Annotated in this window: 53 protein-coding genes, 1 pseudogene and 1 CRISPR repeat array (2 of these 55 running past the window's edge); of the genes and pseudogenes, 37 read left to right on the top strand and 17 right to left on the bottom strand. The window is 68.0% G+C overall.

The features are described 5' to 3' along the window. Positions 1–1294 carry the 5' portion of a hypothetical protein gene (locus tag CWT10_RS14925; protein WP_103062904.1) on the bottom strand. Its footprint begins 188 nt before the window's first position, so only the first 1294 of its 1482 coding nucleotides appear in the window; it begins with the start codon at positions 1292–1294; the stop codon falls past the left edge of the window. Positions 1295–1386: 92 nt separating this feature from the next. Continuing rightward, positions 1387–2949, bottom strand: coding sequence for a hypothetical protein (locus tag CWT10_RS14920; protein WP_103062903.1), 1563 nt, complete (start codon positions 2947–2949; stop codon positions 1387–1389). A gap of 209 nt (positions 2950–3158) precedes the next feature. Between CWT10_RS14920 and purD the strand changes: the two genes are divergently transcribed. The 8 genes from purD (at position 3159) to CWT10_RS14880 (ending at position 10148) form a co-directional block, all read left to right on the top strand. Then, positions 3159–4412: a phosphoribosylamine--glycine ligase gene (purD, locus tag CWT10_RS14915; protein WP_103062902.1), complete on the top strand. Its 1254-nt coding sequence runs from the start codon at positions 3159–3161 to the stop codon at positions 4410–4412. Between the two features lie 322 nt (positions 4413–4734). Next, a complete protein-coding gene (locus CWT10_RS14910) occupies positions 4735–5043 on the top strand; it encodes a hypothetical protein (protein WP_128683556.1) in 309 nt (102 codons plus the stop codon). 131 nt (positions 5044–5174) lie between these two features. Beyond that, on the top strand, positions 5175–6131 hold the full coding sequence (locus CWT10_RS14905; RefSeq protein ID WP_103062916.1) for a phosphoribosylaminoimidazolesuccinocarboxamide synthase: 957 nt from the start codon (positions 5175–5177) through the stop codon (positions 6129–6131). Further along, a complete protein-coding gene (locus CWT10_RS14900; protein WP_103062901.1) occupies positions 6128–6742 on the top strand; it encodes a hypothetical protein in 615 nt (204 codons plus the stop codon). The genes CWT10_RS14905 and CWT10_RS14900 overlap by 4 nt, the downstream gene beginning before the upstream one ends. Continuing rightward, complete coding sequence (locus tag CWT10_RS17535; RefSeq protein WP_233188120.1) at positions 6739–7617, top strand: PsbA protein; 879 nt, start codon at positions 6739–6741, stop codon at positions 7615–7617. The genes CWT10_RS14900 and CWT10_RS17535 overlap by 4 nt, the downstream gene beginning before the upstream one ends. A 691-nt stretch (positions 7618–8308) precedes the next feature. After that, on the top strand, positions 8309–8596 hold the full coding sequence (gene purS / locus CWT10_RS14890) for a phosphoribosylformylglycinamidine synthase subunit PurS (protein ID WP_103062900.1): 288 nt from the start codon (positions 8309–8311) through the stop codon (positions 8594–8596). Beyond that, the gene (purQ, locus tag CWT10_RS14885) at positions 8597–9292 is read left to right on the top strand and encodes a phosphoribosylformylglycinamidine synthase subunit PurQ (protein ID WP_103062899.1); all 696 of its coding nucleotides are present in this window, start codon (positions 8597–8599) and stop codon (positions 9290–9292) included. A gap of 25 nt (positions 9293–9317) precedes the next feature. Beyond that, the gene (locus CWT10_RS14880; protein WP_158247630.1) at positions 9318–10148 is read left to right on the top strand and encodes an ROK family protein; all 831 of its coding nucleotides are present in this window, start codon (positions 9318–9320) and stop codon (positions 10146–10148) included. Between the two features lie 453 nt (positions 10149–10601). On the opposite strand, the gene CWT10_RS14875 is transcribed toward CWT10_RS14880, so the two are convergent. Then, positions 10602–12020: a glycosyltransferase gene (locus CWT10_RS14875; RefSeq protein ID WP_103062897.1), complete on the bottom strand. Its 1419-nt coding sequence runs from the start codon at positions 12018–12020 to the stop codon at positions 10602–10604. A gap of 204 nt (positions 12021–12224) precedes the next feature. On the opposite strand from CWT10_RS14875, the gene CWT10_RS14870 reads away from it, so the two are divergent. The 8 genes from CWT10_RS14870 (at position 12225) to CWT10_RS18080 (ending at position 21734) form a co-directional block, all read left to right on the top strand. Next, the gene (locus tag CWT10_RS14870; protein ID WP_103062896.1) at positions 12225–12761 is read left to right on the top strand and encodes a TM2 domain-containing protein; all 537 of its coding nucleotides are present in this window, start codon (positions 12225–12227) and stop codon (positions 12759–12761) included. Between the two features lie 191 nt (positions 12762–12952). Continuing rightward, a complete protein-coding gene (locus tag CWT10_RS14865; protein ID WP_103062895.1) occupies positions 12953–13654 on the top strand; it encodes a 2'-5' RNA ligase family protein in 702 nt (233 codons plus the stop codon). Between the two features lie 431 nt (positions 13655–14085). Further along, positions 14086–16476 (top strand): phosphoribosylformylglycinamidine synthase subunit PurL, encoded by a 2391-nt coding sequence (purL, locus tag CWT10_RS14860; protein WP_103062894.1) that lies wholly within the window; start codon positions 14086–14088, stop codon positions 16474–16476. Positions 16477–16994: 518 nt separating this feature from the next. Beyond that, positions 16995–17395: direct repeats of the CRISPR family, unit length 37 nt; unit sequence GTCAGGAAGCACCTCGCACCTCCAGGTGCATTGAGAC. A 439-nt stretch (positions 17396–17834) separates the two neighbouring features. Next, positions 17835–18371: an IS3 family transposase gene (locus CWT10_RS14855; protein ID WP_103064265.1), complete on the top strand. Its 537-nt coding sequence runs from the start codon at positions 17835–17837 to the stop codon at positions 18369–18371. A gap of 288 nt (positions 18372–18659) precedes the next feature. After that, on the top strand, positions 18660–19601 hold the full coding sequence (locus CWT10_RS14850) for an ISAs1 family transposase (protein ID WP_244936750.1): 942 nt from the start codon (positions 18660–18662) through the stop codon (positions 19599–19601). Positions 19602–19883: 282 nt separating this feature from the next. Beyond that, positions 19884–20231 carry a hypothetical protein gene (locus tag CWT10_RS17530; RefSeq protein WP_128683201.1) on the top strand — a complete coding sequence of 116 codons (348 nt, stop codon included), beginning with the start codon at positions 19884–19886 and terminating at the stop codon, positions 20229–20231. Further along, a complete protein-coding gene (locus CWT10_RS14840; RefSeq protein WP_128683167.1) occupies positions 20231–21319 on the top strand; it encodes an integrase core domain-containing protein in 1089 nt (362 codons plus the stop codon). Before CWT10_RS17530 ends, CWT10_RS14840 begins: the two co-directional genes overlap by 1 nt. Positions 21320–21443: 124 nt before the next feature. Further along, positions 21444–21734 carry an integrase core domain-containing protein gene (locus tag CWT10_RS18080; protein WP_103062617.1) on the top strand — a complete coding sequence of 97 codons (291 nt, stop codon included), beginning with the start codon at positions 21444–21446 and terminating at the stop codon, positions 21732–21734. Between the two features lie 451 nt (positions 21735–22185). Here the strand turns inward: CWT10_RS18080 and CWT10_RS16885 are convergent, their stop codons facing one another. Beyond that, positions 22186–22731, bottom strand: a complete 546-nt coding sequence (locus tag CWT10_RS16885; RefSeq protein ID WP_168190774.1) for a zinc transporter — start codon at positions 22729–22731, stop codon at positions 22186–22188. A gap of 96 nt (positions 22732–22827) precedes the next feature. Between CWT10_RS16885 and CWT10_RS17525 the strand changes: the two genes are divergently transcribed. The 3 genes from CWT10_RS17525 to CWT10_RS17105 are packed head-to-tail and all read left to right on the top strand — an operon-like array spanning position 22828 to position 24265. Then, entirely contained in the window at positions 22828–23175 is a 348-nt protein-coding gene (locus tag CWT10_RS17525; protein ID WP_128683201.1) for a hypothetical protein, read from the top strand. Continuing rightward, on the top strand, positions 23175–24050 hold the full coding sequence (locus CWT10_RS17110; RefSeq protein ID WP_244936740.1) for a DDE-type integrase/transposase/recombinase: 876 nt from the start codon (positions 23175–23177) through the stop codon (positions 24048–24050). The genes CWT10_RS17525 and CWT10_RS17110 overlap by 1 nt, the downstream gene beginning before the upstream one ends. Next, entirely contained in the window at positions 24020–24265 is a 246-nt protein-coding gene (locus CWT10_RS17105) for an integrase core domain-containing protein (protein WP_218937333.1), read from the top strand. The genes CWT10_RS17110 and CWT10_RS17105 overlap by 31 nt, the downstream gene beginning before the upstream one ends. 37 nt (positions 24266–24302) lie before the next feature. Here CWT10_RS17105 and CWT10_RS14820 read toward each other — a convergent pair whose 3' ends face one another. Together CWT10_RS14820 and CWT10_RS14815 are read right to left on the bottom strand one after the other, a co-directional pair. After that, entirely contained in the window at positions 24303–24611 is a 309-nt protein-coding gene (locus tag CWT10_RS14820; protein WP_128683554.1) for a hypothetical protein, read from the bottom strand. Next, positions 24608–25279, bottom strand: coding sequence for a DUF6318 family protein (locus tag CWT10_RS14815; protein ID WP_103062431.1), 672 nt, complete (start codon positions 25277–25279; stop codon positions 24608–24610). Before CWT10_RS14815 ends, CWT10_RS14820 begins: the two co-directional genes overlap by 4 nt. 961 nt (positions 25280–26240) lie before the next feature. Between CWT10_RS14815 and CWT10_RS14810 the strand changes: the two genes are divergently transcribed. Both CWT10_RS14810 and CWT10_RS14805 read left to right on the top strand, forming a co-directional pair. Further along, positions 26241–27050, top strand: a complete 810-nt coding sequence (locus CWT10_RS14810; protein ID WP_103062430.1) for a class I SAM-dependent methyltransferase — start codon at positions 26241–26243, stop codon at positions 27048–27050. 120 nt (positions 27051–27170) lie between these two features. Beyond that, positions 27171–28506 (top strand): annotated as a pseudogene (locus CWT10_RS14805) (DDE-type integrase/transposase/recombinase). Between the two features lie 108 nt (positions 28507–28614). Here the strand turns inward: CWT10_RS14805 and CWT10_RS14800 are convergent. The 4 genes from CWT10_RS14800 to CWT10_RS14785 all read right to left on the bottom strand — a co-directional run bounded on the left by CWT10_RS14800 (position 28615) and on the right by CWT10_RS14785 (position 30022). Further along, positions 28615–28962 (bottom strand): type II toxin-antitoxin system PemK/MazF family toxin, encoded by a 348-nt coding sequence (locus CWT10_RS14800; protein WP_103061612.1) that lies wholly within the window; start codon positions 28960–28962, stop codon positions 28615–28617. Then, positions 28950–29183, bottom strand: coding sequence for a hypothetical protein (locus CWT10_RS14795; protein WP_103061613.1), 234 nt, complete (start codon positions 29181–29183; stop codon positions 28950–28952). The genes CWT10_RS14800 and CWT10_RS14795 overlap by 13 nt, the downstream gene beginning before the upstream one ends. Positions 29184–29321: 138 nt before the next feature. Further along, a complete protein-coding gene (locus CWT10_RS14790; RefSeq protein WP_103061614.1) occupies positions 29322–29741 on the bottom strand; it encodes a type II toxin-antitoxin system VapC family toxin in 420 nt (139 codons plus the stop codon). Between the two features lie 2 nt (positions 29742–29743). Further along, positions 29744–30022, bottom strand: coding sequence for a type II toxin-antitoxin system Phd/YefM family antitoxin (locus CWT10_RS14785; RefSeq protein WP_103061615.1), 279 nt, complete (start codon positions 30020–30022; stop codon positions 29744–29746). A 265-nt stretch (positions 30023–30287) separates the two neighbouring features. On the opposite strand from CWT10_RS14785, the gene CWT10_RS14780 reads away from it, so the two are divergent. The 13 genes from CWT10_RS14780 (at position 30288) to CWT10_RS14720 (ending at position 46244) form a co-directional block, all read left to right on the top strand. Continuing rightward, positions 30288–30980 carry a FadR/GntR family transcriptional regulator gene (locus CWT10_RS14780; RefSeq protein WP_103061616.1) on the top strand — a complete coding sequence of 231 codons (693 nt, stop codon included), beginning with the start codon at positions 30288–30290 and terminating at the stop codon, positions 30978–30980. Between the two features lie 85 nt (positions 30981–31065). After that, the gene (locus tag CWT10_RS14775; protein ID WP_103061617.1) at positions 31066–32484 is read left to right on the top strand and encodes a four-carbon acid sugar kinase family protein; all 1419 of its coding nucleotides are present in this window, start codon (positions 31066–31068) and stop codon (positions 32482–32484) included. A 112-nt stretch (positions 32485–32596) separates the two neighbouring features. After that, a complete protein-coding gene (locus tag CWT10_RS14770) occupies positions 32597–33484 on the top strand; it encodes an NAD(P)-dependent oxidoreductase (protein ID WP_103061618.1) in 888 nt (295 codons plus the stop codon). A 9-nt stretch (positions 33485–33493) separates the two neighbouring features. After that, positions 33494–34864 (top strand): GntP family transporter, encoded by a 1371-nt coding sequence (locus CWT10_RS14765; RefSeq protein WP_103061619.1) that lies wholly within the window; start codon positions 33494–33496, stop codon positions 34862–34864. A 545-nt stretch (positions 34865–35409) separates the two neighbouring features. Beyond that, positions 35410–35649, top strand: coding sequence for an AbrB/MazE/SpoVT family DNA-binding domain-containing protein (locus tag CWT10_RS14760; protein WP_103061620.1), 240 nt, complete (start codon positions 35410–35412; stop codon positions 35647–35649). Continuing rightward, on the top strand, positions 35646–36071 hold the full coding sequence (locus tag CWT10_RS14755) for a PIN domain-containing protein (RefSeq protein ID WP_103061621.1): 426 nt from the start codon (positions 35646–35648) through the stop codon (positions 36069–36071). Before CWT10_RS14760 ends, CWT10_RS14755 begins: the two co-directional genes overlap by 4 nt. A gap of 619 nt (positions 36072–36690) precedes the next feature. Further along, positions 36691–37128: a cupin domain-containing protein gene (locus CWT10_RS14750; protein WP_103061622.1), complete on the top strand. Its 438-nt coding sequence runs from the start codon at positions 36691–36693 to the stop codon at positions 37126–37128. Positions 37129–37484: 356 nt separating this feature from the next. Further along, complete coding sequence (gene gdhA, locus CWT10_RS14745) at positions 37485–38822, top strand: NADP-specific glutamate dehydrogenase (RefSeq protein ID WP_103061623.1); 1338 nt, start codon at positions 37485–37487, stop codon at positions 38820–38822. 309 nt (positions 38823–39131) lie between these two features. Next, positions 39132–41486, top strand: coding sequence for a bifunctional metallophosphatase/5'-nucleotidase (locus tag CWT10_RS14740; protein WP_103061624.1), 2355 nt, complete (start codon positions 39132–39134; stop codon positions 41484–41486). Further along, a complete protein-coding gene (locus CWT10_RS14735; RefSeq protein WP_158247567.1) occupies positions 41483–41854 on the top strand; it encodes a sterol carrier family protein in 372 nt (123 codons plus the stop codon). The genes CWT10_RS14740 and CWT10_RS14735 overlap by 4 nt, the downstream gene beginning before the upstream one ends. 372 nt (positions 41855–42226) lie before the next feature. Further along, positions 42227–42997 carry a DeoR/GlpR family DNA-binding transcription regulator gene (locus CWT10_RS14730; RefSeq protein ID WP_103061625.1) on the top strand — a complete coding sequence of 257 codons (771 nt, stop codon included), beginning with the start codon at positions 42227–42229 and terminating at the stop codon, positions 42995–42997. Further along, a complete protein-coding gene (locus tag CWT10_RS14725; protein ID WP_103061626.1) occupies positions 42994–43995 on the top strand; it encodes a 1-phosphofructokinase family hexose kinase in 1002 nt (333 codons plus the stop codon). Before CWT10_RS14730 ends, CWT10_RS14725 begins: the two co-directional genes overlap by 4 nt. 125 nt (positions 43996–44120) lie before the next feature. Next, positions 44121–46244: a PTS fructose transporter subunit IIABC gene (locus CWT10_RS14720; RefSeq protein WP_103061627.1), complete on the top strand. Its 2124-nt coding sequence runs from the start codon at positions 44121–44123 to the stop codon at positions 46242–46244. Between the two features lie 284 nt (positions 46245–46528). Here CWT10_RS14720 and CWT10_RS14715 read toward each other — a convergent pair whose 3' ends face one another. From CWT10_RS14715 to CWT10_RS14700, 4 genes are all read right to left on the bottom strand, one after another. After that, a complete protein-coding gene (locus CWT10_RS14715) occupies positions 46529–47041 on the bottom strand; it encodes a hypothetical protein (RefSeq protein ID WP_103061628.1) in 513 nt (170 codons plus the stop codon). Positions 47042–47131: 90 nt separating this feature from the next. Next, the gene (locus CWT10_RS14710) at positions 47132–47452 is read right to left on the bottom strand and encodes a hypothetical protein (RefSeq protein ID WP_128683551.1); all 321 of its coding nucleotides are present in this window, start codon (positions 47450–47452) and stop codon (positions 47132–47134) included. Between the two features lie 188 nt (positions 47453–47640). Continuing rightward, positions 47641–48072: a hypothetical protein gene (locus CWT10_RS14705; RefSeq protein WP_233187961.1), complete on the bottom strand. Its 432-nt coding sequence runs from the start codon at positions 48070–48072 to the stop codon at positions 47641–47643. 36 nt (positions 48073–48108) lie between these two features. Continuing rightward, positions 48109–50202: a hypothetical protein gene (locus CWT10_RS14700; RefSeq protein ID WP_146032370.1), complete on the bottom strand. Its 2094-nt coding sequence runs from the start codon at positions 50200–50202 to the stop codon at positions 48109–48111. A gap of 384 nt (positions 50203–50586) precedes the next feature. On the opposite strand from CWT10_RS14700, the gene CWT10_RS14695 reads away from it, so the two are divergent. The 3 genes from CWT10_RS14695 (at position 50587) to purM (ending at position 55970) form a co-directional block, all read left to right on the top strand. Beyond that, on the top strand, positions 50587–52887 hold the full coding sequence (locus CWT10_RS14695; RefSeq protein ID WP_103061631.1) for a bifunctional metallophosphatase/5'-nucleotidase: 2301 nt from the start codon (positions 50587–50589) through the stop codon (positions 52885–52887). 129 nt (positions 52888–53016) lie between these two features. Further along, entirely contained in the window at positions 53017–54780 is a 1764-nt protein-coding gene (purF, locus tag CWT10_RS14690) for an amidophosphoribosyltransferase (RefSeq protein ID WP_103061632.1), read from the top strand. Then, positions 54777–55970 (top strand): phosphoribosylformylglycinamidine cyclo-ligase, encoded by a 1194-nt coding sequence (gene purM / locus CWT10_RS14685; RefSeq protein WP_103061633.1) that lies wholly within the window; start codon positions 54777–54779, stop codon positions 55968–55970. The genes purF and purM overlap by 4 nt, the downstream gene beginning before the upstream one ends. Positions 55971–56081: 111 nt before the next feature. Here purM and CWT10_RS14680 read toward each other — a convergent pair whose 3' ends face one another. From CWT10_RS14680 to CWT10_RS14670, 3 genes are all read right to left on the bottom strand, one after another. Further along, positions 56082–56294, bottom strand: a complete 213-nt coding sequence (locus CWT10_RS14680) for a DUF3073 domain-containing protein (RefSeq protein WP_103061643.1) — start codon at positions 56292–56294, stop codon at positions 56082–56084. A 210-nt stretch (positions 56295–56504) separates the two neighbouring features. Beyond that, positions 56505–56915 carry a hypothetical protein gene (locus CWT10_RS14675; RefSeq protein WP_103061634.1) on the bottom strand — a complete coding sequence of 137 codons (411 nt, stop codon included), beginning with the start codon at positions 56913–56915 and terminating at the stop codon, positions 56505–56507. Next, positions 56912–57311 carry the 3' portion of a phage holin family protein gene (locus tag CWT10_RS14670; RefSeq protein ID WP_103061635.1) on the bottom strand. It continues 62 nt past the right edge of the window, so the window shows 400 of its 462 coding nt (coding positions 63–462); the start codon falls outside the window, past its right edge; it ends in the stop codon at positions 56912–56914. The genes CWT10_RS14675 and CWT10_RS14670 overlap by 4 nt, the downstream gene beginning before the upstream one ends.

The following is a 57311-nucleotide window of genomic DNA, read 5'->3' as shown; positions in this document are numbered from 1 at the left end:
GCACGGAGGTGTGCCCGGTCAGGCGCCAGGCGCCGTCGTCGTCGCGACGACGCTCCTGCCACAGGGCGGCGAGCGTGTGCTCGCTGACGCGCAGGCCTTCGGGGTGGGCGATGTCGATGCCGCGGTCGGGGTCGTAGGGGAGCGCGACCTCCATGCGGGCGGGCTCTTCGGGCACGTCCCAGACGATGTAGCCGTGGCGCTCGGCCAGAGCGCGGGTGGAGTCGTTCAGGGGCACGTGCACGCCGGCGCGCAGCTGGTCGAAGGCGCTGCGCACCCCGGCGGAGGTCGGATGCAGCTGGGCACTGCGGCCGGTCAAGTGCAAGTGGCGGTCGAGAGCCGCCACTTCCTTCGCCCCGAATTCGTCCAGCGCGGCATCGACGACGGCGTCCGGGATGGGCAACGGGTTGTGGATCAGCTGCTCGACGATTCGGCGCAGCAACATGGGGGTCGGCTCGCGCTCCTCCAGGTAGATGCAGCAGTAGGCGGCGTCGCGCAGCTCCACGATGTTCAATCCGAGGTTGTCGAAGACATTGAAGTCACGCAGGACGCGGATCGACTGGTGGGCCAGGGCGCGCATGGCCACCAGCGTGTTCGCGCCCGGGTTCCCCGTCGCACTCAGCAGGATGCGCCGATCGTCATTGCAGGGCAGCAGAGCGGGGCGGCGGTCGAGGTACACGGGCGGACGCGCTGGGGGCGTGCCGTAGGCGGACTGAGCGGTCCAGCCCACGCCGACCAGGTAGGGGTCGTTGGTGTCGAACACATGCCGGACCTCACCGCGACGCGGATCCAGGCGCGCAAGTAGAGCGCGTACGGCCTGCCAGGCGGCTTCGCCATCGGGAGCGTGGATGCGCAAATTGCCGAGAGTCTGGGTATTGGTCCCGACGTAGGTGGCCAGGTCCCGGTCCCAGACGACCCCGGGTCGGCTGATCGGTGTCGCGTCGGTGTTCAGCAGGCCCGGCTCGGCAAACAGGTCGCCCAGGTGCTCCCAGGCGCGCAGCACGGCCTCGCGGCGCCCCCACACGGCGATGGTGAGGCTGGCCGCATCGAAACCAGCGTTCGCCTCGGGTACGGCAACGTCGCCGACGCCGACCTCCACCGGCCGCTGCAACTCGGCGCGCAGCGCCCCGCACAGGCGCGCCAGGGTGTCGAGCGCTGCGGGCGGCTCGTCGACGGCGCCGTAGTCCAGGCTCACCCCCAGCAGCGCCTGCCCGGGCTCCAGGCCCGCGGTGCGCACCATCCAGTCGTGCCCGGCGAAGGTCTCCCACTCGTGCTCGGGTTCAACGGCGTCGTTCATCTCGGCTCACCTGCCTGACTGCGTGCTTGGGCGTGGACCACGGCCGGGTGCGGTGGGGACGGGCAACCCCGACCGGTTCCGGCGGGGCGCGGTCATTGAATGAGTCCGAAGGTACCGCGCGGCAAGCGCCAGATGCCACGGCGTTCCAGTTCGGCGCGCAGCTGGGGGTGGGCGGCGACCTCGTCCCAGTACAGGTTGACGGTGCGCAACCGGTCGTCGATCAGCTCCAGGTATTGGTCGGAGGGGTCGTAGCAGGCCATCACCAGCCGGGTGGAGTCCACCCACCGGAAGCCGGCGGACCGAGCGGGCAGCCAGCGCCGGGTCAGTCCCCGCTGCTCCCACTTGAACTGGTGCGCCTGAATCTGGTGGGCGGTGAGCTTGATAGCGTCGGGGTGGCCGTCGTCGCGCCGGTGTTGTGGCCCGTCGTGGAGAAGGGTGAAGTCGTCCTCGGGCTCGTCGATGTGCTTCCAGAGCAGGTAGCCGGCCTGCTCCGCCAGCGGCTCGGTCTCATCTCGCAGCGGCAGGTGCACCGAGGCGCGGATCTCCGCCAGGGCCCGCCGCACGCCGTCGGCGGTCGGCTGCACGTTGCCGGCCCGACCGCTGGTGCGCAGCCGCAGGGCGTTATCGACCGTCTCGGAGGGGCCGTAAAGCTCCAGCGCCCGCTCGATGAGCGTGTCGTGCACGGGCCGGGGGTGGGCGACGACGGCGTCGTGCACGGCCATCACCTCCTTACCGCCCAGGCGGCCGTCGTTGGTGTTGAGCGCGAAGCAGCAGTAGAAGGCGTCCCGCAGGGGGATGTACTCGTAACCGAGGCGGGCCTGCATCCCCAGCCGGTCCAGCGGGCCGGCGATCAGGGACTGCATGACGAACCCGGCCACGTAGGCGTCGGCTCCGGGGGTGGCGGTGGCGGAGAGCACCACGCCGTCGTCGGGCGGGCACAGCACCAGGGCCGGGCGCCGGTCGAGGTAGACGGCCGGGCGGGTGGGAGGTGCCGCGGCGGGCGGATCGGCCGTCCAGCCGACGCCGACCAGGGCGGGATCGTTGGTGATGAACACGTGCCGGACCTCGCCGCGGCGCGGATCCAGGTGGGCGAGCAGCTCATGCGACAGCAGTCGGCCGGCCTCCCCGTCGGGGCCGTGGATGGGCATGTCCGCCAGGTTCATGGCGGTCACGCCCGCGTGGGTGGCCAGGTCCCGGTCCCAGGCGTTGACCTGACGGGGGAGCAGTGGCGCATTGGAGGGCAGGTCCGGGCGGGCGAAAAGCTCTCCCAGATGCGTCCAGGCGCCGAGCACGGCGGCGCGGCGGCCGCGGATGCGCACCCCGAGCATGGACGGCTCCAGCTCGAGGGCGACCTCGGGCACCGAGACCTCGCCGACGCCGACCTCGATGGGGCGCTGCAACTCGGCGCGCAGTGCCCCGCACAGGCGGGCGGCGGCGTCCAGACGGGCGGGCGGTTCGTCCACCAGGCCGTAGTCGAAGTAGGCGGCCAGCAGCAGCTGCTCGGGGTCGGGATCGGCCAGCACCAGCCAGTCGTGGCCGGCGGCGCTGGCCCAGGTGCCGACGTCGCCCAGGTCCGGTGGTTGGGTGGAGGGCGCGGGGGACGCGCTTGCGGTGGGGGCGTTCGCGGAGCTGATGCCGTATGCGCCGTCGCTCATGGGGGTCCTTCCTGCGCCGCGGCCGGGAACCGCGCACGCTCACAGGTTACTCGGGTGAGCCCGCGCCGCCATGGGCAGCGGTGCCCACGGGCGACTCGCCTCCTTCCGCCGAGGTCGGTCGAAGTTACCGGCGAGGTCGGTTGATATGGCTGGGCCCGCGAAGTGTGGCAGCGGAGGCGGAATGGTTACGGGACGGCTAGGCTGGGGGCGTGAAGATCCTGCTGCTGGGGTCCGGCGCGCGCGAGCACGCCCTGGCCCGCGCCCTCGCTTCCGACCCCGCCACCACCGAACTCGTCGTCGCCCCCGGCAACCCCGGCACGGCCGACATTGCCACCAACATCAAGATCGACCCCACCTCCCCGGAGGAGGTGGTGGACCTGGCCACCCAGATGGCCGCCGACCTGGTCGTAGTCGGTCCGGAGGCGCCGCTGGTCGCCGGGGTCGCCGACTCCGTCCGCGAGGCCGGCATCCCGGTCTTCGGTCCCGGCGCCGAGGCCGCCCGCCTGGAAGGATCGAAGTCCTTCGCCAAGCGGGTTATGGCCTCGGCCGGCGTGCCCACCGCCGACTCCGTCACCTGCACCACCGAGTCCGAACTGGAAACCGCTCTGCGCAACTACGACGCCCCCTACGTCGTCAAGGATGACGGCCTGGCCGCCGGCAAGGGCGTCGTGGTCACCCAAGACCTCGAAGCCGCCCTCGCCCACGGGCGCGCCTGCCTGGCCAAGGAGGGCGGGGCCGTCGTCGTCGAGGACTACCTGGGCGGCCCCGAGGTCTCCCTGTTCTGCCTATGCGACGGCGCCACGGTCCGCCCGCTCGCCCCCGCCCAGGACTTCAAGCGGCTCGGCGACGGCGACGTCGGCCCCAACACCGGCGGCATGGGCGCCTACACGCCGCTGACCTGGGCGCCCGATGACCTGACCGAACAGGTGCTGCGCGAGGTCGCCCAACCGGTGGTGGACGAGATGGCCCGCCGCGGCGCCGCCTTCATCGGCCTGCTCTACTGCGGCCTGGCGCTGACCGACAAGGGCCTGCGCGTGGTCGAGTTCAACGTCCGCTTCGGCGACCCCGAGACCCAGGCCGTCCTGGCCCGCCTCGACTCTCCGTTGGCGCAGCTGCTGCTGGCCGCCGCCACCGGCCGCCTGGCCGAGGTCCCCGCCCCGCGCTGGTCGGAGCGGGCCGCCGTCGACGTCGTCCTGGCCGCCCCCGGCTACCCCGGCACCGTCACCACCGGCGGCCTGATCACCGGGATCCCCGACGCCGAGGCCCTGGACGGCGTCCACGTCCTGCACGCCGGCACCGCCCGCGACGACGACGGCAACCTGATCGCCTCCGGCGGGCGGGTGCTGTCCGTGGTCGCCCTGGGGGACACGGTCGCCGACGCCCGCGACCGCGCCTACGAGGCCATCGGCAAGATCCACCTCGACGGCGCCCAGTACCGCACCGACATCGCTGCCGGGCGCTGAGCTGTGCGCATCCGGCCCCCGCAGCCCCCGCGGCCGGATACTGGCGGCAACGCCTCCGCGGCCCCGGCGCCACCCGGGCCGCTGCTGTCCGGGCGCGCGGGCCGCGCCGTGGCCCTCGTTATGGGGGTGCTGTTCGCGGGCATGGTGAGCCTGTGGCTCGCCCCGGCCACTGGGCCAGCAGGGCTGCTGCACCCCTTGTGGTTCACCTCCGGCTGCACCTTCTGGTTCCTGATTTTCCTCCTGGTGATCGCGGCGGCTGTGCGGCGCCCGCCGGGCGCTGGCCGGCGGGCGCCGCACTCCGGTTATTGCCGGCTTCGCGGTCTTGGGCACGATCACGTTGGCGTTCGGCGCGGTGGCGGTGTGGTCGGGCTCCCTGCTGGCAACCGACCTGGTCCGGGGCACCAGTACGGAAGCCGAGGCCCGCTGCATTCGCATCGACTACGGAACGCGCGGCAGTTTCGACGACGCCACGATCGCCCTGCCCGACGGCACCACAATGAGCAGCGAGCTCTCGATCACCTTCAAAACCGACGTCGACCGGCAGCTGCGTGCGCTGTGTGGCACCGATGCCACCTTCACCATGGAGTACTGGCCGGCCACCGCCACCGTCCGCTCGGTGCGCCCGCAGTGACCCCTCTACGCCGCGTCCCGTAGTGACCGGACACAGCCGATGGGCCATCGACCGTTGTGCCGCAGGCGCTCATGCGGTCGCCGTGAGGGATGTTCATCGCCGTCGGCGCTCGGCGGTGGCAGGATGAGCTCATGAGCGTAACCAGCAGCCCTGACGCCGCCGCCCCGCCGGGAGCCGCACAGTCGCCGTCGGCCCCCGCCCTGCCCGGCTGGAAGCATGTCTCCTCCGGCAAGGTGCGGGACGTATACGCCCCCACCGGTGACGGCCCCTGGGCCGGGCGTGACGTGCTGCTTATGGTCGCCTCCGACCGCATCAGCGCCTACGACCACATCCTTACCACCCCGGTGCCGGACAAGGGCAAGGTGCTCACGGCACTGTCCGTGTGGTGGCTGAAGCAGCTGGCCGATATAGTCCCGAGCCACCTGGTGAGCCTGGACGTGCCCGGGGAGGTGGCCGGCCGCGCCATGATCTGCCGCCGCCTGGATATGTACCCGGTTGAATGCGTCGCCCGCGGCTACCTCACCGGCTCCGGCCTGGCCGAGTATTGCGAGTCCGGCACCGTGTGCGGCCTGCCCCTGCCCGCGGGCCTGGCCGAGGCCTCGCGCCTGCCCGAACCGATCTTCACCCCCGCCGCCAAGGCCGAACTCGGCGAGCACGACGAGAACGTCTCCTTCGAGCGCGTGGTGGACATGGTCGGCCGCGAGGCGGCCGAGGCGCTGCGCGAGACCACCCTTGCCCTGTACGCCCGCGCCGCCGACATCTCTGGCGAGCGCGGCATCATCCTGGCGGACACCAAGTTCGAGTTCGGCCAGGACCCGGCCACCGGCGCCCTGACCCTGGGCGACGAGGTCCTCACCCCCGATTCCTCCCGCTTCTGGCCCGCCGACGCCTGGGTGCCGGGACGCCCCACTCCCTCCTTCGACAAGCAGTACGTGCGCGACTGGCTCACCTCGCCCGCCTGCGGCTGGGACCGCCGCTCCGACCAGGTCCCGCCGGCCCTCCCCGACTCCGTCATCCAGCGCACCCGGCAGCGGTACCTAGAGGCCTACGAGCGCCTGACCGGCAACCCGTTGGAGCCGACCGCATGAGCGCGCCGATGAGCCCCGACCCCACTGCCGACATCCCCGGCACGACCCGCAGCTTCCGGCCGGGGCCGGGTTTTGTGATTGCTCTGGTCGGCATCGGCGTAGTACTGCTGCTCGCGCTGGCGGCCGCGGCGGCCAGCGCCTTCGGCGCCCCCGGGCTGTCTGCCGTGCTCGGAGGGGCAGCACTGGTGATAGTCGGCGTGGGCCTGCTGTGTCTGCTGCGCGTGCCGGCCCGCTCCCTGGTGGTCAACGCACCCCGGTTGCGGCTGGAGCGCAACCGGGCCCGACTGGCTCGCCGCCGGGGCGGCCCGCAGCGCGGCCCCGCCCGTTCAGGTCGTCTCGATGACGATGCCGCCCCGCTCACGGTTCCCGGCACCGACTTGATCATTCCCGACTCCTCCGGCCGGCGGGAGCTGACCACGCTCGATGTCGTCACCGGGCCGCTGACCACCGCGCTGGCCACTACCGGCGCGGGCCGAAAGGCCGACGAATTGCTGGCCGGAACCGCCGTTGGCGAGACTCTGATCCGCGTGCTCCAACTGCTGGCCGGCACACTGGGCTTCCTGCTGGTGGCCCTCGGGCTGGCCTCTATCCTCGGGCAGGTGATCGCATGACGCCGCCCATGCGCGACCGCCGCCCCGAGGAGGAGCGCGGCCCCGTGGACTGGGGCACCGGGGCGCGCGCCGCCGCCTACGCCGCGGCAGGCGAAGAACGTGTACGCGTGGACTCCGAAGAGCGGGGGGACTCCGGGGTGGACTGGGGGGCGCCGGCGGGCCCGGGTGACTCGCCCCGTGCCCGCCGCCGTGACGCCGGCACCGACTGGGGCGTGGGCCGGTCCGAGGCGCCCCCCGTCTCTGGGACACCGGGACGCACCCCCTGGCCGCAGGCGGTGCGGCGCCAGCGCTTGGCGGGCGTCCTGTTCGCCATGGTCGGCCTGGCGCTGGCCACCTGGTCCGCCATGCACCTGGCCACCAACGCCGAGGCGGGGCATCCGTGGCTGCCACCATGGCTGGTGGTTGTGCTCGGCGGCGCCGGTCTGGTCTCCGCCGCCGGTTACCTGGCCTGGGCCGGCGGCACCGCCGTGCGCCACGAGGCCGAGCGGTGGGAGCCCACGATTCTGGATGCCGCCGCCGGCCTGACCGCCGGCACCGTCGACGCCGCCGACCCGCACCACCTGCTGGCTGCCTCTGTGGCCTCCGGGCCGGCGCTGCCATCGGGGCAGCGGGGCGCGGGTGCGCCTGGCGGTTCCGGGCATGTGCGCGTGGACTCCGGCCCCAAACCGGTTATGGGCACCTCCACTGTGGATCAGTCGGTGCACGCCCCGGCCGGTGTGGCCGGTGCCGTAGGCGGGTTTATGCTCGCCGCAGCGGTGGTGTGCGCGGTTCTTGCGCTCGTGCTGGGGTCCGAGTGGCTGCTGGGCACATTGGCGCTGGTGGTCGGCGGCATTCTTGCCGTCCGCCTGGCCGGCGACTGGCTTGGCACGATCTGAGGCCTGAGGCTTCGGCTGGGTGGGTGTTTCCCGGGTCGGTGCACGCTCAGCCGCTACACCGCCATTACCGGGGAGGCATGATCGGGTGTTCCTCGGGTCGGCGCACGCTCATTTTCTTCTTTGTTGTGGCGGTGGGTGACTTTTGCCTGGTATTTCAGTGTTCTTGGTTTTGGGTCGGAATGGGTTGGTTGGCTCCCACGTGCGGCGGGGAGGCGGCCGCACGTGGGAGCCGATTGTGCCGTTGACCAGGTAGTGGGTTTTCCGCGTTATTTCGCTGATTCGCTGTTAGTTCGCTGCAAATGAGCGTGCGCCGGGGCGGGGGAGGGGACGGTACGTGACGCAAAGGCTGCTTCGTGTGCTGCGCGGGCTTGGGCAAACACTGCACCACCCTGGCGTGTTCCACGATCACCCCGGGGTTGTGCCACCGTAGCCACCAGCGGGATGACGGTGCTGGCGTGTTCCGCGACCACCCCGGGGGCGTGCGCCAGGCACCAAGGTCGTACACCGCATCGAGCACCTCACCGCTAACCCCGCCAGTACGCCCGCAAATGCACAAGCCGGGGTTACTTGTGCCGGCTTCGATGCGTTATTTGCCGGCTCGGGCATGTTGCTGGTGCCGGTTTCGGGAGGAGGGACGGGCCGGTAGGCTGGGCGCGGACCCGTTCCCGCCCGACCGCATCCAGGAGGACCGATGGGACGCATCGTCGTTGAGGTCATGCCCAAGCCCGAGATCCTTGACCCGCAGGGAAAGGCCGTGATGGGCAACCTCCCACGGCTGGGATTCGACCAGTTCACTGGCGTGCGCCAGGGGCGCCGCTTTGAGCTGACCGTCGATGGCCCCGTCACCGACGCCCACCTGGCGGCCGCCGCCGAGGCCGCCGAGACGCTCCTGTCCAACCCGATCATTGAGGACGTCGTCTCCGTCACCGCCGATACGGCCGCCGCCGCGGCCGCCGACCCGGACTGCGAGGAGGCCTGAGTGACTCGCATCGGTGTTATCACCTTCCCCGGCACGCTCGACGATGTAGACGCTGCCCGCGCGGTTCGTCTCGCCGGGGCCGAGCCGGTAACCCTGTGGCATAAGGACGCTGAACTGCACGGCGTTGACGCCGTGGTGGTTCCGGGTGGCTTCTCCTACGGCGATTATCTGCGCTGCGGCGCAATCGCCCGCTTCGCCCCCGTAATGGACCAGGTCATTGCGGCCGCGGAGAGGGGGATGCCCGTGCTCGGCATCTGCAACGGCTTCCAGATCCTCACCGAGGCGCATCTGCTGCCCGGCGCGCTCATCCGCAACGACCACCAGAAGTTCATTTGCCGCGAGCAGCGCCTGCGCGTGGAGTCCACCACCACCGCCTGGACCAACCTGTTCGAGGACGGTGAGGAGATCATCGTCCCGTTGAAGAACGGCGAGGGTAACTTCATCGCCTCCCCCGACGAGCTGGACCGCCTGGAGGGTGAGGGGCTTGTCGTCTTCCGCTACCTGGACAACCCCAACGGCTCCGCGCGCGACATCGCCGGCGTACGTAACGCACGCGGCAACGTCGTGGGCCTGATGCCGCATCCCGAGCACGCGGTCGAACCCGGCTTCGGCCCGGACTCGCCGACCGGAGCGCGGCAGGGCGTGGACGGCCTGCGCCTGTTCCAGTCCGCCATCAGCGCACTGGTGGGGGCCTGAACCGGGGCGGGAGGCTCTGGTTGGCGTGCTGCCGCAGGCCATTGCGGAGATAGTTGACGGCACCGGTATAGACACAGGCAGGTTGGCGGGAGCCGGCGTCGTGCTGGCGGGTCCGGCTAACCGCGCCGCGCACGACCTCGATTTAGCGCCGGGCGACGACGGTCTGCGGGCCGCGCTGGAGCGGGCGACCGAGATGCCCATACTGATGGACAATGATGCGACCGCGGCGGCGCTGGCTGAATGGTGGGTCGCCTCGAATGGAAGAGCGGATGACGCGCTGGTGGTGTACCTGGGTGCCGGCATTGGCGGGGGGCTGCTGGTGGGCGGCCGACTGCAGCGCGGTACCTCCGCCAACGCCGGAGAACTCGGACATGTGTGCGTGGACCTTGACGGCCCCGTCTGCTCCTGCGGCGCCCGCGGCTGCGTGGAGGCGGTCGCCGGGCCGCGGGCGGTTGTGCAGCGGGCGTTGGCCGATCCGGGCATTGCGCAACCCGCCGGTCTGGGTGAACGGGTCGGTGGCCGCGGATCGGTGGAGGCGGATTTCTCAGCGGTGGCCCGGTGTGCGCGTCTTGGCAATGCGTCCGCCCACCGCCTGCTGGACGAATCGGCCCGTGCTCTGGCCGCCGCGATCCGGTCGGTAGTCAATGTTCTGGACAATGATGCGGTCATTCTCACCGGTCCCAGTGCCGCCGTGGCCGGCGCGGTGTACCTGCCGGCCGTGGAGGGGGCGGTACGGCTGCGTTATGCGGCACAGTCCACGCGCCCGGTGACGGTCAGGTTGTCCCAGAACTGCGGCACTGCGGCGGCGCTGGGCGCCGCCGCCATGGTTCTCGACTCCGCTGTCCGCTCGCTGTAGGGGGTGTCAGCCGGTAGCACATGGGGTGCGTGCGCGCGCCTGGGATAACGCGGCTGTGCAATCTCGCTTTCATCCCCATTGCCTGTGGATAACTTCTTGTATCCCCAGGTTGCGGCGACCGCACCGCAGGGTTGTGCGGGAGGTTGCGGTGCCGTCACGGAGCCCTCCCCGGGGGCGGGGAAAGTGTGTGTTCGCTTGGATCTGCTGGCAGCTCACTGCTTAGCCCGCCGTTACAAAACGGCACGATTGCAGCGATTTGACGGTGTGGATGGGGCTGGGGTAATGAGCTATGAGGAGGTCCGGCCGGCGTCGAAGGTGCGGTGGTTAAGGGTCCGGTGACCGCCCTCGGGTTGGAGCCCACAGGGCGAGGGGCGTCATTTCCATGGTCCCCGGATCTGTGCACAAAGCTGTGGACAAAATCTGTGGAAAACCTTGTAGTTGCTCGACAGCCGTTCAGTCCAGGGCGCGCGCGATGGTGTCAACCAGATCCAGTAGGTGACGGTCGGGCAGGAACTCCCGGCGCACCGACTCGTGCGCAGCCAGCCCCATCTCTCCCGCCCGTTCCGGGAAGCGCAGGACGTCGGCCACGGCCTGCGCCCAGGCCGCGCCGTCGGCGGGGTCCACCAGCACGCCGTCCACGCCGTCGTCAATCTGATCCTGAATGCCACCCACGGCCGAGGCGACCACGGGCGCCTTCTTCCACATCGCCTCGGCGACCGGCAGCCCGAAGGCTTCCACCTGGGAGCGCTGCGTGACGACGTCGGCCACGCGCTGCACCGCATTGACTACGGTGGCGTTCACCTCCCGGTCATGCATGGGTACGGCGGCGATATGCACCCGCGCCGCCACCGACTCCGGCAGCAGATCCCACCGGTCCAGCACCTCGCCCAGCACGGCTGCGGACTCGGCGTCGCGGTCCGGATCCGGATCGGGGCCCACCAGCAGCAGATGCGCGTCGGGCGGTAGCATCGCAATATTGTCGGCGAAGGCGTCGACGAGTTCCTTGCCGCCCTTGAGTCGGTCCCAGCGGGAGACCTGGGCGATCACGCGCACGCCCTGCGGAACCGGCAAACCGGCGCCAGCCAGTGACGGCAGCTGCCTGATCGCATCGGGGCGCCCGTCCTCGTGAACGAAGGCGACCGCCTCGAAGGGGGATTCGCCGTCGAATACGCCGGCCAGCCTCGCCACCGACCAGGCCTCGTCCAGGTCCAGCACCCGGTTCTTGGGAGAGTCGGGGTTGATGGACGGGGCGATTACCGCGCACCGCTCGGGCTCCACAAAGGGCGGCCGGTAGTTCGGGCGGGAGACGACGACGAGGTCGACCTCCTCCAGGTAGCGATCCAGGAACGCCCAGGCTCGCTGGCCGGTGTCGCCGGTGTCCTGGGCCCCCAGGTGGCAGCGCCAGATGACGGTGGCGCCGGCCGCCTTCAGCGCCTTGGCCAGTCCGGCGGTGGGCGGGTCGTGCAGGATAACCACATCGCCTTCGCGGATGTCGTCGACCACGTTCTCCGCATTGGAGGCGAGTACGTGCTCATAGATGTCGCGCTGCTTGTCCGCGAGCTTGCCGCCGTCGCCGCGATCGCCGTGAATGCCGGCGTGCAGGCGGGCGGCGATGGTGGTGAACTCCCGCGGGGCGTCCAGCACCAGCCAACGGGCGTCCACGCCGATGTCTCGTGCGTACCCCACCAGCGGGGCCACGATCTCCGCCGGGCCCGACGCCGCGGCGGATGTGGGCGTCACGGTCCATACGGTTCGGCCCTCAAGGAGAGTGCGAGCGGCGGCGACGCCGTCGCGCAGGCGTCGCGTGGCGACCTCATCCAGGTGGCTCTCGAGGTCCGACAGTGGGAGTGGAGCGACGTCGATGGTTCTCATGGGTTGATACTGCCCCAATGTCGTGTGATACGAGGCACTTTCAACGGCGTGCCGTGCGTATCGAAGGATTAATAAACCCACAGTCGTGCCGGCTGCCTTGCATCGGCGTGCCGTCATGCGAGAGGCTGGCACAGAACCGAACTCCCGGTGTGGGGCGTGTCCGCGCCGCGGAGCCCCATCGACATGCGCATTGGAGACCCACTCATGGCCCAGAACCCCGTGACCCCCGACCCCGCTGATTCCCAGTCTGCGGGCTACAACCAGCCCGCAGGTGGCGGGTACGACCAGCCCGCAGGTGCCGGGTACGGCCAGCCGGTTGGGCAGCCTCCCGCCTACGGCGGGCAGCAGCAGGCTTACAGCAACAGCCAGCCCGGCTATGGTGCGCCGGCATACGGCAACCCCTACGGTCAGGGCGGATACGTCGAGCCCAAGTCGAAGGTGGCGGCGGCGCTGCTGGCCTTCTTCTTGGGTGAGTTCGGAGTCCACAACTTCTACCGCGGCCAGACCCGCAACGGCATCATCCACCTGTGCCTTGTAGGCGCTACTATTGTGCTGTTCATCATCGGATTCGCTTCGATTGCGGGAACCATTGACACCTCCACCGGTGATGTCAGCGATGCCGGTGCGGCCGGATTTGGGGTGGCGATGCTGCTGGCGTGGCTGGCGCTGATCGTCAACGGCATCTGGAAGTTGGTCGAATTCATCATGATCCTGGTGTCCAACGACGGCAGCCTCCGCTGATCAGTCGACGGCCCCACCCTCATACCGCATCCTCCACCCCCATCCTCGCATCCCCATCCTCGCCGAGTTCGGTCGACGTTACTGCCGAGTTCGGTCGAAGTTACTGCCGAGTTCGGTCGAAGTGGCTGTCCGGGCGGGTTTTGGCGGCGCGTTGATCTGGGGCGGTCACTCTTCCGCTGAAGGAGCCGGTTGTGGAGACGCTGCTTGAGTTTGACGAGCGTGTCGGGCCCTTTCAGACCGACTCGGTTCCAGACGAGCCGGTATTCGGGCTGCCCGCGTCGCTGGAGCAGAAGGTGGTCCCACGAGTCGGGATGCTGCGGCCCTTCCATGGGGACACGATCGCCTACTTCCTCGACGATCGGGCGCGGGAACTCGTAGGGGTGATCGCGAACGAGCTCCATGACCGTTTCGGCGATTCTCTGTCACTGCCGCTGCCCGTGGAGATGGCACATGTGACGCTCCACGACCTCCACGCCGGCCCGGACCGGGAACGGGTGTGGCCGGTGGTGGAGGCCGATGCGGCTAAGGTCGCGGAGCTGGTTGCGCAGGCGCGCACGGTCGGTCCGATCCGCACCAGGTGCACGACGGTCTTCAATCTGGTGAACACGAGCGTCGTCATTGGGATCAGGGCAGTGGACGAGGGTGGGCACCACAAACTGCTCTCGGCCCGCAGGGTGTTCGACAAGATCGTCCCCTCCGGGCCGTTCACGCCCCACATCACTGTCGCCTACTACCGGCCGGAGGCGCCCACACCGCTGTCGCCCGACAAGTTGCGCTCCGCGCTGGATGAGTTGACCGGGCAAGTTGCGGGGAAGGCGGTGATGCTCGCCCCCGAGCGCCTGCACGTTCTGCGCTTCGACTCAATGAGCAACTACTGGTTGTCTCAGCCGTAGGACCCGGAGCCGTCGTCGGTAGGACCCGGAGCCGTCGTCGGTAGGACCCGGAGCCGTCGTCGGTGTGCGCGCGACTTCGAGAACTCCGCCGGACGCCATTTGGACCGCCATCCTCTATTTGGACCGTCGTAGTGCGCCACTGGAGCGGTCCAGATAGACGTCAGGGGTCCGAACCGAGGCCAGGGGTCCGGACAGAGGCCAGGGGTCCGAACCGAGGGCCGGGGCGGCGCAGAGCAGGATACGTCCTCTGGCTCGGGGCGCGGGAAGTCCCCTGGTTGAGGACGCGAGCGCCAGGCGCCGGACTCGTGCAGCCGCCGCTCGACGTCGGGCTCGTGTGGATGCTGCTCGACGTCGAGCACGCGTGAAATAGGCGGGATGCCGCCCCGCCGGGTAACCTCTAACCCGGTTCCACCGCCCACCCAGGAGCAGCCATGTCCGCCGTCGAGCCCAACGCCGCGACCGAACCCGCCCGCCCCGACCGGCCCGTCGAACACCCCGACACCGTCGCCCACGCGGCGGCGACCCCCGACCAGGCGATGCCCTATCGCGAACTCGGCCTGAAGGATGAGGAGTACGACTCCATCAAGACCATCCTCGGCCGCCGTCCCACCGCCGCCGAGCTGGCCATGTACTCGGTGATGTGGTCTGAGCACTGCTCCTACAAGTCCTCCAAGCTCCACCTGCGCCAGTTCGGGGAGAAGACCACCCCGGAGATGCGCGAGCACCTGCTGGTCGGCATGGGGGAGAACGCCGGCGTGGTCGACATTGGCGACGGCTGGGCGGTGACCTACAAGGTTGAGTCCCACAACCACCCCAGCTTCGTCGAGCCCTACCAGGGTGCCGCCACCGGCGTCGGCGGGATCGTGCGCGACATCATCTCCATGGGTGCCCGTCCCGTGGCCGTCATGGACCAGCTGCGCTTCGGCGCCGTCGACCACCCGGACACCGCCCGCGTGGTGCACGGCGTGGTGGCCGGCGTGGGCGGCTATGGCAACTGCTTGGGCCTGCCCAATATCGGTGGCGAGACCGAATTTGACTCCTCCTATCAGGAGAACCCGCTGGTCAACGCCCTGTGCGTGGGCGTGCTGCGGCATGAGGACATCCACCTGGCCAATGCCTCCGGCGCGGGTAACAAGGTGGTCCTGTTCGGCGCCCGCACCGGCGGCGACGGCATCGGCGGGGCATCCATCCTCGCCTCGGAGTCCTTCGAGGACGGCATGCCCGCCAAGCGGCCCAGTGTGCAGGTGGGCGATCCCTTCATGGAGAAGGTCCTGATCGAGTGCTGCCTGGACCTGTTCGCGGCCGACCTGGTGCTCGGCATCCAGGACCTGGGTGCCGCCGGCATCTCCTGCGCCACCAGCGAGCTGGCCTCCAATGGCGACGGCGGCATGCACGTGGACCTGGAGAACGTGCTGCTGCGCGACCCCACCCTCACGGCCGGGGAGATCCTCATGAGTGAGTCCCAGGAGCGGATGATGGCCGTCGTCGCCCCGGACAAGCTGGACGACTTCATGGCGGTTATCGACAAGTGGGACGTTGAGGCCTCCGTGATCGGCGAGGTCAACGGCTCCGGGCGGCTGACCATCGACCACTTCGGGGAGCGGATCGTGGACGTCGACCCGCGCACCGTCGCCCACGAGGGCCCCACCTATGACCGCCCCCACGCCCGCCCCGCCTGGCAGGACGCCCTGAACGCCGACACCTCCGATGACCTGCCCCGCCCCGAGACGGTCGCGGAGCTGGCGGAGCAAGTGCGCGCCGTCGTCACCAGCCCCAATCAGGCCTCCGCCGCCTGGGTCACCGACCAGTACGACCGCTTCGTGCGCGGCGCCACCGCCCTGGCCCAGCCCGACGACGCCGGCGTGATCCGCGTGGATGAGGCCACCGGCCGTGGGGTCGCCATTGCCACGGACGCCAACGGCCGTTTCACCAAGCTCGACCCGGCCACCGGCGCGGCCCAGGCGCTGGCCGAGTCCTACCGCAACGTGTGCACGGTGGGTGCCCGCCCGCTGGCCGTCACCGACTGCCTCAACTTCGGCTCCCCGGAGGATCCCGATGCGATGTGGCAGCTGGTCGAGGCGATCACCGGCCTGGCCGACGCCTGCCGCGAGCTGGGCGTGCCCGTCACCGGCGGGAACGTCTCCCTGTACAACTCTCACGGGAAGGTCAAGGGGCTGCCCGACTCCTCCATCAATCCCACGCCCGTGGTGGGTGTGCTCGGGGTGATGGACGACGTGCGCCGCGCCAACCCCTCGGGCTGGCAGGAGGAGGGGCTGGCCATCATCGCCCTGGGCGAGACCCACGACGAGCTGGATGGTTCGGCCTGGACTCGCGTGGTGCATGATCACTTGGGCGGGCTGCCGCCGCACGTGGACTTGGAGGCTGAGGCCGCGCTCGGGCGCGTGCTGGTGGCGCTGAGCGAGGTGGACCTGCCCGATGGTTCCCGGCTGGTGCGTGCCGCCCACGACCTGTCCACCGGTGGGCTGGCGCAGAGCCTGGTCGACGCCTGCCTGCGCTTCGGCGTCGGCGCGGCCATCGATCTGGCGGCCGTGCCTGGGGACGTCGACGACTTCACCGCCCTGCTGTCCGAGTCCGGTGCTCGCGCCCTGGTGGCGGTGCCCGAGGGTACGTTGCCGGCGGTGGCCGCCGCGGCCGAGGCCGAGGGTGTGGCCTGGGGGCGCCTGGGCACCACCGGCGGGGACATGCTGGCCGTTACCGGCACCGATCTGCTGGCCGACGGCGGTTCTGGCCGCCCGCTGGTGCTGGACCTGGATGAGCTGCGCTCGGGGGTTGAGGCCACGCTGCCCGCGCTGTTCGATTGAGGTCTTCCGGAGAGTATTTCGGGAGAGGCCGTTTCGGGAGGGCGTTTAGAACGCCGGTTCGGGCTCTACTACGCCGGTTCGGGGACTACTACGCCACTTAGGTGTTGGTTGAAGGCCTCCAAGGCCTTCAACCAACACCTAACCGGAGTACCCAACGGTGAAGTGGCGTAGTAGTCGCCAGGTGGGGTGGGCGGGTGCTCGCGGTGGTGGTCGTTGCCTGTGAGCTGTGGTGATGGTGGGGCGGGTGTGGTGGGTGGTGCGTGGGCGGAGCGTTGTGGTGAGGTTGCGATTTGGTCTACGGTACAAAGTTTGGTGCGTTTTGACCCCGACTTTTCCGCATGACTTCGTTGAAAGTTGGTGGCTGGAGGGGGTTTGGGGGGTGTCGGTGGCGCTTGGCTTGTTTTCAACGAAAGGTGGTAGTTTTGGCCTGGTGCCAGTCGGTTCCGTGGGGTGCTTGCGGGGCCGGTGGCGATCTTGAGCCTGGAAGTGGCGGTATGGCGCGGTTTCCAGGGGTAGGGGTCAGGAAGCACCTCGCACCTCCAGGTGCATTGAGACAGGGATACAATGAAGACAAAGACACAGGCGGCAAGGTCAGGAAGCACCTCGCACCTCCAGGTGCATTGAGACACTGTCAGCAGCACTGAGTCCGAGTACGACATGCTGTCAGGAAGCACCTCGCACCTCCAGGTGCATTGAGACGAATGAGAGCCACGAGCCTGCGTAGCTCGCTAGTGAAGTCAGGAAGCACCTCGCACCTCCAGGTGCATTGAGACCTCGACCGGTCTTCTCGTACTGAGCCCACCCGGAGGTCAGGAAGCACCTCGCACCTCCAGGTGCATTGAGACTCCGCGGCAGACCACGCAAACGTCACAGCATTAGCTAGTCAGGAAGCACCTCGCACCTCCAGGTGCATTGCGACTGCTTCGGTGGCATGGTCTGTGGAGCATTTGCTGGTTTCTGGTGCGTGTTTGGGTGGGGTGGCGTGCTAATGACATACTGAGACTGGGAGGCTTATTCACGGCACCGCCAGTCTCCCCATACGATCACGGCTTTTCCGCACAATCGCACGGAAAGCACAGGAATTCCGCAGTGGTGGGTCGCCTCTGTGAACAACCCCCGGTGGTTCCAGTGACTCTGATGTCGTACCTCCTGGTGGTGCGGGCGCGTATACCACTGCCTGGGGGCGCAGACTGTGGGCAACTGGGTTGCGAAGTGCAGAAAGCAGCACGCCGACGCCCGGGAGCAGAAGAAAGCCGCGGGTGTAGAGGAGTTGGCCCGGCTGAAGGCGGAGAACTACAAGCTTCGGATGGAGAATGAGTTCCTAAAAATGCGGCGGCCTTCTTCGCGAAGGAACAGCCGTGACCACCAGGTATGAGCTGATCCGCCGCGAAGAGGGCAACTACCCGATCGCCTGGATGTGCCAATGGGCGATGGTCTCCAAGTCTGGCTATTACAACTGGCTGAGCAGACACGAATCGGCCACCGCGATCCGCAGAAAGGAACTCAGCGTACTGATTGAGAAGATCTTCGATGAGTCCGATGGCACTTACGGGTATCGGAGGGTGGCTGCCACGCTGGATTGGCAGGGGGTGCCGGCCGACCCTGACGCAGTTAGGTCGATCATGTGCGAGCTGGACCTGAAAGCGGCACAGCCGCGCCGAAGGGTCCACACCACAGTCCCCGCCGAGGGCTTGGCCGAGCGCCCCGACCTGTTGGGGCGGGACTTCACCGCCGACACCCCGGGATTAGGTGGGTCGGGGATATCACCTACATTCCTACTTGGGTGGGGTTGCAGGGGTTCGGCAAAGTCGTTGACTGGGTGGTGGGTTGTTAGGGGTTTTCGGCGTGTTGGTGGGGGTGCGGCGCGACCCGCCGGTGAGGATATGTGGTGCTAAATCAACATCATCACGGAAGGTCGCGCCGCTGTGTCATCATCCCCCACCGCCCCCTTGTCGCGCCAGCCCCTGATCGGAGTGTTCAAGGGTGTCCCGGCACCCGCGTGATCGGCGCGGGGTGCGTCACCGCCTGGACACTGTGCTGGCTTTGGCGGCGGTGGGAGTACTGGCCGGCTGCCGCACCCTGCTGGCCATCTGGGAAAACGCCCAGGACCTGACCGGCGGCCAACTACGGCAACTGGGACTACCGCAAGGCCGACCACTGCCGTCGGCAGTCCACTATCCGCCGTGCCCTGGCGGGCCTGGACGCCGACGACTACCGGCGCGCGGGTGGCGTCGTGGGTGCTCACCCGCACCGGCACCATCGACGGACGCAGGATTATCGCGGTGGACGGCAAGACCTTGCGCGGCGCCAAGCCCAAGAACAACAACAACAGCAGCCGGGACACCGATAATGGCGACAGTGGCGGCGGTGATGGTGGTGGTGGGGCCCCGCACCTGCTGGCGGCCCTTGACCAGGGCACCGGGGCGGTGGTGGCCCAGCAGCGCGTACAGGATAAGACCAGTGAGATACCCGCCCTGAAACAGCTGCTGGCACCCCATGACCTTACCGGCGCGGTCATCACCGCCGACGCCCTGCACACCCAGACCAGCACCGCCGAGTGGATCACCTCCCGGGGCGCCGACTACCTGCTCACGGTCAAGAACAACCAGCCCAGTCTCAGGGCGAAGCTCAAGGCGCTGCCCTGGAAGGACGTCCCCGCCGTGTCGGGGGTGGACCGCTCTCACGGTAGACGGGTGCGGCGCACCATCAAAGCCGTGGCAACCCCGGACTGGATCGACTTCCCCGGCGCCTCACAGGTGCTTCAGGTGCGTCGCACCCGCACCACCCACACCCGCGGTAAGAACAGCAAGCGCAGCACCGAGGTCGTCTACCTGGTCTGCTCCATACCGCCCGAGCAGGCCCCGCCCGAGACCGTTGCCGCCTGGATACAGGGCCACTGGGCGATAGAAAACCGTGTTCACTGGGTACGGGACGTGACCTATGACGAGGACCGCCACCAGCTGCGCACCGGCTCCGGGCCGCAGGTGATGGCCACCCTGCGGAACCTGGCCATAAGCCTGATCCGCACCATCTACGACGACCCGGCCACCACCAGCATCGCCTCAGCCAACCGGGCCATGACACGAAGACCCACCAAAGCCATCAAACTCCTAACAACCCCCTAACCACACACCAACTTTGCCGAGCCCCTGGGTGGGGTTGGTGTACCTGGCCACCGTGCCGGGGCTGCTGCTACGCATGAAGGTGGTGGGGTACGCGATGGCGGATCATATGCGCACCGACCTGGTCTGTGAGGCAATCGACATGGCGGTCCGCAACCACAAGCCTACCCGTGGGGTGACTGTTTTCCATTCCGACCTGATTTGCTTCAGCGTTCGTGTCCGGTTTTGGGCTGAGGATCAGACCGCATGGGTAGGGTCTTCGTGACACCTTGAGGAGGGTGCGCGATGAGCAGTGATGCTGACACGACGAGGGGTTCTGGGCGTCGGGCCAAGGTGTTCTTGTCGCCTTCGCAGAAGTATGAGATCTACGTAAGGCTGATGCGAGAGGAGGTCACGGTGGGGGCGGCTGCGACCGAGGCCGGAGTGGACCGCTCCACGATCGTGAGGCTGCGGCAGGTCGCCAGGCAAGGCGCCTTGGACGCGTTGTCGGCTTCGCGTCCGGGTTCGTCTGGCAAGTCGGCTCGTGATGTCGAGCTTGAGCAGGCCAGGGCCGAGATCGACCGCTTGACCCGTACGGTGACGGAGCAGGCGGTGAAGTTGGTGGTGCTGGAGAAAAAAGGGGGCTCGGTCTGATGCCCGGTGCCCCGGTCCCCGCCCGGGTGGATGCGCCCGTCAAACAGGGGCTTTTGGAGCTGGTGGACTACGCCACCGGTCAGGGCTGGACCGTGGCTAAGGCCTGTGAGGTCCTGGGACTGGCCGAGCGACGCTACCGGCGCTGGAAACGGCGCCAGAACGGGGTAGGACTGGCCGACGCCCGGCCTGGCGCCGCTGTCAATGCCCTGATGCCGTGCGAGATCGAGGCGATTGTGGACGCCTTCGAGACTTTCGGTGAGAAGGACTTCTCTCACCGTCGCCTGGCTCACCGAGGCTCCTACAACGGGTTGTTCTGGGCGTCGGCCTCCACCGTCCGCAGGGTCCTGAATGACCACGAGCTTCGGTTCAGGCATCCCGCCCGGCCAGCGCGCTCCAAGCGTCGTCCGTTCCCCGACTGGGCGACGTACAAGCCCAACTCGATCTGGATCTACGACTCCACTCACTTCACCGCCTGCGGCATGACTGTGCTGATCATCGAGGATCTGGTCTCACGCAAGTGGATCACCCATGTGGTCTCCAGCGAGGAGACCCACCACCAGGTCCGCCTCGCCTTCGAGCAGGCCCTGGACGCCGAAGGCCTGCTCGAGGCCGCCCTGGAACGAGCCCAGGCCCTGAAGCGCCGGCTGACGCTTGACGGAGACGATGAACTGACCCCGATCCTGTTGGCGGTGTCCGACAACGGCTCCCAGATGATTGCTGCCAACACCCGCAGGTTCATGGCCATGGTCGCCATCGCCCAGCACTTCGGACGGCCGGCGACTCCGACCGACCAGGCCTGGATCGAGTCCCTCAACGGAACACTCAAGGCCGAGTGGCCTCACCTGCTGGCAATCACCGATCCCGCTGTCCTGAGGGCCGAACTCGACTCTGTGCGCACCGAGTACAACAGCCAGCGCTTGCACTCCGGAATCGGCTACGTCACACCCCTGGACGAGCACACCGGGCGCGGGCCGGCCATCCGCAAGGCCCGCCAGGAAGGCCTGAAACGGGCCGCTCAGCAGCGCCTTGCCTACAACCGCAAACAACGAGACAATCAAACCAACCAAGAAGACCACGATGATGTCTGATCCAACCGCCCCAAGCGGACATTAACGCTGAAACAGGTCAGACCGCGGGTCGCAGTACACTTCCCAACAGTTCGCCGACCATTTGAAGAAGTATGGTATTCGGCCGTAGGTAGGGCGTACGGGGGTGTGCTGGGACAATGCGTGGGCGGAGTCCTTCAATGCGACACTGAAGAATGAGCGCGTGCACCGCATGGCCTACTCCACTCGGAACAAGGCTATCCAGGATGTGGCGGCGTGGATTGAATTGACCTATAATCAAAGCGTCTGCACTCGGGGATCGGCTACCGCACATCCAACCAGTTCGAACGCGAACTACTGCAGGCCGCCACCCCGAACGCGGCCTGACAAACACACAACAAGCAAGAGTCCAAAAACGCCCAGCACTCCGGGAGGGTTATTCATGGGGTGTATATGAAGGTGAGTGCGAGTGTGGCGGTGATGGTTGTCGGGAAGGTTTTGATTGGTCTTCTGTAGCCGGTGTGTAGGACGCGCCAGGTCTTGAGGTTGGCGATGGCTCTGTCGACGACTTAGCGGATGCGGTTGACCGAGGTGTTGTAGGCCTTGTCGGCCTCCTGCAGGGGCAGCCCGGGTAGCTTCTTGATGGGTGTGATCGTGCCCAGCCCGGTGTAGCCCTTGTCGCCGATATGCGTTGGCGGGGCCTGCCCGTCGGGAAGGTCCTCTGGCGGGACGTCCAGCAGGCCCGAGGCCCGCAGCGCGGGGCGTCGTGCACCGAGCCGGGCAGCGGGTCCGAGACCCAGGCGGTCGCCCCGGAGGGGGCGCGGGCCACCTGCACGTTCAGCCCGGTGATGCCGTATTTGCCGGAGAACAGGCCCGGCACGCCCTGAATAACCCTCCAGGAGTCGTTTTTAGTGTCGTTTTTGGGTTTCGGCTTGGTCGGTGAGGTAGGTGATGGTGCGGACGATGTTGTAGGGGGTGGTGGTGTTGGTGGTGGTGATGGTTCCGATCACGGGGGTGGTGGTGCCGCCGTTGGGGGTGTAGGTGGCTTTCCAGGTGGTGGTAAGGGTGGTGGTCACGTCTTGGGCGGTGGCGGTGTAGCGGTGGGTGAGGGTCTGGTTGGGCCAGGGTGCGCCGGGGTCGGTGGTGGTTGTGGTGGTGCCATCTCCCCAGTTCCAGGTGTAGGAGGTGGGGGTGGCGTGGATGGTTACTTCGGTTCCGGCTACGGTGGTGGTCAGGACCTGGGTGTCGGGGCTGGTGTAGACGATGAAGTCCTTGGTTAGCAGTACTTCTGGGCCTGGGGGTTGGCGGGTGATGCCTGAGCCCTCGGTTAGCAGGGTGGACACGTCGGTGGAGGAGATCGTGATCACCACGGTGGTGCCGTCGGAGGCTTGGACGCTGGTTGCGGGCGCGGCATCGGTGGCGCACTCGTCAGGATCAAGCACAACAGCGCGCATTCCGACGTTGATTTGCTTCAGCGTTCGTGTCCGGTTTTGGGCTGAGGATCAGACCGCATGGGTAGGGTCTTCGTGACACCTTGAGGAGGGTGCGCGATGAGCAGTGATGCTGACACGACGAGGGGTTCTGGGCGTCGGGCCAAGGTGTTCTTGTCGCCTTCGCAGAAGTATGAGATCTACGTAAGGCTGATGCGAGAGGAGGTCACGGTGGGGGCGGCTGCGACCGAGGCCGGAGTGGACCGCTCCACGATCGTGAGGCTGCGGCAGGTCGCCAGGCAAGGCGCCTTGGACGCGTTGTCGGCTTCGCGTCCGGGTTCGTCTGGCAAGTCGGCTCGTGATGTCGAGCTTGAGCAGGCCAGGGCCGAGATCGACCGCTTGACCCGTACGGTGACGGAGCAGGCGGTGAAGTTGGTGGTGCTGGAGAAAAAAGGGGGCTCGGTCTGATGCCCGGTGCCCCGGTCCCCGCCCGGGTGGATGCGCCCGTCAAACAGGGGCTTTTGGAGCTGGTGGACTACGCCACCGGTCAGGGCTGGACCGTGGCTAAGGCCTGTGAGGTCCTGGGACTGGCCGAGCGACGCTACCGGCGCTGGAAACGGCGCCAGAACGGGGTAGGACTGGCCGACGCCCGGCCTGGCGCCGCTGTCAATGCCCTGATGCCGTGCGAGATCGAGGCGATTGTGGACGCCTTCGAGACTTTCGGTGAGAAGGACTTCTCTCACCGTCGCCTGGCTCACCGAGGCTCCTACAACGGGTTGTTCTGGGCGTCGGCCTCCACCGTCCGCAGGGTCCTGAATGACCACGAGCTTCGGTTCAGGCATCCCGCCCGGCCAGCGCGCTCCAAGCGTCGTCCGTTCCCCGACTGGGCGACGTACAAGCCCAACTCGATCTGGATCTACGACTCCACTCACTTCACCGCCTGCGGCATGACTGTGCTGATCATCGAGGATCTGGTCTCACGCAAGTGGATCACCCATGTGGTCTCCAGCGAGGAGACCCACCACCAGGTCCGCCTCGCCTTCGAGCAGGCCCTGGACGCCGAAGGCCTGCTCGAGGCCGCCCTGGAACGAGCCCAGGCCCTGAAGCGCCGGCTGACGCTTGACGGAGACGATGAACTGACCCCGATCCTGTTGGCGGTGTCCGACAACGGCTCCCAGATGATTGCTGCCAACACCCGCAGGTTCATGGCCATGGTCGCCATCGCCCAGCACTTCGGACGGCCGGCGACACGCGGCCGACCAGGCCCGGGGTCGAGTCCCTCAACGGAACACTCAAGGCCGAGTGGCCTCACCTGCTGGCAATCACCGATCCCGCTGTCCTGAGGGCCGAACTCGACTCTGTGCGCACCGAGTACAACAGCCAGCGCTTGCACTCCGGAATCGGCTACGTCACACCCCTGGACGAGCACACCGGGCGCGGGCCGGCCATCCGCAAGGCCCGCCAGGAAGGCCTGAAACGGGCCGCTCAGCAGCGCCTTGCCTACAACCGCAAACAACGAGACAATCAAACCAACCAAGAAGACCACGATGATGTCTGATCCAACCGCCCCAAGCGGACATTAACGCTGAAACAGGTCAGACGTTCACGCCCATTCTCATACCGAAGCACATGGCATAAGACAAACTCGCCATAAAAGCGGCCCTCTCATCGAACACCCCACCAGTGCCGCCCTCAACAGTGACACCGCCGCCCCCCGACCCACCAGAAACATACGAATACACCTCATGGGAGGTCCTACCAGTTACCACCACCGAGTCGCCGTACCCGTGAGCATCATATTCATCCTCTGTTTGAATGCTTGCCGTCGCTGTGGGGATCGAAAGGCAGAGCGCCAGTATTGTGACTGCTGCAATGAGAGGATGTGATGCCATGTGATTTCTCATTCTGCACCTTCCTCGTCCTCTACCTGGACTATTTCGATGGTCCAGTTGCTGTTTGTCCAGTATGTTTGGATTAGAAGGACGTGCTCTGCTTTTTCGATTTGCCGCGTTGTTTGACCGTCTAGGTGAGACGCGTGAGTCTCGGTGGTGACGTTGGTGCGTATGACGTAGCGGTTGGGGTCGTTTTCGTCGGTCCAGTAATCCAAGGGGGTGATTTCCTGCTCCCACGGATCTGTCCACCCGCCCGCATCGTGTAGTTCGGATGCCTCGGTTCCCACCCCGTTGCAGAATTTGCAGTCGTCTTTGCTCATGTTCTTCCAGGCGTCCAGGTCGCCGGTGGCGTAGACATAAGGAACTAGGTTGAGGAAGTATGTGGCGGCTTCGGCGGCGCCTTCGGGGGTGAACTGTGGGGTGTAGGGATTGGGCGGTTCCATGGCCAGGGCGGTGGCTCTGGCCGCGGCCAGTTCGGGTGACAGCGTCGGTGTGCCACTGGCGGTGGTGGTTGCTGGTGGGGTCCAGGTGGGGCTGTAACTGCTGGTGGCGCTGCCGCGGGAGCACCCGGCACCCAGTGCCAGGCAGGCTGCCACCATGGTCAGGGCGGCCAGGCGCGCCAGACCGGCCGGTACCTGGCCTTGATTCTGTATCTGGCGTGGTGTGGGAGCGGTGGACATGTGGGCGGCCTCCTCGGTGAGGACCCTGACGGGGACTGACGGGGGCGTCGACTCGAGTGTCGACGCCGGGCCACCGTACCCACATGCCCGCCAGGGCTGCCACCCCAAATCATCCGCCTGTGGAAAACCCGCCATCCCGAGCGATCTGCCTGTGGAAAACCCGTCCCCAACCCGCACGGCCCACACCTCCGCAGCGGACAACGGCGCGTTACTTGTTCCGGTTTCGGCGCGCGACTTGTGGTGGTCTCGGTGGCGGGAGTGGCTGGTGGTGCTGGTGGGGTGTGGCGGTGAGGTTGCGATTTGGTCTACGGTACAAAGTTTGGTGCGTTTTGACCCCGACTTTTCCGCATGACTTCGTTGAAAGTTGGTGGCTGGAGGGGTCTGGAGGGGTGTCGGTGGCGCTTGGCTTGTTTTCAACGAAAGGTGGTAGTTTTGGAGTGGTGCCAGTCGGTTCCGTGGGGTGCTTGCGGGGCCGGTGGCGATCTTGAGCCTGGAAGTGGCGGTATGGCGCGGTTTCCAGGGGTAGGGGTCAGGAAGCACCTCGCACCTCCAGGTGCATTAAGACGCCGTCCGGGTTGGTACGGCGCTCGGCGTACAGGTGGGTCAGGAAGCACCTCGCACCTCCAGGTGCATTAAGACCTTCCGCCCACCACGTCCCGCTGATTTCGTCATACCGTCAGGAAGCACCTCGCACCTCCAGGTGCATTAAGACATCGCTCTCGCCGTAGGTCAGCGGGAACGAAACAAGTCAGGAAGCACCTCGCACCTCCAGGTGCATTAGGCGCGGGCGGTGTGTGAGGGCTGTTGCGGGGGCGCCGAGGGTCCCGCTGCCGTTTGGCGGGCGTTGGCTTGGCCAGGTGTTGGCTGGGGGCCTTGCTTCGGGGGCGTCGGGCGCCATGCGATCGAGACGGCGAATCGCTCTCGGGGGCTGGCATCCACGGCTTTGCACTATGGTTAGTGCATGCTTAGTCAGGCGGTACAGCGGACCCTGTTCGTCCCGCTGCTCGGAAGGGCACGTGCGGCACGCCTATGGCCGCACTGTTTTGAGGACGCCTGGGCCCAGGACCTCGCCCTACGCCTGACCGCACGCACGCCCGAACTTGCGGCGGCGGACTTGGGCGACGTCCCCGCCGCCATCTACGCCCTGCGGCATCGGGCGGCAGTAACCGAGGTACGCAGGTACCTTCGGGGCCACCCCGGCGCCGCCGTCGTCGACCTGGGCTGCGGAATGGACAGACTCGTGGACGATGTGGACGACCCCGCGGCGTGCGTCTACTGCCTGGACCTGCCGGAAGTCATGAGCCTGCGGCGCGAGTGGATGCCACCCCATCCGCGGGAGAAGCACCTGCCCGCCTCCCTGACGGACACCGACTGGATGGCAGACATCGACGCCGACACCGGAATGATCGCCGTCGCCTCCGGCGTGGTCTACTTCTTCGCGGAGGAGGACATGCGGCGACTGGTCGACGAACTGGCGCACCGCTTCCCCGGCGGCAGCATCGTTTATGACGCCGAATCGCCCGATCTGGTCGAGGCGAGCGAGCAAGCCGTACGCAATGCGGGCGTCGCCGACGCCCCCATGCCCTACCGGGTCGACGATCCGTTGGCACCGCTGCGCTGGTCCCGGGCGGTGACTGCGGCCAGGGCGGATTACGGGCTGCTGTCCTATCTGCCCGACGACGCCGATCTGCCCGCCCCCGTCATGCAGGCGCTGGAGAGCTTGCGCGCGAATCGCTCCCTATACGAGGTTGTGGCCGAATTCGCCCGCTGAGGCGCGTAGGGTGCGCTGTCCCCGGCTGTTATGTCTCAGGACATCGGTGACAGTTCTGTCTCAGGACATCGGTGACAGTTCTGGCTGTTTGGGTGGTGACACTTCGGGTCGGATTGGGGCATGAGTTCAGCGAACCGTCGTGTCGATCCGCGTGTGCGCCTGGAGATTGTCCGGTGGCCTGATGACGCCCCGCGCGGGGCGGTCACCACCTTCTGCGCCGAGCAGTCCATCTCACGTAAGACCTTTTATGCGATCCGTGCCCGAGCTCGCGCCGAGGGCGAGGCCGCGGCCCTTGAGCCTCGCTCCACGAGACCACGTAGGAGTCCTTCGGCCATCAGTGCTGATCAGCGCACCCAGGCCCTGGACGTGCGTGCCGCGCTAGAGAGCTCTGGCCTGGACTGCGGCCCGATCAGCGTGCACGACAAGATGCAGGCCATGGGCCTTCAGGCGCCCTCGCCGGCGTCCCTGGCCCGGATCTTCCGCGCCGCCGGCGTGGCCCGCGCCGAGCCGGCCAAAAGGCCCCGGGCGGCATGGCGCCGTTTCGTCTACCCCGCCCCGAACGCCTGCTGGCAGACGGGGCGCCACCGAATACGTACTGGCCGGCGGCCGCAAGGCCGTCATCTTCCAGCTCATCGACGACCACTCCCGCCTGGCGGTTGCGTCCCTGGTCGCCGCCTCCGAGACCAGTCAGGCGGCCATCGCCACCTTCGACAAGGCCGTCGCCCGCTACGGAGTGCCCCAGCGGCTGCTGACCGACAACGGGGTCGCCTTGAATCCCACCCGACGCGGCCGCAAAGGCAAGCTGGTCGGCCACGTGCGCTCCCTGGGGGTGGAACCGATCACCGGCAAGCCGTACAAGCCCACTACCCAGGGCAAGAACGAGCGCTTCCACCAGACCCTGTTCCGCTACCTCGACGCTCAGCCCCTGGCCCTCACCATCGCCGAGCTTCAGGCACAGGTCGACGCCTTCGACCACATCTACAACACCGAACGCCGCAACCAGGCCCTTCCCGGGAGGATGACACCCCAGCAGGCGTGGGACGCCACCCCCACCGCCATCCCGCCAAGACCCGCCCCACCCGACGAGACCGTGTCCGTGGGCGGTCCGCCCGCACCCACTGTTACCGCCTCGGGCCAGCCCACACGAGGTGCCAGACCACCCGAGCGCCGCAAGACCCCACCCTCAGGGACCCGGCAGGTATGCGTCGGCGCCAACGGGACCGTCAACCTGGCCTCGATCACGTTCCTGGTCTCCAAGGCCTACGCCGGCAGCCAGGTCATCATCGACTACAACCCCGACACGATCATCATCACCACCACCGACGGCGAGGTCCTCGCTCAACACACCTGGCCCGCACCCGGCACCCGCTACGTCTCCACCCACACACACCCAACCCCACCAACCAGCACCGACCACCACACCCCACAAGACCCAGAACTGTCACCGATGTCCTGACACACCAAGTGTCACCGATGTCCTGACACAAAACTGTCACCGATGTCCTGAGACATCACATGCGCTGTCCCCGGCATCGACGGCGGGCGGTGCGCCGAAGCCGACCAGTCAGACGTCGAGGACCAGGCGCAGTCCGTCGTCCACGCGATTAAGAAGGTGGGCGGGGAGAACGCCGATGCGATCGCTCAACCTGGAGCGGTCGACTACGAGGGTTTGCGACACATTTACAACGCACTGCTTGGACAGGCCCGCCTCACCGCGCTCAATCCCGACGTTGCCTGGCGCCGCTGCCAGCCGCAGGTTGCTGGTTATCGCGGAAACAATGACAGTGGCTATGCGTGATCGGTTGAATCTGTCTGAGGACACGATCAACGCGGGTCTGCGGTAACCCGGCTTCGAGCCGATGGGATCGCCGAAGTCGAGCCACCAGACCTCTCCGCGAGCTACCACTGCCATGCCCCCGACTCAATGAGTCTCCTCGCCGGCGCCAACGGGGCCTGCGCGGGCTCGACGTCCTCAAGAGCGTTAAGCGCCTCAGTCACAGGGTCATCGCTGTAGCTGATCACCAGGTCGTGGACGGCCTTCGTGTACAGCTGCGACCGGCTCCATCCGAGGCGGCGTGCGATTTTTTCAGCCTCCTGGAACACCGGGTCTGGTATGGATACTGCCGTCTTCACATGCGAAGTATAACCGGTATGACAGCTCTTCGCGTTGGAGGGCGCCGGTGGTCTCACGGGTTGCGGCTTCCCGGGTGACGGCTGGCGTGCATGTCCCGGCGGAGCGGTGCGTGCGCAAAAGGTGAAGAGGTGTGCCGCTCACGCCGACTTCGGCGGGGACGGATTGTCGACCGGGTCGATCACGTTCAGCCCGAGACTCTCGGCAACGGTCTTCATTGCGGCATCGTGAGTGGCGACGGCGCTCGTTTCACCCAGGACAAGAGCGGTCGCCAGATGCAGGGCGTCAAGGGTCTTGACGTGCCTCTCGATGGATTCGGCCACCGTGTGCACTTGGCGTGTGATGTCGATCAGGCCCACGCGGTCGAGCAGCGGAAGCCCGTCACGTAGAGGCCGGTTGTCTCTTCGCAGGACGCGGATGACCTCAGTGCGCAGCAGGCGAGAGGAGACGAGCGTCATCCCCGGTGATTGCATCCAGTCCTGGACCTGCTCCCGCTCGGGCACATCCAGGATCGTGCGCAGGGCCACCGACGAATCGAGATATATCACCTGACCGGGCATGGTCAGTGGTCTCCGCGCTGCTCGGCGAGCAGGGCGTCCGCCTCGGCGCTCGTGTATGCCGGACCGCCCGGGTGGGACGGCCAAGGCGTGGGGGTCTCGGCCGCAGGCGTATAAAGACCCTCGCGCTCCAGACGCGCGAGTGCACTTGAAGCTCCCTGCACGGCGCTGAGTCGCCAGCGTGGGGTGCCGCGCTCGGTCACGACCACATCGTCGGTTTCGGTGACCTGGGCCAGCACGACGGCGGTGTGCTGATTGAGGTCCCGTTTGGTTACGGTGCGCATGGGCTCATGGTACGCCGATGTACTACCTGTGTCAGACATTCGGCGGCCAAGAAGGATGGAGGCGCCGAGCGGAGAACTCGGGCTGCGTCCGGGCGAGTGAACGCCAGCCAGTCCTCGGAGGAATATGGTTTGCGTGCGGTTCGCCCTCCCGTCATCTATTGGTGTTGGCCTGCCGATTCAGGGCGACTTGAATCGCCACCGCCCTTGTGTGTTCAGTGTCGGAGGCGTATTCTCACACCCAAGTCCTCAGAGGAGTTGAGCTGGTATGGCCCCGTCTCGCATTGACGCCGCAGTCGCCGAGGTGCTGCGCCGCGTCGTGGACGGCACCTACGCCGTCGGCTCCGCACTGCCGGGGGAGGAGGCGCTGGCCGCCGCCCTGTCCGTCTCCCGGCTCACCGCCCGCGAGGCCACCCGGGTCCTGATCACCAGAGGAGTCCTGTCCGCCCGGCAGGGCTCGGGCACCTACGTCAACGATCCCGCCGAATGGCAGGACCTGGCCAGCCTGGTGGCCCTGGCCCGCCGGGAGGGCTCGGAGCGCGAAATCGGCCTGGCCCTGCTGGAAGTGCGCCGCATGATCGAGGTCGGCAGTACCGGTATTGCCGCCGCCCGCATCACCCCCGAGCGCCTGACCGCGATGGAGGCCACCGTCGCCGCGCTAAAGGAGGCGGACGCCGCCGACGACGTCGAGGCCGCGACCGCCGCGGACCTCGCCTTCCACGACCACATCATTGAGGCCACCGGAAACCTCTTCATCCACGCCACCTACGCGCCACTGCGCGCAGAGCTCATGGCCGCGCGGCGGGTCACCTCCGCTCACCACGAGGTGCGCGTACACGCCATCGCCCAGCATGAGCGCATCCTCCTGGCGCTGCGTCTCGGCTCCCCGGACGCCGCCAAAGCGGCCATGCGCGCACACATGGATCAGACCACCAACGACCTCCTGCAATACACCACCTGAGCGCTTCGCCGGACCGGTGCCCGGCAGGCACCCGATCGGCCCGCCCCACAACCGCATACCCAATCTGTGACAAAGGAGTGCACTCATGAAGACCCTGGATGAGCTCACCGCCGGCATACCGCTCGGCCCGGCCGTGGACCCGGCGGATATCGCCGTCGCCCTAAGTCGAGTGCTGATCGTCCTCGACGACGACCCCACCGGCACCCAGTCCATCGCGGATCTGCCCGTGGTCACCGGGTGGGAGGTCGAGGACCTGGAGTGGGCACTGTCCACCGGCGCCAGCGCCGTATACGTGATGACAAACTCGCGCAGCCTCGACCCCGAGGCGGCCGCCCGGGTCAACACCGAGGTGGTCGCCAACGCCCTGGCCGCATCGACGGCGGTCGGCAGGCCGATCGCCTTCGTGTCCCGCTCCGACTCCACGCTGCGCGGCCACTTCCCGCTCGAACCCGACACCATCGCCGCCCTGCTCGAGCGCGCGGGCACGGCTGTGGACGGCGTCATTCTGTCCCCGGCCTTCCCCGACGCCGGGCGCATCACCGTACACGGCACTCACTACGCCGGCAGTCCCCAGAAGGGCTTCGTGCCCGTAGGGGACACAGAATTCGCCGCCGACAAGACCTTCGGCTACCGCTCCTCCTCCCTGCCCGAATGGGTTGAGGAGAAGACCGCCGGCGCCACCCGGGCGCAGGACGTGGTCGTAATCGATCTGGAGATGCTACGCACCGACGCGGACGCCGTCGTCGACCGGCTCACCTCCGTGCACAACCGCACGCCGATCGCCGTCGACTGCGTGGAGGAGAACGACCTACTGCTGCTGGCTCGCGCCCTGCAGCGGGCGGAGGCCGACGGCGCGAACTTCGTCTACCGGGTCGGCCCGCCCTTCGTCCGGGCGCGCATCGGACAGGTGCCGCATGCGCCCCTGACCCCCGAGCAGGCCCGGCCGGCCGACTTCGCCCCCGCCTCCGACGCCGTCGGCGGGCTGATCGTGGTCGGCTCGCATGTGGGCCTGACCGGACGGCAGGTCGACGCGCTGCGCGCGGCCACCGACACGCCCGAAGTCGTCATCGACGTCCCCACCGTGCTCGACCCGGACCGGCGCGACCCGCACGTCGAACAGGTCGCCGAGCAGGCCGCCGCCGCGCTGAGGCGGGGCAACGTGGTGGTCCGCCGCGGCGGCGCCTTCGTGGCCGGGCGGGACGCGGAGGAGTCCTTGGAATTCGCCCGGCGCGTGTCCGCCGCCGTCGTCGAGATCGTCCAGCGCATCGTCGCCGCCCGCTGCCCCCGCTTCGTCATCGCCAAGGGCGGCATCACCTCCTCCGACGTCGCCTCCCGCGGCCTGGGCGTGCGCCGGGCGCTGGTGCGCGGCCCCATGCTGCCCGGCATCGTCTCCCTGTGGGAGCCGCAGGACGGCCCGGCCGCGGGCGTCCCCTACATCGTGTTCGCCGGCAACGTCGGCGACGAGGACTCGCTCACCGCCGTCGTACGCACCCTCAACGCCTGACCGCCTCTAGCGCCTGACCGCCTGGCCGCGCGCCACACACCTGACCACTGCCAACTACATCACGCCAACACCCGGGGCGCATGCCCCACAACCGATCGAAGGAGATCTCATTATGACCACCACCATTGCCGTACTGGGACTGGGCGCCATGGGCCTGCCCATGGCCACGAACCTGTCCCAGAGCTTCACCGTCAGCGGCTTCGACATCGCCACCGAACGACTCGCCCTCGCCGAGCAGTCCGGCGTCGTGCCCGCAGCCTCGGCCGCCGAGGCCGCCGGCGACGCCGACGTCGTGCTGGTGGCCGTGCGCAACCAGGCGCAGCTGGAGGAGCTGCTGTTCGGCCCGGACGGCATCGCCTCCGCCATGCGCCCCGGCGCCGCCGTCCTGCTCACCTCCACGGTGGGCGGAGCCGGCGTGGAGGCCGTCGCCGACCGCCTGGCGGATATGGGCCTGCTGCTGGTGGACGCCCCCGTCTCCGGCGGGCCCGCACGCGCCGGCACCGGCGACCTGCTCGTCGTCGTCGGCGCTAACGACCAGGCATGGGCCGCCACCGAGGACGTGCTGGAGGCGATGTCCTCCACGCTGGTGCGCGTAGGCGATGAGCCCGGCTACGGCCAGTCCATGAAGACCGTCAACCAACTGCTGTGCGGCGTGCACATCGCCGCCGCCGGCGAGGCGCTCGCGCTGGCCCGGGGCCTCGGCCTGGACGTGGAGGCCGCCCTGAAGGCGCTTATGGCCGGTGCGGCGGAGTCCTTCATGCTCGGGGACCGTGGGCCGCGCATGCTCCAGGCCTACGACGAGCAGGGACCGGAAGTGCGCTCGCGGCTCGACATCTTCGTCAAGGACATGGGCATTGTCACCGCCGCCGCCAAGTCGGTTGGCCTGTCCACGCCGGTGGCGGCCGCCGCCGAGCAGCTGTACCTGCAGGGGGCGCGGCGGGGCCTGGGGGCGCAGGATGACTCCGCAGTTATCACCGTGATCGCGCCCGAGCGGGATTGAGGCCTCATCATGTCCACCACTGCCCTGCTGCTACTTGCCGTAGCGGCGATTGCTGTTCTGCTGCTGCTGGTCATCCGGGCCAAAATGAGCGCCTTCGTGGCCATGCTCCTGGTGTCCCTGGTGCTCGCGTTGGCCGCGCGCATTCCAATCGGCGACGTGGTCCAGACCATGATCGACGGCATGGGCCGGACCCTGGGATCGGTGGCCATGGTCGTCGGTCTGGGAGCCATGCTGGGCCGGGTCATTGAAGCCGCCGGGGGCGCGGAGGTGCTGGCCGACCGCTTCACGCGCATGCTGGGACGCGAGCGCGTGGTCGCGGCCGTGGTCGCTGCCGCCTTCATCCTCGGCATCCCGATCTTCTTCGACGTCGGTTTCATCATCCTGGCGCCGATCGTGTTCGGCTTCGCCTACATCGCGAAGATCAACCCGCTCAAGATCGGTCTGCCGGTGGCGGCTACGATGATGGCCCTGCACGTGGTACTCCCGCCCCACCCGGGCCCGGTCGCCTCTGCGGCCACCCTGGGGGTCGACGTCGGACTGCTGATGCTGCTGGCCCTACCCGCGTGCGCACTTGTGGCCGTGGTGGTCTACTTCGCGTCTAAACGGCTGGGCCTGGAGGCGGTGCCGATCGGGCAGACCCCGCTCGGCAGTGCCTCGGAGAGTGCCGAGTCCACCTACACGCCCGGCGGCGCGGTTCCCCGTGCCCACGCCACCGGCCCCGGAACGGTCATCTTCCTGATTGTTGAGCCGATTGCGCAGATCATGGTGGGTACGGTCGGGCAGATGCTGGTGGATGAGGACTCCCCCGCGCATGCGGTGCTCGGCTTCATCGGTTCGTCGATGACGGCGCTGCTGACCGCCGTCATGCTCGCCTACTTCATCGTTGGTCGTCAGCAGGGCTGGTCCTTGGAGCAGCGCGGTAAGGTCCTGGACTCCGCACTGCCCGATGTGGCCACCATTGTGTTCGTCACCGGCGCCGGGGGAGTGTTCGCCGGGGTCCTGGTGGCTAGCGGTATCGGCGATGCGCTCGCGCAGGCCCTGGTGGCGGCGCATATGCCGATTTTGCTGACCGCTTTCGTCATCTCGGCGGCGCTGCGGGCCTCGCAGGGGTCGGCGACGGTAGCGATCTTGACAGCGGCCGGACTGTTGTCGGATGCGGTTGCCAGCGGTGGATACTCGCCCCTCCAGGTCGTCCTGATTCAGATGGCGATCAGCTTCGGCGCCCTGGGCTTCTCCCATATCAACGACTCTGGATTCTGGATTGTCACCAAGTACATGGGCCTGTCCGTCAAGGATGGGCTGAAGAAATGGACGCTGCTGTCAACCATTGGTGGACTCACCGGGTTCCTGATCACCGGCGCCATCTGGCTGGTCGTTTGAGAGTTTGCGCACCTGCCGGCTCCAGGCCCTTCGAGAGCGGTCCGACAGCGATACAACCGTCGAGTTCGGTTGAAATAACCATCGAGTTCGGTCGATATGACCGTCGAGTTCGGTCGATATGACCGTCGAGTTCGGTTGGTGGGGCCGGCGGGATGAACTCCACCATGTCGTCGGCCCGCAGCCGTGCCACAAGCGCGTGGTCCCACTAGTAAAGCGGCCCGTTCCAATCCGGGTCATAGATATGCGGCATCTGCGTGCTTGGCTCCAGCGAGGCTGGCCGGCGTGCAAGGTTCTTCTCGCTGCCGGAGCGCCCGTCGACGGCGACGACGGCGGGCCGGTCAGCCGGCATGCTCTCGAGGGCGCACACATGCCGGAGCAAGTCGGGCGGCGTGGAGATATTCCAGGACGCACGGCCGGCGCCTCCGGTTGCAGGTAAAGGTCGGGCGTGGCAACGGCGTGGAGGGGACGGCGTCGACCATGCCAGTCCTGCCGCGTCTTTGCGAACGCCACTGAACGAAGTGGGATTGCGATGGTAACCTCCTCCCATGGAGGTGACGATTGATTCGGGCGGCCGCATCCTCCTGCCGAAGCGACTGCGGGAGTCGCTTGGATTGCTGCCGGGTACGAAGGTCGATGTGTCTCCCTATGGTGCCGGCGTGCAAGTGATTCCGGGGGGGCGTGCCGCACGGGTGGTGCGCGATGAGGACGGGAACCTGGTCGCCACTTCGCAGACCCCAGTAACCGATGACGTGATGTTTGCACTGATCGATGGTGGCAGAAGGTGAACGGAACTACGCGCATAGCCGTCGATACGAGTGTTGCCATTCCTCTGCTGGTAGCCTCCCATGAGGCGCACCGCCCGGTGCGTGACTGGGCGAGGGGGAGGCGGCTGAGCCTCAGTGGACACGCCCTGGCGGAGACTTATGCGGTGCTGACGCGGTTGCCCGCAGACGCGCGCGTGTCCGCCGAAGACGCGGTCGCGCTTATTGACGACCGTTTCCCGGAGGTGCTCGCCCTTTCTGCGAATTCGGCGATCACGGCGCACCGGCGATTGGCCAGCCTTGGAATCGCAGGCGGTGCCGTCTACGACGGTCTGGTCGCCCTTGCGGCACTGGAGAATGGCGCATTGCTCGCCACCAGGGACGCACGCACAAGGGACACATATGAGGCGGTGGGAGTCGCCGTCGAGGTAGTCGCGGCCGGATAGTGCACCGCTCAGTGCTATTGCGGTCTTTGGGAGGCGCCGAATGCGGCAGTTGGCCGACTGGTCGGAGGGGGTGAGCTGGGGGACAGTACCAATAGAGGGTAATGCGGCTCTTCCGGATTGAGGGTGTAGTGGGTGGGTGTGGGCCCGGCCTGCTGCTGGCCTTGTACATGGACCGTGTTACTGCGGTTGGACCGTCTGAGAGTGCGTTTCAGGCAGTCCAACGGCAGCCAGATGGTCCAACTGGCATGCTCGCCACACCAGGGCGGTAGGCCAGCAGCCGAGAGCCAAAGTGTCCAGATTCGGTACAAAAACACCGCCTCTGCCGGCAGGTGCCCTCAGATTCCTTGGAACCATACGGACCTGGTAGACGACGTCGGGCGAGGGATCCTCGTTTGTGCCGAATCCGGACACTTCCCCCACCCGCCGGCCCCGCCGACCGAACTCGATGGTCATATCGACCGAACTCGGTGGTTGTTTCGGCCGAACTTGGTGGTTATTTCGACCGAACTCGATGGGATTGGGGGCGGTGCTTGGGGGGCCGCCCGGTGCCTGGCTGGAGCTGGGCGACGCTCGTAGTGTGATGCCGTGCGACCACAGTGGCCGCAGGAGAGGAGCCATCATGACCGCCACCACCGACGAATCCGTATTCGCCGCCGAGAACGTCTTCGGCAAGGGCGAGCCGAACTCCACCTTAGCCCAGTATTTCATCGGCGACAGCTATCTGAAGGAGCTCGTCGACGACCCCGAGTGTGCCGTCGGCATCCACAATGTCACCTTCTCACCCGGTTGCCGCAACAACTGGCACATCCATCACGCCACCTCCGGCGGCGGTCAGGTGCTGATCTGCACCGCCGGCTCCGGATGGTTCCAGGAGGAGGGACATGACCCGGTCTCCCTAGAACCCGGGTCGGTGGTGTTCATCCGCGCTGGCGCCAAGCACTGGCACGGTGCCAAGGCGGACTCCTGGTTCTCCCACATCGCGCTTGCAGTCCCTGGGGAGAACACCTCCAACGAGTGGCTCGAGCCCGTCGAAGACGCCGCCTACGCAGCGCTTTGACGCTCAGATTGCTCGTTGCCTACGGACCCGATAGCAACACAAGCCCGGCCCAGGCGGTTGTGGCGCTTTGACGCTTAGATTGCCCGTCGCGCACGGACAGGCGGCTCGGCGTGGCCGCGCGGCCGCGGTAGCGCCGCGACAGGTGCGCCTGGCAAACGGTCACCACGGCGCGGCCGCGGTGGCGCCGACCGAAGCATGAGATGTTTCGTCTCAGTTACCCGTGGGGTGCGACGCTTTGGCCCAGCGCGGGACGCCCGCCTGCTCAAAGACGTGCTCCTGCGCCGTAATCGCAGCCACACGGCACCGACTCCAGGTCGGGTGTGCCGCTGCCAGGTGACAGGTGAAGGAGATCCCGTATGCAGGACGTTGTTGAGAAGGTTTACGAACAGGTTGTGGCCCGCAACCGCGGGGAGGAAGAGTTCCACCAGGCCGTCCGCGAGGTGCTGGAGTCGCTGGACCCCGTCATTGCCAAGCACCCCCACTACGCCGAGGACGGACTCCTGGAGCGCATCGTCGAGCCCGAGCGGCAGATTATGTTCCGCGTCCCGTGGGTGGACGACGCCGGTCAGGTGCACGTGAACCGCGGCTTCCGTATCGAGTTCAACTCGGCGCTCGGCCCCTACAAGGGCGGCCTGCGCTTCCACCCGAGTGTCAACGCCGGCATTATCAAGTTCCTCGGTTTCGAGCAGATCTTCAAGAACGCACTGACCGGTCAGGGCATCGGCGGCGGCAAGGGCGGTTCTGACTTCGACCCGCACGGCCGCTCCGACGCCGAGGTAATGCGCTTTTGCCAGTCCTTCATGACCGAGCTGTCCCGCCACATCGGCCCTGACACCGACGTCCCCGCTGGTGACATCGGCGTGGGCGGCCGCGAGATCGGCTACCTGTTCGGCCAGTACAAGCGCCTGCGCAACTCATACGACGCCGGTGTGCTGACCGGCAAGGGCCTGGCCTGGGGCGGTTCCCTCGTGCGCACCGAGGCCACCGGCTACGGCACGGTCCTGTTCGCCCAGTCCATGCTGGCCACCCGCGGCGATAGCCTGGAGGGCAAGCGGATTGCCGTCTCCGGTGCTGGGAACGTGGCCATCTACGCCATTGAGAAGGCCCAGCAGCTCGGCGCCCGGCCCATCACCTTCTCCGACTCCTCCGGCTACGTCGTGGACGAGGCCGGCGTGGATCTGGAGCTGCTCAAGCAGGTCAAGGAGGTCGAGCGCGGCCGCGTCGCCGACTACGTCTCCCGCCGCCCCGGCGCCCGCCTGGTCACCGAGGGGCGCCCCTGGGACGTCCCGGTCGACGTCGCCCTGCCCTGCGCCACCCAGAACGAGCTCGACGCCGACTCCGCCACCGCCCTGCTGCGCAGCGGCTGCGCCGTCGTCGCCGAGGGGGCGAACATGCCCTGCACCCCGCAGGCCATTGAGGCCTTCCAGGCCGCTGGCATCCTCTACGCCCCCGGCAAGGCCTCCAACGCCGGCGGCGTGGCCACCTCTGCGCTGGAGATGGAGCAGAACGCCGGCCGCACCCGCTGGGACTTCGCCACCGCCGAGGCGAAGCTCACCGGCATCATGGCCGACATCCATGACTCCTGCGTGGCGGCTGCCGAGACCTACGGCCGCCCCGGCGACTACGTCCTGGGCGCCAACGCCGCCGGCTTCACCCAGGTCGCCGACGTCATGATCGCCCACGGCATCGTCTGACGCCCGTCGGCCGATCGGCCGACCCGATCGGCGGTCGCGGTCACCCTGGGATTACGATTTCTAGGGCGGTTTACTCGTGAACGGTGTCCGGCATCTTCCTGAGAAGGGGTCGGACACCGTTGTTGTTGCCCGGTATTTCGGGTGAGATGGTCTGTGGCGCGGCCCGCCGGCGCAGCGATAGGGCAAGGGGTGTTCAGCATCGCCAAATTGTCATCGTTGCTAATTGGTCAGTGTCATGGACCCCAGGTGTCCTGACACCTATGGTGATGTCAATCGTTCGGCCTATTGACGATCACGACGAGGACCACTATGAGATCGCGACACCTCACTCGGGCAGCCGTCTCCTTTACGACTCTCGTACTTGCAGCCTTCGCTCCCGCCGCAGCGGCCTCGCCGGTCGCGGTCGCCGGGGCTTCCATCGGCGGCCCGGTGGTCGTCGCCGCCCCCATTGAGGGCATGCTCGGTGCTCAGGTCGCCGACGCCCCCGTCAACATTAACCTGCTCGCTCTCAGCGACTTCGGTGGCCACATTGAGCGCGTATCTACCCTAAGTGAGGGGACGCAGCTGGTAACCGACCCCGGCGCCGTCACCCTGGCCTGCGAGGTCGCGGCGGCACGTGCCGCACAGCCCAACACACTGCTGGTCTCCGCCGGGGACAATGTGGGTGCCTCCGCCTTCATCTCATCGGTTCTGGAGGACCAGCCCACCATTGACTTCCTCAACGCGATCGGCCTGGACGTCACCGCCGCCGGCAATCACGAGTTCGACGGCGGCGCCACGGATCTGGCCTCCCGCCTGCTGGGCGCCTTCGACGCCCCGGTGCTGGCCGCCAACGTCACCGGTAGCGCCGCCCTGAGCTCCGAGGGTGATGGCGACGGCGTATGGACCACGCAGGTCGACGGCGTGACTGTCGGCTTCATCGGAGTGGTCACCGACTCCCTGCCTTCCCTGGTGTCCGGACAGGCCTTGGAGGGACTGCAGGTGGTTGACCTGATGGAGACCGCCAACACGCGTGCGGCCGCACTGAAGGACGGTGACGGCGCCAACGGGGAGGCCGATGTGGTGATCGTGCTGGCGCATGAGGACGCCGAGGTGTACGCCACGCAGTTCAACGGTTCGGTCGACGCCGTCGTCGGAGGTCACACCCATGTCGCCCACGCCGCCACCGTCACCGGTAAGGACGGCAACCGCATCGCCGTCGTCCAGCCCGGCCAGTTCGGCGAGTTTCTGGGCAATATCGCCCTGTCCTACGACCCCGCCACCGGCGCAGTCGGCGTTGTGAAGGCTGAGAACATCGACCTGACTGCCTCGGACTGCACCAGCGACGCCTATGGCGTCCAGGGAATCGTCGATCAGGCCGCCCACGACTCCCGGGTAGCCGGCGGCCGCGTCCTGACCACCCTGGACACGGGTTTCTACCGCGGCACCAATAACGGCTCCGACCCCGGCGCCAACCGCTCCACCGAGTCGACGGCCTCCAATGTCATCGCGGACTCCTATCGGTCCTGGCTGGTCACCGATGCCCGGCCTGAAGGCGAGCATTTCGTCGGGCTGATGAATCCCGGCGGCGTGCGCGCCGACTATCTGCGCGGCGATCTGACCGAGGGGGATGCCTATACGGTCCAACCCTTCGGCAATGAGATGGGCTACGCCACCTACTCGGGCGCACAGTTCAAGGAGGTGCTCGCCCAGCAGTGGCAGCCCGACACCTCCCTCCCGGTGCTCATGCTCGGCGTTTCGTCCAATGTGCAGGTCTATATCGACCAGAACGCCGCCGATGAGCTCGAGGAGTACTGGAGCCGGATCGCCGCCGGAGAGCGGGACCTTGCCGACCTTAAGACCGCCGTCGATGCCTCCCGCGCCCGTGTGATCCGCTCGGTTTATGTAGACGGTGTGGAGCTCGCCGACGACGCCGAGGTTGTGGTGGCGTCGAACTCCTTCATGCTGATGGGCGGAGACGGCTTCACCGTCCTGGGGGAGGCGGAGGTGACCGGCACCGGTGTGCTTGACCGGGCGGTGACCGCCGAGTATTTCCAGGCCGGGAACGCCGACCCCTCGGATCTGACCAAACGGCAGATCGGGGTCGACATGGATACCGATGCCGCCGCTGGCGCCGCCACCGTCCGCCTCACCGGACTGAGCTTCACGGCCGCCTCCGAGCTGTCGGCCCCGAGCGCCGCCCGGGAGGTCACCGCCACGGTGGCCCTCGCCGACGGGGGCACTCAGCAACTGACCAGTGCCATGATCGACACCACCATCACCCCCGAACTGCCCGAGACCGGTATGGCCACCTTGAAAGTGGCTCTTCCCGACGACGTCGCTACCACGGTCTGTCCGGGGGAAGGCGGGCAGAGCCACGGCGTGAGTGTTGCGGCGGCTTGCGCGGTGGTTTCTTTTACGCTGGTTGCCGGTGACGGTTCGACCCGGAGCATCGACCTGCAGGCCTTCGTTCCGGCCGCCTCGGGCGGTGCGGATGCGCCGCCCGGAGCGCAGGTGGTGGTTGCGCCGGAGCAGGATTCCCTGGCTCAGGCGGGCGTGCCGGATTTCCTGGGATCCTTCGGCATGATGAGTGCCGCGCTGCTGGCGGCCGGTGGCTTCGCCTGCTATCGGGTGATCCGCAAGGGTATGTCGAATCAGTGCCGCGTCGTACCGTCGGATACGTGAAACGACGCATAGATCCCGCCGCCGGCGCGCAATGCGTGCATCGGTGGGCCGACCAAACCGACTCCGGCAACCGACCCCGGCGCTCCGACACCGCAACCGCCGTGCGCTACACCCTGGAGGAACTGTCCGCCTGCGCCCCCGGCCATGCAGTGGAGGTCCGGGTGCCGCCCTTCGGAGTCACCCAGGCGGTCGCCGGCACCGTTCACCGTCGCGGCACGCCGCCCAGCGTGGTGGAGACCGATGCCACCACCTGGCTGGCCCTGGCCACCGGCCGAATGGCGTGGGAGCAGGCCCTGGCTTCCGGGGCGCTGCAGGCCTCCGGTGAACGCTGCGACCTGTCCGACTACCTGCCGCTGCTGCGACTGTGAGCCGGTGGCCCGGTGGTCCCGGTGGTCCCGGTGGTCCCGGTGGCCCCGGTGGCCCGGTGGTCCCGGTGGCCCCGGTAGCTCGGTGGTCCCGGTGGCCCGGTGGTCCCGGTGGCCCGGTCGGGCGCCGACCCCGCTTGGGCGCCGACCCCGCTTGGGCGCCGGGCCGGGCCCGGGGTCTGCCGAGGCCGCCGCTTCCGGGCAGGTGCAGCCGGAGTGCGCCGACCGCAGGGTCAGACTCGTGATTCGCCCCTGGATCGGCCTTGCTATGCCCGAGCGGACATGAATCACATCTAATCTGCTCGTTCCTCTTCCTATTCACGCCCGTTCGGACATACACTTACGTCCGAACGGGCTTCAGGGTGGAGGTGCGCAATGAATGCCGAGCAACGCCAGCAGGACATCGTCGACGCGGTCGCACGCGAGGGCCGCGTCGCCGTCGCCGACCTGGCTGCCCGTTACGGCGTGACCGTCGAGACCATCCGCCGTGACCTGACCGCCCTTGACCGGGCCGGTGCCGTACGCAAGGTCCACGGAGGCGCCGTACCCGCCACCGTCCTGGCGCTGCCGGAGACCGCCGTGGCCGAGCGCGAACTGCTCGGTGCCGCCGCCAAACAGGCTATCGCCGCCGCTGCGGTCGGTGCCCTGGGGCTGCGCCCCGGTGCCACCGTCCTGCTGGACGCCGGCACCACCGTCGGCTGTCTGGCCCGTCTGCTGCCCGAAGGACTGGACCTGCACGTCATCACCGATTCCGTGCTCACCGCCGCCCTGCTGGCCGGCCGCAACGACCTATCCGTGCGCATGCTCGGCGGCCAGGTACGCGGCATCACCCAGGCGGCCGTCGGCCCCGAGGCCCTGGAGGCACTGGCCGCACTGCGGGTGAGCGTGGCCATCATGGGCACCAACGGCCTGACCGCCGAGCACGGCCTGTCCACCCCCGACCCGGATGAGGCGGCCGTCAAGCGGGCGATGGTTCGCGCCGCAGGCCGAGTCGTCGTCCTGGCCGACGCCACCAAAATCGGCCAAGAACATCTGGTCTCCTTCGCCGACCTGGACGAGGTCGACCTGTTGGTCACCGACGCCGCCCTCCCCAGCCCACTAGCCGCCCAACTCGCCGACTCAGGAACCGAGGTACTTCTCGCATGATCATCACCCTCACCCCAAATCCCTCGCTGGACCGCACGGTCACGCTCGCCGGGCCGCTTGTGCGCGGCGGGGTCAATCGCCTCCGGTCGGTCACCACCGAGCCGGGCGGCAAGGGGCTCAACGTGGCCCGTGTGCTCGCGCGCTCGGGCCAGGAGGTCACCGCCATCTTGCCCGCACCCGATTACGACCCGCTGGTGAGCGCCCTGAAGGCGTTGGACGCCGTGGGCCTGTCAGCGGTCACAGTCGACGTGGCCGGCGCGGTGCGTATCAACACCGCCGTGACGGAGCCGGACGGAACCACCACCAAACTCAACGAGCCGGGCGCCGGCCTGGCCACTGCCGAGGTCGGCGCAGTCGAGGCGGCGCTGCGTGAGGCCGTCGCGGTGGGGGCCGATACGGGCGCCGGGAACAGCTGGGCCGTACTGTCCGGCTCGCTTCCGCCGGGTGCTCCCAGCGACTGGTATGCGCGCCTGGTCGGTCTGTTGCGCCAGGCGGCACCCTGGCTGCGCATCGCCGTCGACACCTCGGACGCACCCCTGGCGGCTCTGGCCGCCGCCCTGCCGGACGCCGCCCCCGACCTGATCAAACCCAATGGTGAGGAGCTCGGCCAACTCGCCGGGCTGCCCGCCGAGCGCGCCACGGCCCTGGAGGAGGGGGCCATCGCCGGTGACTACGCGCCCGTGGCTGCGGCTGCCCGCGTGCTGGTGGACCGGGGGGTGCGGGCGGTGATGGCCACTCTGGGCGGCGCCGGCGCCGTGCTGGTAACCGCGGACGGAGCCTGGCGGGCCTCCGCTCCCGCCGTGCCGGTCATCTCCACCGTCGGCGCGGGCGATTCCTCTGTCGCCGGTTACATCCTCGCCGACGTTCGCGGAGAGAGCGCCCCGCGGCGCCTGGCCACCGCCATGGCCTACGGCTCCGCCGCCGCCGGCCTGCCCGGAACCACCCTGCCCGGCCCCGGCGACCTGCCGGACCGCAGCGCCGTAGTCACCGAGCTGTGAGCCCCCGGTCCGCAAGCACCTACCAGAACCAACCTGCCCGGCGCGAGCCACCGGTCCGCGCATCCGATCCCAACCCGCGCCGCAACGGCGGAGCGGCACTACCAGGAGACAACAAGGAAAACACCATGTCCCAGCCCACCAATTCAGCGAACACGCCGCTGATCGTCCCCGAACTTGTTCGTTTGGACGCATCTGCGGGCACCGACAAGCAGGCGGTCATCAACTATCTGGCCGACGTCGTCGCCGCCGCGGGCCGTGCCGACACCAATGAGGGGCTCGCCGCGGACGCCCTGGCCCGTGAGGCCACCGCGCCCACCGGCATTCCCGGCGGCATCGCCATCCCGCACTGCCGCAGCCCACATGTGCTGGCCCCCTCCCTCGGCTTCGCTCGGCTGACCGAGCCGGTTGACTTCGGTGCCGCCGACGGCCAGGGCGCCGACCTCGTGTTCATGATCGCCGCCCCCGCCGGCGCCGACGACTTCCACCTGCAGCTGCTGGCCAAACTGGCCCGTGGCCTGATGAAGTCCGAGTTCACCGACGCCCTGCGGGCCGCGGCCACCCCCGAGGACGCCGCCCGGCTGGTCACCGCGCAGGTTCAGCCCGAGCTGCTCGACGACGACGCCGCCTCCGCCGAGCAGCCGGCCGCGGGGGAGGGGACCACCGCCCCATCTGCGGCGGCGACCGCCGACACCGGACGCGTCATTGTCGGCGTCTCCTCCTGCCCCACCGGCATCGCCCACACCTTCATGGCCGCCGAAGCGCTCGAGCAGGCCGGCAAGGAGCGCGGCGTGACCGTGCGCATCGAGGGTCAGGGATCGGGCAAGATCGACTGGCTCGACGCCGATCTGATCCAGTCGGCCGACGCCGTCATCTTCGCCCACGATCTGCCGGTCAAGGGCCTGGAGCGCTTCGCCGGCAAGCCCGTGATCGACGTCGGCGTCAAGGCCGCCGTGAACGATGCCGGCTCGCTGGTGGACCAGGCCCTGGCTGCCATTGACGACCCCGACGCCAAGCGCGTGACCGCGGCCGCGGGCGGAGAATCCGAGGGTGAGGAGGAGCAGGTCCACTGGGCGCGGCGCCTGCAACGCTCGGTGATGACCGGCGTGTCCTACATGATCCCCTTCGTAGCCGCGGGTGGTCTGCTGACCGCTCTGGGATTCCTCTTCGGCGGCTACGATATCGGCAGCACCGCGCAGAACATCGTGATCGGCAATGCCGATGAGGGGCTCGCGGCCTCCAGCCTGTGGAACCTGCCGGATCTGAACAATCCGGACTATGCCGCCCCGCACGCTCTGGGCGGCTCCCCGCTGATGGCCTATATCGGTGCGGTCTTCGCTCTTCTGGGCGGCGCGGCCATGAACTTCCTGGTGCCCGCGCTGGCCGGTTACACGGCCTTCGGCCTGGCCGGACGTCCCGGTATCGCCCCCGGATTCGCCATGGGCGCCCTGTCGGTGGCCATCGGTGCCGGTTTCATCGGGGGTCTGATCGGTGGTCTGCTGGCCGGTTACATGGCCGCCTGGCTGGCGGGCCTGGACGTGCCCCGCTGGCTGCGCAGCCTGATGCCGGTGGTAATCATCCCGCTGTGCACCACGCTGGTGGTCGGCTCCCTGATGTACATGGTTCTGGGCAACCCCCTGGCCTCCTTGATGAACTGGCTCAGCCAGTCGCTGACCTCCATGGCCGACTCCGGCTCCGCCGTAATCCTGGGTGTGATCCTCGGTCTGATGATGTGCTTCGACCTGGGCGGTCCGGTCAACAAGGCCGCCTACCTGTTCGCCTCCGCCGGTCTGTCCGCGGCCACCACTGCCTCCTACGAGATCATGGCCGCTGTTATGGCGGCCGGCATGGTTCCGCCGCTGGCCTTGGCCCTGGCCACCACCGTGCGTCCGGGACTGTTCACCGATGTCGAGCGGGACAATGGGCGGGCCGCCTGGCTGCTGGGCGCCTCCTTCATCTCCGAGGGCGCCATCCCCTTCGCGGCCGCCGACCCGCTGCGCATCATCCCGCCGTCCATGCTGGGCGGCGCCGTCACCGGTGCCCTGTCCATGGCGCTGCACGTGGGTTCGCGGGCTCCGCACGGCGGCATCTTCGTGTTCTTCGCGATTGACAACCTGCTCGGCTTCTTCATCTCCATCATCGCCGGAATGGTCGTCACCGCCATCTGCGTGCTCGTCCTCAAGCAGGCCCGGGCCCGCAAGCTCGCCGCTGAGGCCGCGGCCGAGGCGCAGCCCGCCGCCGTGGCCGCCTGAGCCGGAGCGGCACGGAGCGGCGCTTCCTATCCCGGGCGCCCTCCCCGCCACCGAGTTCGGTAGAAATAACCACCGAGTTCGGTAGAAATAACCACCGAGTTCGGTTGAAGTAACCACCGAGTTCAGTTGAAGTAACCACCGAGTTCGGTTGAAGTAACCACCGAGTTCGGTCGAAATAACCACCGAGTTCGGTTGTTATTACCGTCGAGGTCGGCCGATACGGCCGGCCTCGACGCGTTTCCGGCGGCCCGGGCAAGCCTTCCGTCTCCCTCGGCTGCTCTGTGCTATCGGCCTCTGCCGGAGATCCAGTGGGGTAGCCGCCCGGTTTTGGTGGCGGGCTGTGGCTGGGGCGTGAATACGCCGGGTGCGTCGGTGAAGTACTGGGGGTACTCGGTCATGGGGTTGTGTTCGGCGTGGTTGACCCAGGAGGTGTTGATCTGTTCCGGGGTTATGCCTGGGGTGAGCACTACGTGGTTTTGGAAGAAGTCGTCGGTCAGCCACAGGGCGAGGTTGGGGTCGGGGTTGAGGGAGCGCACCCAGGCGGCGACCTCGGCGACGGCGGTGGTTCCGGATAGTGCGTCGACGCCGATGGTCTGGTTATCGGGGAAGTGACAGACCTCTAGTTCTTCGCCGTCGAAGATGGGGAAGACGTCGGCGTCGGAGTCGTGGGGTCCGTGACTGGCGAGGAAGGTGCGGCATCCGGGCCAGTGCTGCTGGGCGGCGGTGATGAAGGTGTCCCGGTCGGCGATGATCAGGTCGGTGGGGCCGGGTGGCAGGATCGTGTACTTGGCGCTCATGGGTGGTTCCTCGCTTGGTTGGAGATCTCCGGGGTGCCGACCCGGGGAGGGTGCTGGGGCGGTCTGTTCTGTTTGGGGTGCGCCAGGGGCTTAGGGCATGAGCTTGACAGTCACGGGGAAGTCGGCGCCCAATACCTCTCGGGCCCGCTGCTGTAGGAGAGCCACAGATTGCTTGGTGTTGGTGACGAGTATGAGTTTGCCGAGCGGGTTGCTCGGGTGGTTGATGGTGCGCCCGTGGCGCTCCAGTTCGCGGTCGAGCTGGCGGTACAGGCCGCGTGGTCTGGCGCCGCGGTACTGGGTGGCGGGGTCGCCAGCGTACTTGCTCAGCCAGGAGGTCGCGTAGTCATCCTCCAGGGTGATTTTGTCGATCGCCACCGTCTCCCCGGGGATGCCGGTGGGGACGATGCGCACCACAAGGCTCCTGTTGTCTGCCGCGGGCGCTTCAGTCGACTCGTTGTCGGGCCCGTGCCCGTGAGGGTGTCGTCTACTCACCGTGCCTCACCTACGCTTCTACGTTCCTCACACCGGCCGGATATCCGGCCGGCGAGTCGCCGTTACGTTACCGCCACATGCCGGGGTCCGCAATGCCGGTGGCAGACTCAGTTGCCGAAGTATTCCGGGTACTCGACTGCCGGGTCGTGCTCGGCGTGGTCGACCCATGAGGCGCGTATCTGCTCCGGGGTGATGCCGGGGGTGAGTACGACGTGGCCAGTGAAGAACATGTCAGTCAACCAGAGAACGAAGTCAGGGTCTGGATTCAAGGTGCGCACCCATGCGGCGACTTCTGCAATCCCCCGGTCGGGTAATGCGCCACGAGCTGATACAACTTTTCCGTCAGGAAAGTGAAATACCTGCATCTCGGTGCCATCGAATATCGGGAAGATGTCTACATCTGAGTCGTGTTCTCCATGTCCGGCGTGGAATATGCGACATCCGGGCCATTGCTTCTGGGCGGCACGAATAAAAGTGTCTTTGTCTGCGATGATCGAGTCTGTGTGTCCTGGAGGCAGTATCGAATAATATGAACTCATGAGTCTTTCCTTGTCTGTGCTATTGTGTAGGCATCCTTAGGGGATTACCTTGATGGTCAGTTGGATGTCGTCGCCGAGTATACTGTGGGCGCGTTGCCCGAGGAATTCGGCGGCTTTCTCGGTGTTGGTGACGAGAGTGAGACCTCCTAGGGGATTGTCTGGATTTCGTATCGCCCGCCCGTATCGCTCTATCTCTAGGTCGAATTGTCGGTATAGAAACTCCGGCTTATTGCCTCCTTCGTATAGAGCATTCGCTCCGCCTGCAGTGTGTTTTGCTTCGTAGGCCATGGCGATGTTCCCTTCCTTGGTGACGGCGTCTGCCACGATGGTCTCGCCGGGGACGCCTGTGGGGATGACGCGCTCGACGTTGGTGCCTAGGACGCGGTGTTGGTACTGGATTGCGGTGGTAGAGGGTTTGCGGACGACGGTGCGCAGTCCGTTGACCCAGTCGCTTACTTGTTGTTTGGTCCAGGTGCGGGCGGCGGAGCGGCCGGCTTGTTCTGCTGCGGTTTCTGCGGCTTGGCGGGTGGTTTGTCTGGTGGCGGCGGTGGTGACTGCCCGGCGGGTGCCCAGTGCGATGGCGGAGCCGGGTATGAAGGTCAGGGCGAAGTCGAGGGTGTCGAGTAGTAGTTGGCCGGGGGTGGTGTTCTTGGGGTATTCGGTGAAGGCGGTGTTGGGGTCGCGTAGGAAGGAGGCCAGACCGTGGCCGTGGGCGAAGGCCCAGGTGATGGCTCCGGCGATTCCTAGGGCGAGTCCGACCGAGCTGCAGGCGGCCAGGGCGAGCATGGCGATGTAGGCGGTTACCGCGATTTGTTGGCCGAAGGTGAGTTGGTCCCACCAGTAGGCCAGGGCGTCCAGGAGGCCGGCGAAGAAGACCTGGTCCCCGTCGGTGGTTACCGACACCCCGATGGTGCGGGCCATGGTCAGTCCGTAGGCCAGGCAGGCCGCGGCGGCGGCCAGGCCGATGGCGAGGGCGGTGAGTCGGAATCGGTGCCGGGAGGCGGGTTCGGGGCCGGGGGTTGCCTGGGCCTGGGTGTGGGCGCGGGCTTGTATGACCGATGCTTGTGCTTGGCGGCCGGTGACCATGCGGGCGGCCCGGTCCAGGCCGGGCCGGGTGTAGGCGCCCAGAATGGTGGTGAGGTCGGCGCGTGTGGAGGTCGCTAGCGCCCGCACCAACCCGGCCAGGGACCGCAGCCACCCCCACAGGACAGAACCCACGCCAGAACCGACGCCGGAGCCCGACACCGGTATGCCCGACCTCGGCGCCCCGGCCCGCGGCGCCCCGGCCCCCGGCACACCGGAGCCCGGCGCCCCGGAACCCGGCGCCGGCGTGGGGCCTCCCACTGGCGGCGTGGGGCCTGCTGCCGGCGGGAGGCCGCCGGAACCGGCGCCGATGCCCGGAACCGAAGCCGGGGCTGGCTGTGTTGGCGGCGCTATGGCTTGTACCGCTGCTGGTTGGGCTGCGTCTGTGGTGGGTGTGGTGGCGTGCTGCCGGTGATGAACGTCGATGAGTAGGCAGATGATGAAGGCGATGGCGGCGAGCCAGGGTTGGGCGTGTCCGCGACCTGCGGCGGCCCAGGCCAGGATCATCCAGTCGGGTATGCCCTGCCCGGACTCCACCCAGGAGTAGGAGGCGGCGGTGGCGTTGTAGGCGGCGTGGTCGGTGATCACCACCAGCCCCGCCAGGGCCGCTGGCGTCCATGCCAGTAGTCGGCGTGCCACCATCCGCCCGGTCAGCCTGGTGGTTGCGTGTCTGGTGGTGGTGGGGTTGCGCCACAGGGTGATGCTGATCGCGATCGCGCAGGCCACGAGCATGGTGGAGGTCTGGTGGCCGACCACCATGGTTGATCCGCCGTGATCATCGCCTGTCAGTAGGCCGATCAGGCCGGAGTCGGGGAGGCTGAAGGCGCCGGAGGTGAAGGGGTTCAGGCCGTAGGTGATGCGGCGTTCGCCCAGGAGGGAGGCCAGCATTCCGGGGGCGGGCAGGCGTCTGGCGGTGTCCTCGGCGATGGTGAAACCGGCGCCGGCGGCTAGGGCCAGCAGCCCGGTACAGGCGGTCATGAACACCGCCGGCACCATCGCCACCCCGACCCGCGGCACCAGGACCAGCACCACCAGCAGCAACACCACCGCGGCGCGCTGGCTGAACCTCGAGACCCAGAACAACCCCCGCGCGAACCGGTCGTGCCGCCCCAGCCAGTCGCGCCATCCCGCCAACGCCCGCTCCCACGTCCTGGCGTGGAGCTTGTCTCCGGCGCGGCTCAGTGAGCCAGTCGCGCCATCTCGCCAACGTCCGTTCCCACAGCTCCGGTGGTGCCGGAGCGGACGGGGCAACCGAGGCTGCTCGCAGGAGCCACCAGGAATAAGTGGCGAAACCGTAATGCCCGGTATGTTGCGATGCCAAACACGTGCTGGCAGCCGGCTCCCGGAGACGCGGCTCCATTGGGCCCGCGGCGGTGTGAAGTGACCTACACTGGTCGGGTCCTCCGCCCCACTGACCTCCCGAGAACGCTCATGACACACCTATATCGCCGCCTTGCCGCCTTCACGGTGGCCCTCGCCCTGGGCACCCTCGCACCGGCACTGACCACTCCGGCCACGGCGGCCGCGGAGCCGGCCGAGGCAACCACTACGCTGAACATCCTCGGCATCACCGACCTGCACGGCCACATCGAGACCACCGGCGACGAGCCCGGCGCCGTCACCCTGGCCTGTGAGATCGCGGCCGCCCGCGCCCGCAACCCCAGCACGCTCTTCGTCTCCAACGGAGACAACGTCGGCGGCAGCGCCTACATCTCCTCCGTCCTGGACGACCAGCCCACCATCGACGTCCTCAACGCCATCGGCCTGGACGTCACCAGCGCCGGCAACCACGAGTTCGACAAGGGCATCACCGACCTCGCCGATCGCCTCCTGCCCGCCTTCAACGCCCCGGTCCTGTCCGCCAACGTCACTGGCAACGCCGCGCTGACTGCCGAGGGCTCGGGAGATGGCATTTGGATCACCGAGGTCGACGGCGTTCGGGTCGGCTTCATCGGCGTCGTCACCGAGGAGCTGCCCAGTCTGGTGTCCAAGTCCGCGCTGGAGGGCCTGACCGTCTCAGACGCCACCGCCACCGCCAACGCGCGCGCCCGAACCCTCAAGGACGGCGACGCCGCCAACGGGGAGGCCGACGTCGTTGTGGTCCTGGCCCACCAGGACGCCGCCATCTACGGCAACCAGTTCAACGGCGCCGTCGACGCCGTCGTCGCCGGCCACACCCATGTGCCCTTCGCCGAGGTGGTGAAGTCGACCGAGGGCACGGATATCGCCGTCGTCCAGCCCGACCACTACGGGCTCAAGCTCGGAGAGATCTCCCTGACGGTGACCACATCCGCCGACGGCACCAAGAACGTCACCGCCGCCACTGCTCGGAACCTGGACCTGGCGGGCTCCAACTGCACCACCGACGCCTACGGGGTGGCCGGGATCGTCGCGCAGGCGAAGGCGGATTCCGAGATCGCCGGCAACGAGGTACTGACCACGCTGGGATCGGACTTCCTGCGCGGCACCAATGACGGCGCGGACTACGGCGCCAACCGCTCCACCGAGTCCACGGCCTCCAACCTCATTGCCACCTCCTTCGGCTCCTGGCTGGCGCAGGACATCCAGCCGGCCACCGACTACGCGATCGGATTGATGAATCCCGGTGGCGTGCGCGCCGACTACTTTGCGGGCGAACTCACCGCGGGCGAGGCCTACATGGTGCAGCCCTTCGGCAATGAGATGGCCTACGCGACCTACACCGGTGCCGAGGTCAAGCAGGTTTTCGCCGAGCAGTTCCAGCCGACGACCACGCGCGCCACGCTCATGCTGGGAACCTCCGACAACGTCGAGGTCTACCTGGACCAGGAGGCCGCCGACCGGCTCGAGGACTACTTCACGCGGATCTCCAACGCCTCCGAAGCGGAGCGGGCCGCCCTCATTGAGAGTCTTGCCGATGACATCGCCGAGGCGCGCTCGCGGGTGGTTGACGCCGTCTACATCGACGGCAAGCTGCTCGAGGATGCGGCGAGCGTCACCGTTGCCTCCAACACCTTCCTGCTGGCGGGCGGTGACAACTTCACCACCCTGGGCGACAAGACGATGATCAACACCGGCATTCTCGATCGCACGGTCACCTCCGAGTACTTGGTGCGGGTGGCGCCGGCCACCGCCTCCTTCCGTACACACCAGGTGGGTACCGCCCTGGCTATCGACGGCGATACGGTGACGGCCCGTCTGACCGGTCTGAGCTACTCGGCCACCGTCGAGCAGGGCGTGGGTGACGCCGCAGTCGCGGTCGCCGCCACCGTAGCCATGGCCGACGGCTCGGTCCGCACGCTGACAACGAGCGACATCGACGCCACGGTCACCCCGGGCCTGCCCGAGACCGGCCAGGCGACGCTCACCTTCACGCTTCCCGACGGCGTCGCCACCCAGGCTTGCACGATCGACGGCGTGAGCACGACGTGCGCGGTTGTCTCCTTTACCGTCACCAAGGCCGACGGCACCACCGATACCCTCGCCGTCACCGCCCAGGTCGCCCGCCCGGTATCCGCCGGGCCGACGGCGACCCCGGGAACGCCGACGGCGGGCGCAGCCCCGACGGCGGGACCGACCGCCGCGGCTCCGGGGCCAGGTGGAGTGCCGACTGCCAGCGCGACATCGACGACGGGGCGCGGCAAGCAGGGAGCGCTGGCCCGCACCGGCGCACCGATGGTCCTCGGTGTGCTGGCCCTCGGCCTGATGGGCGGTGGCGCGCTATTGCGCACTCGCCGAGTTCGGTCGGAATGACCGCCGAGTTCGGTCGACGTTACTGCCGAGTTCGGTCGACGTTACTGCCGAGTTCGGTAGATATGGGCGCCTTCCGTCCGTTCGCGCCGATCTCGGCGAGGGACGCGGTGCGTGTGAGACAATGCCTGAGTGAGCTTTGGCGACTCCGGCCTGACCACCCCGCCCCCAAACGACGCGCTCGCCCCTACGCATCCCGAACCACCGCTCGCCCCCGGCGCAGAGGTGAACGAAGAGTGCGGCGTTTTCGGCGTCTGGGCGCCGGGGGAGGAGGCCTCCCGCCTGACCTATTTCGGCCTGTACGCCCTCCAGCACCGCGGCCAGGAGGCCGCCGGTATCGCCTCCACCGACGGCCGCAACATCCTGGTCTACAAGGACCTGGGCCTGGTCTCCCAGATCTTCGACGACGGCACCCTGTCCAGCCTCACCGGGCACCTCGCCGTCGGGCATGTCCGCTACGCCACCCAGGGCGCGGGCACCTGGGAGAACGCGCAGCCGATGCTCGGGCCGGTGGCCGGCTCCACCCTGGCGCTGACCCACAACGGGAACCTCACCAACACCCGCGAGCTCATGGAGGCGGTCCACCGCACCAGCGGGGAGGACCTGACCGGCGAGCTCGGCCGCGGCTCCTCCACGGACACCGCGGTCATCGCCGCCCTGATGGAGCTGGTCTCCCAGCGCGGCCGCCTGGACGCCTGGGACTACGACGCCGTCGACGCCGAGTCCTCCCTGTACCTACCGGTGGCCGACGCCGACGCCTCCCCGCCGCTGAGCATCTCCGCCACCGCTCGGCGCGTGCTGCCCCTGCTGCGTGGCGCCTTCTCCCTGGTGTTCATGGACGAGCACACCCTGTACGCCGCCCGCGACCCGCACGGCGTGCGCCCCCTCGTGCTCGGCCGCCTGCAGCGCGGCTGGGTGATCGCCTCCGAGAGTGCCGCCCTGGACATTCTCGGGGCCGCCTTCGTCAGGGAGATCGAGCCCGGGGAGCTGATCGAGATAGACGCCGACGGCGTGCGCTCCACACGCTTCGCCTCCCCGCGGCGGGCCGGCTGCGTGTTCGAGTACGTCTACCTGGCCCGCCCGGACACGCGCATTGCCGGCACCTCGGTGATCGCCGCCCGCAATGCCATGGGTGCGGCGCTGGCCAGCGAGCACCCGGTGGACGCCGACCTGGTGATCGCCACCCCCGAGTCGGGTACCCCGGCCGCCATCGGCTACGCCCAGGCCTCCGGCATCCCCTACGGGCAGGGCCTGGTGAAGAACACCTATGTGGGCCGCACCTTCATCCAACCCACCCAGACCCTGCGCCAGTTGGGCATCCGTTTGAAGCTCAACCCGGTGCGTGAGGTGATTGCCGGTAAGAGACTGATCGTCGTCGACGACTCGATTGTGCGCGGCAACACCCAGCGTGCGCTGGTGCGCATGCTGCGGGAGGCCGGTGCAGCCGAGGTGCATGTGCGCATCTCCTCCCCGCCGGTGCTGTGGCCCTGCTATTACGGCGTCGACTTCGCCACCCGTGCCGAACTGATCGCCACCGGCATGAGCGTGGAGGAGATCCGCGACTCCATCGGCGCCGACTCCCTCGGCTACCTGTCGGTGCAGGCGATGGTCGCCGCCTCCGGTCTGAGCGCCGATGCCCTGTGCACCGCCTGTTTCACGGGCAACTACCCCACCGCCACGCCCACGCCGAGCGCGGTCGCAGCCAACACCCCTGCCGTCTCCCGCGTGCCCGGAGCCTACCGGCGCCGCCGTGGCGAGGCGTCTGCGGGCAGTGCCCCACGTGGGATCACCCGCCCGGACCTGGGCGCCGGCAGCCCGCACCAGGTATCCGCCGACGCCGCCTCCGTCGCTCCCATTCCCATCCCAACAACCGCACCGGAAGGACCCGCCCGATGAGTCAGAGCGCAGCTGCCGCCGACGCCCCGGACGCTGACAACCACGCCGCCGACGCCCCGGATGCGCCCATCACCTACGCCGCCGCCGGCGTCGACACGGCCGCGGGGGACCGCGCCGTAGAACTGATGAAGGCGTCGGTCGCCGCCACCATGACGCCCGCCGTCGTCGGGGAGGTGGGCGGCTTCGCCGGGATGGTTGACGTCTCTGAGCTGCGCGGCTACCGCCGCCCCCTGCTGGCAACCTCCACCGACGGGGTGGGCACGAAGGTCGCCATCGCCCAGGCGCTCGACGTGCATGACACCATTGGCCAAGACCTGGTCGGCATGGTGATCGATGACATCGTGGTGGTCGGCGCCCGCCCCCTGCTGATGACCGACTACATTGCCTGCGGCAAGGTGGTCCCGCAGCGAATCGCCGACATCGTGCGCGGCGTCGCCCAGGCCTGCGCCGCCGTCGGCACGCCCCTGCTGGGTGGGGAGACGGCCGAGCACCCCGGGCTGATGGGGCCGGGAGAGTACGACGTCGCCGGTGCCGCCACCGGTGTGGTGGAGGCCGATCGGACACTGAGCGCCCAGCGGGTGCGGCCCGGGGACGTGCTTGTGGCGCTGGCTGCCTCCGGCCTGCACTCCAACGGCTACTCGCTGGTGCGGCGCGTGGTCGAGCACGCCGGCTGGTCCCTGGACCGGGAGGTGCCCGAGTTCGGTCGCACGCTCGGTGAGGAGCTGCTGGAGCCGACTCGGCTGTACACGCGGATGCTGCTTGATCTGATCGCGCAGGTGGACCCCGCCGACGCCGATCCGGACCGGCTGCGCATACGCGCCCTCGCCCACATCACCGGTGGCGGCCTGGGGGCGAACCTGGCCCGCGTTCTGCCCGCCGGGATCGTGGCCGACGTCGAACGTGGCAGCTGGGAGGTGCCCGTGGTCTTCGACGTCGTGCGCCGCCTCGGCGCGGTCCCCTGGGACGACCTGGAATCCACCCTCAACCTGGGGGTGGGCATGGTGGCCGTGGTAGCGGCCGATGCGGTCGCTGAGGTGCTGTGGGGAGCCGAGGCCGCGGGGGTACCCGCCTGGGTGCTGGGCGTGCTCCATGACGCCGAGAACTACACGCCCCGGGGCCGGATGGTTTCCGGCACCAAGGGCGTCGACGGCGGAATCGTCGACCTGCGGGGGGCCTATCGGACCACCTGAGCGGAACTCCGGGGCGGTCGTGCGGCCACCTGGCGCAGCCGCAACGCGCCGCCTGCACGGGTGCCGCAGGCATGGCGCAGGGCGTGGCAGTCGCCGTGCACCGCTGCCGGGTCAGGCCTCGTCGTCCTCGTCATCCCAGTCGTCGACGGCGTACTTGGCAGCGAGCTCCTCGTACATGTCTTCGTCACTTTGGGTGTCGGGGGACGTCGCGGATGACGACGTGGCAAGCTCTCGTTCGAGAGCCGCGTAGTCCGTCTCCGGGCTGAAGTACTTGAGCTTGCGAGCGACCTTGGTCGCCTTGGCCTTCTGACGGCCGCGCCCCATAGGCTCGACCCCCTCCAACATATCTCTGGGCGCGCCGTGGGCGCGCAGCAACTGGGCAAATGTGTCGTGGGGCAACCGTACAACGTTGCCGCCTCGGAACACCATTCCACAGGCAGCACGTCGACCGTGGTAAGGCCCACGGACACAGGCGGCGAAGCCGGGAATACGGATCCAGACGGGGCGGATGGGTTCGGGCGGCCAGTGGCCGTGCTAGCGGCGCAGCGCCTTGACCAGGGCGAATACGCTCAACCCCGCCAGCGCCGCCACAGCCCCGGTGACCAGTGCCAGTGCCTGCGGATCGCCGTCCTGGGCGTCGTTGAGCAGGCGCCGGGCCCTGTCAATGAGTGACGGGCTGTCGCTGCTCGGCGCGTCGGCGGGGAACAGCGGAGCGCTGGCGTCGCCCTGCAGGCGGGACTTCAGTCCGGTGGCCGCCGACTGGGCGCGTTCACGTAGATCGGCCACGGTCGCCTCGGTGGTGGAGCGAGCCACTGCCTTCAAGGCATTGGGTGCCAGACGTTGGGCTAGTTGCTCGACGTCGTTCGCGACCGAGGCGCGCAGTTCGGAGAGGCGGGCCTCGATCTCTTCAGGTGTGGCCGCGTCGGCCGGATTCTTCTCACTCACTGCTGGTTGCCCTTCTCGAAGCCGGTGGCGGCGGCGGACTTGACGGTGTTGAGGTCGTGTTGGAGGGCGCCCTTGGGGTCAGGGATGTCGGCCTTGGCCGCCTGCAGGCGCTTGCTCCCCAGCAGCGCGGTGATGGAGGCCACGATCAACAGCGTGGCGGCGACTATGAGTTTGGCGGCCCATACGGGTAGTGCCAGTGCGAGCAGGTCCACGATGGCGCCCAGGAGGAATCCCACCCCGTACAGGGCGATGACCCCGCCCACTGCCAGCAGTGCACCGCCGACTCCCATGGTGGTGGCCATGCGTTTGCCCTTGGCCTTGGCCAAGTCGATCTCCCCGTGCACGAGCGCGGAGATGTTTTCCGAGATTCGGTTGACGAGCTCGCTCAGCGTCGGT

It is taken from the genome of Actinomyces qiguomingii (genome assembly GCF_004102025.1).
Classification (GTDB): domain Bacteria; phylum Actinomycetota; class Actinomycetes; order Actinomycetales; family Actinomycetaceae; genus Actinomyces; species Actinomyces qiguomingii.
The sequence above is the reverse complement of the archived record's forward strand: the minus strand, read 5'-3'. Positions and strand labels throughout refer to the sequence as shown.

Bases quoted from the DNA above. Each gene is read 5' to 3' on its own strand.
- CWT10_RS14920 (WP_103062903.1), bottom strand. From the start codon at position 2,949: ATGAGCGACGGCGCATACGGCATCAGCTCCGCGAACGCCCCCACCGCA.
- CWT10_RS14905 (WP_103062916.1), top strand. From the start codon at position 5,175: ATGAGCGTAACCAGCAGCCCTGACGCCGCCGCCCCGCCGGGAGCCGCA.
- CWT10_RS14900 (WP_103062901.1), top strand. From the start codon at position 6,128: ATGAGCGCGCCGATGAGCCCCGACCCCACTGCCGACATCCCCGGCACG.
- CWT10_RS17535 (WP_233188120.1), top strand. From the start codon at position 6,739: ATGACGCCGCCCATGCGCGACCGCCGCCCCGAGGAGGAGCGCGGCCCC.
- purS (WP_103062900.1), top strand. From the start codon at position 8,309: ATGGGACGCATCGTCGTTGAGGTCATGCCCAAGCCCGAGATCCTTGAC.
- CWT10_RS14875 (WP_103062897.1), bottom strand. From the start codon at position 12,020: ATGAGAACCATCGACGTCGCTCCACTCCCACTGTCGGACCTCGAGAGC.
- CWT10_RS14870 (WP_103062896.1), top strand. From the start codon at position 12,225: ATGGCCCAGAACCCCGTGACCCCCGACCCCGCTGATTCCCAGTCTGCG.
- purL (WP_103062894.1), top strand. From the start codon at position 14,086: ATGTCCGCCGTCGAGCCCAACGCCGCGACCGAACCCGCCCGCCCCGAC.
- CWT10_RS17530 (WP_128683201.1), top strand. From the start codon at position 19,884: ATGAGCAGTGATGCTGACACGACGAGGGGTTCTGGGCGTCGGGCCAAG.
- CWT10_RS14840 (WP_128683167.1), top strand. From the start codon at position 20,231: ATGCCCGGTGCCCCGGTCCCCGCCCGGGTGGATGCGCCCGTCAAACAG.
- CWT10_RS16885 (WP_168190774.1), bottom strand. From the start codon at position 22,731: ATGCGCGCTGTTGTGCTTGATCCTGACGAGTGCGCCACCGATGCCGCG.
- CWT10_RS17525 (WP_128683201.1), top strand. From the start codon at position 22,828: ATGAGCAGTGATGCTGACACGACGAGGGGTTCTGGGCGTCGGGCCAAG.
- CWT10_RS17110 (WP_244936740.1), top strand. From the start codon at position 23,175: ATGCCCGGTGCCCCGGTCCCCGCCCGGGTGGATGCGCCCGTCAAACAG.
- CWT10_RS14820 (WP_128683554.1), bottom strand. From the start codon at position 24,611: ATGAGAAATCACATGGCATCACATCCTCTCATTGCAGCAGTCACAATA.
- CWT10_RS14815 (WP_103062431.1), bottom strand. From the start codon at position 25,279: ATGTCCACCGCTCCCACACCACGCCAGATACAGAATCAAGGCCAGGTA.
- CWT10_RS14810 (WP_103062430.1), top strand. From the start codon at position 26,241: ATGCTTAGTCAGGCGGTACAGCGGACCCTGTTCGTCCCGCTGCTCGGA.
- CWT10_RS14800 (WP_103061612.1), bottom strand. From the start codon at position 28,962: ATGGCAGTGGTAGCTCGCGGAGAGGTCTGGTGGCTCGACTTCGGCGAT.
- CWT10_RS14790 (WP_103061614.1), bottom strand. From the start codon at position 29,741: ATGCCCGGTCAGGTGATATATCTCGATTCGTCGGTGGCCCTGCGCACG.
- CWT10_RS14785 (WP_103061615.1), bottom strand. From the start codon at position 30,022: ATGCGCACCGTAACCAAACGGGACCTCAATCAGCACACCGCCGTCGTG.
- CWT10_RS14780 (WP_103061616.1), top strand. From the start codon at position 30,288: ATGGCCCCGTCTCGCATTGACGCCGCAGTCGCCGAGGTGCTGCGCCGC.
- CWT10_RS14775 (WP_103061617.1), top strand. From the start codon at position 31,066: ATGAAGACCCTGGATGAGCTCACCGCCGGCATACCGCTCGGCCCGGCC.
- CWT10_RS14770 (WP_103061618.1), top strand. From the start codon at position 32,597: ATGACCACCACCATTGCCGTACTGGGACTGGGCGCCATGGGCCTGCCC.
- CWT10_RS14765 (WP_103061619.1), top strand. From the start codon at position 33,494: ATGTCCACCACTGCCCTGCTGCTACTTGCCGTAGCGGCGATTGCTGTT.
- CWT10_RS14760 (WP_103061620.1), top strand. From the start codon at position 35,410: ATGGAGGTGACGATTGATTCGGGCGGCCGCATCCTCCTGCCGAAGCGA.
- CWT10_RS14750 (WP_103061622.1), top strand. From the start codon at position 36,691: ATGACCGCCACCACCGACGAATCCGTATTCGCCGCCGAGAACGTCTTC.
- gdhA (WP_103061623.1), top strand. From the start codon at position 37,485: ATGCAGGACGTTGTTGAGAAGGTTTACGAACAGGTTGTGGCCCGCAAC.
- CWT10_RS14740 (WP_103061624.1), top strand. From the start codon at position 39,132: ATGAGATCGCGACACCTCACTCGGGCAGCCGTCTCCTTTACGACTCTC.
- CWT10_RS14730 (WP_103061625.1), top strand. From the start codon at position 42,227: ATGAATGCCGAGCAACGCCAGCAGGACATCGTCGACGCGGTCGCACGC.
- CWT10_RS14725 (WP_103061626.1), top strand. From the start codon at position 42,994: ATGATCATCACCCTCACCCCAAATCCCTCGCTGGACCGCACGGTCACG.
- CWT10_RS14720 (WP_103061627.1), top strand. From the start codon at position 44,121: ATGTCCCAGCCCACCAATTCAGCGAACACGCCGCTGATCGTCCCCGAA.
- CWT10_RS14715 (WP_103061628.1), bottom strand. From the start codon at position 47,041: ATGAGCGCCAAGTACACGATCCTGCCACCCGGCCCCACCGACCTGATC.
- CWT10_RS14705 (WP_233187961.1), bottom strand. From the start codon at position 48,072: ATGAGTTCATATTATTCGATACTGCCTCCAGGACACACAGACTCGATC.
- CWT10_RS14695 (WP_103061631.1), top strand. From the start codon at position 50,587: ATGACACACCTATATCGCCGCCTTGCCGCCTTCACGGTGGCCCTCGCC.
- purM (WP_103061633.1), top strand. From the start codon at position 54,777: ATGAGTCAGAGCGCAGCTGCCGCCGACGCCCCGGACGCTGACAACCAC.
- CWT10_RS14680 (WP_103061643.1), bottom strand. From the start codon at position 56,294: ATGGGGCGCGGCCGTCAGAAGGCCAAGGCGACCAAGGTCGCTCGCAAG.